Here is a 56,905-nt window from a genome sequence, read left to right as displayed (position 1 = left end):
GCCGAAGTCCTGCACAAAGGGGCGGTGGAAGATCGCGAGTACCGCATCATCGCGGCCGATGGTCAGGTGCGTTGGCTCAGCGACAAATGCTTCATCAACCGTCAGGACGAGCCGGGGCAACCGGTGATCATCGTCGGCATCGCCGAAGACATCACCGACAAAAAGCACATGGAGACCGAGCTGCAACGTCTGGCGACCACCGACGTGCTCACGCAAAGCAGCAACCGCCGCCACTTCTTCGAATGTGCCCACCGCGAGTTCGAACAGGCCCGCCTGCAAGGCACCCCGCTGGCATTCCTGCTGCTGGACATCGACGATTTCAAAGTGATCAACGACAGCTACGGACACCCGGAGGGCGACCATGTGCTGCAACGGATCGCCGATTGCGGGCGCGGGTCTTTACGGCGCGGCGATCTGTTCGGGCGCATTGGCGGCGAAGAATTTGCCGCGGTATTTCCCGGCTGCGCGCCAGACATGGCGGTTCAGGTGGCCGAACGCTTGCAACAGGAAATCCAGCGTTTGCGCTTCAGCCATGAAGGGCAGACGTATGGCATCACGGTCAGCCAGGGTCTGACCAGCCTCACCGAGGCCGACGCAAGCCTCGACAGCCTGTTCGCCCGGGCGGACGCGGCGATGTACGAAGCCAAGCGCCTGGGCAAGAACCGGATTGTCTCTGCCTGAAATTCAACACATCCCTTGTAGGAGTGAGCCTGCTCGCGATAGCGGAGTGTCAGTTATTAAAGTTTCGTCTGACACTCCGCTTCGCGAACAGGCTCACTCCTACAGGGGGTTTGTGTAGACCGGTTACTTTCGCATCCGTATCAATTCCGGCAACCCGATCTTCAGCAACCGCGCCGTGCGGCTCTTCGCCAGTTCTTCGACACCTTCATGTTCAGTCAGCCGCGCCATCTGCGCGGCCATGTTCATCACCAGCGCCTCGCGAGAGTAAACCCCGCCGCCCAGCGCATAAACCGAGGCAATCAACTCGCGCAGTTCCAGTGGCAGGCGCCAGCGTGTACGCAGCGCTGATCCATACGCCGCACCGAACTGCGCCAATGCCTCGCCGACCTCTTCCTGATCATCAAGCGCACCGCCCGCCTGCTGCCACTCCTGCAAACAACGCAGCAGCGCCAGATCGCCGAGCCGATGCAGCATCCCGGCGCAATAACAGCGCTCCTGATCCAGATCGAGCAAACGCGCCAGGGTGCGTGCGTATTCTGCGGTGTGCAGCGACAGGCCCCAGTAACGCTCGGCGTAATCGGCCAGACACGGATCGCTGAGCCGGGCACTGCGCTTGAGCGCCAGCCCCAGGATCAGATTCATGCTCTGGCCGGTGCCGAGTCGATGCAGGGCTTGAGCCAGTGTCTGCACCGGCGCGCCATGGTGCTGTGCTGCACTGTTGGCGGCCGCGATCAACACGGCGGTAATCTGCGGATCGGTACGAACTTCTTGTTCCAGCAGCTTCAGATCCAGCCCCTCGGGATTGAGGCTGCGCTTGACCGCCACCTGCACGTCGGTCATCAGCGGCGCGCCATCCGCCTGCTCGCGACGCCGTTCAAGAAATACCGCCAGAGTCATACCCGGCGCCAGGACCGGCACTTCGCAAACCACGGCTTCGCCGGCATTGAGCAACAAACCCTGCAAGCGCTCGGTCAGGCCTTCCATGTTCAGCGGTTTGGCGAGGTACGCCGTCGGCGCCAGCGGGATGGCTTCGCGGACACTGGCGCTGTCGTTGCGACTGCTCATCAGGATGAACGGCAGCGGCGGATTGCGCTTGCGCTGGCGCACGCTGCGCAGCACGTTCAGACCATCGACACCGGGCAGCTCCCAGTCGACGATAGCCAAGTCATACGGCACCTCACTGAGCAGTGACATGGCTTGCTGGCCGTCGGCGCACAGATCCAGGCGGGCGTCGCAACGCACGTTCAGCAGCACCTGCTTGAGCAGGTCGCGAGACCACGGGTCCGCCTCGGCAATCAGCACCCTGGGTGCGGCGGGTAAATCAACGGCATTCATGCGCGCTCTCCTTGCAATGCCTGAACCTTAGCCAATGCTGGCCATTCGATACAGCGCAAACGCGTCCGATGTGGTTCAAGGGCCATAAAAAAACCCGCCGAAGCGGGTTTTTGTAGAGCAGGTCACACCATCGGATCAGAGTTCAGCGAAGCACTCTTCGATGATCGCCAGGCCTTTGTCCAGTTGCTCGTCCGGCGAGGTCAGCGGTACGAGTACGCGCAGCACGTTGCCGTAAGTGCCGCACGACAGCAGGATCAGGCCCTTGTCGCGCGCCTTGGCCACGACCGACGCAACGGCCGCCGCGTTCGGCTTGTGGCTGTCGCCGTTTTCGAACAGCTCGACCGCGATCATCGCGCCCAGCGCACGCACTTCACCGATCACCGGGTACTTGGCCTGGATCGCCTTCAGGCCGGTGACCAGACGCTCGCCGACAGCCTTGCAGCGGTCCAGCAGTTGTTCTTCTTCGAACACTTCCATGACCGCCAGCGCAGCCGCGCAAGCGATCGGGCTACCGGCATAGGTGCCGCCCAGACCGCCCGGGGCAATGGCGTCCATGTATTCGGCCTTGCCGCAAACGCCAGCGAGCGGGAAGCCGCCTGCGATGGATTTGGCGAAGGTGGTCAGGTCAGCGGCAACGCCCATCTGTTCCATGGCGAAGAACGTGCCGGTACGGCCAGCGCCGGTCTGCACTTCGTCAGCGATCAGCAGGATGCCGTGCTGGTCGCACAGCGCGCGCAGACGCTTCATGAACTCTTTCGGCGCGACGTAGAAACCACCTTCGCCCTGCACCGGCTCGATGATGATCGCGGCGATGTCTTTCGGCTCGGCGTCGTTCTTGAAGATGCGCTCGATGGAAGCGATCGAATCATCGATGCTCACGCCGTGCAACTCGTTCGGGTACAGCGCGCGGAAGATGCCGCCGGGCATCAGGCCCATGCCCGCCGAGTACGGCACGACTTTACCGGTCAGGCCCAAGGTCATCATGGTGCGGCCGTGGTAGGCGCCGGTGAAGGCGATCACGCCGGCACGGCCAGTGGCGGCGCGAGCGATCTTCACGGCGTTTTCCACGGCTTCGGAACCAGTGGTCACCAGCAGGGTTTTCTTGGCGAAATCACCTGGCACCTTGGCGTTGATTTTTTCGCACAGCTCCACGTACGGCTCGTAGGCCAGCACCTGGAAGCAGGTGTGGGTCAGCTTGTTCAGCTGTTCGGTCACGGCGGCGATAATTTTCGGGTGTACGTGGCCGGTGTTCAGTACGGCGATGCCGCCGGCGAAGTCGATGAACTCACGACCTTCAACGTCGGTCACGGTGGCGTTCTTTGCCGATTCGGCGAAGATCGGGTGAATCTGGCCGACACCACGTGGAACAGCTGCGGTGCGACGGGCCATCAGTTCAGCGTTAGTCTTGCTCATTACAGTCCTCATTCGCCGCTCATCGGGCGGCGTGGTTCAAGGATGAAGCGGGAGGAATCGGCGGTGGCAGCATGCGATGATCGACTGCCACGGCGTTCCCGGCCGCAGAGAAATTTCGGTTTGAAACGACGCAAAGGGACAGCGCTCTCGTGCCCTTTGCGTTTACAGCGATCTCTTGCAGGGCTTAGATGCCCAGGCAGAGGTATTTGATTTCCAGATAATCTTCGATGCCGTATTTGGAGCCCTCGCGGCCCAGGCCCGAGGCCTTGATGCCGCCGAACGGCGCGACTTCGTTGGAGATCAGCCCGGTGTTGACGCCGACCATGCCGTATTCCAACGCTTCGGCAACACGGAACACGCGGCCCAGGTCACGCGCATAGAAGTACGATGCCAGACCGAATTCGGTGTCGTTGGACATCGCGATCACTTCGGCTTCGTCTTTGAAACGGAACAGCGGCGCCAGCGGACCAAAGGTTTCTTCCTTGGCCACGGCTGCGTTTTTCGGCACGTTGGTCAGGATGGTCGGCTCGAAGAAGTTGCCTTCCATCGGCTTGCCGCCAGCCAGCACGGTCGCGCCTTTGCTCACTGCGTCGGCGATGTGTTCCTGAACCTTGGCCACGGCTTTTTCATCGATCAGCGGGCCGGTGGTGGTGCCGTCTTCCAGACCGTTACCGATCTTCAGCTTGGCCACCGCCACTTTCAGCTTCTCGGCGAACGCGTCGTAGACCGAATCCTGAATGTACAGACGGTTGGCGCAGACGCAGGTCTGGCCGTTGTTGCGGTATTTGGAAATGATCGCGCCTTCGACGGCCTTATCCAGATCGGCATCGTCAAACACGATGAACGGCGCGTTGCCGCCCAGCTCCAGCGAGACTTTCTTGATGTCTTTGGCGCACTCGGCCATCAACTGGCGACCGATTTCGGTCGAGCCGGTGAAGGACAGTTTGCGCACGATCGGGTTGCTGGTCAGCTCGCTGCCGATGTCGCCGGCGCTGCCGGAGACCACGCTGAACACGCCTGCCGGGATGCCGGCACGCTGCGCCAGTTCGGCCAGGGCGAAAGCTGAGAAAGGGGTTTGCGAAGCCGGCTTGAGCACCATGGTGCAACCGGCGGCCAGCGCCGGGCCGGCTTTACGGGTGATCATCGCCGCCGGGAAGTTCCACGGGGTAATGGCTGCGGTGACGCCGATCGGTTGCTTGATCACGATCAGGCGTTTGTCCGGCTGATGGCCCGGGATCACGTCACCGTAGATGCGCTTGGCTTCTTCGGCGAACCACTCGATGAACGACGCGGCGTAAACGATTTCACCCTTGGCCTCGGCCAGCGGCTTGCCCTGCTCGAGGGTCATCAGGCGCGCGAGGTCGTCCTGGTTTTCGATCATCAGTTCGAACCAGCGACGCAGCTTGCCAGCACGCTCCTTGGCGGTCAGTGCACGCCAGGCCGGCAGCGCCTTGTCGGCGGCTTCAATGGCACGGCGGGTTTCAGCCGCGCCCATCTTCGGCACGGTGCCGAGGATTTCGCCAGTGGCCGGGTTGTTGACCTTGATCGTCTGACCGTTGTCCGCATCGACCCAAGCGCCATCGATGAAGGCTTGCTGGCGGAACAACAGGGTGTCTTTAAGCTGCATGTCGGCTTTCCTTAACAGCACCGCGACCGGCGCGGAGCAAATTATGATTGTAGAAAGGCGCCTCGCAAGGCTGCCGTCAGGGAAATCAGTGACCGGGTGTGGCGCCTCAACCGTGCACGATGGGTGACACCGGCGCTGCAACACCCGACCAGAGAGCGTTTGAAATCTCAAACGGATCGTAGGTTCAAAGGGGGTAAAGGACAATAGGTCGTTCGAAAAAAAGAACAAAATTGCCGTTTTTCAGATCAACGCACGCAACGCCCTTGCTGCAGGAAAAACCATAGAACAGTCCCGGCAAAGCGCCAAGCGAGGGTTTTGCAGAACGTTACCGCTTTATGGAATGCCACGATTTGCGCCGACACGCGCACTGACAAAACCCGCCAAACCCGGCATGGACGCCCCGAGCCGACCTAGGTATGATGTCGCCCGCTGCACCAGTAGCTCAGCTGGATAGAGTACTGCCCTCCGAAGGCAGGGGTCGTGGGTTCGAATCCCGCCTGGTGCACCACGAATCAAACGAGAAAGCCCCGGACTGTGATGGTCCGGGGCTTTTTTGTGGCTGATGCAAACACGTCGGCTTCACTCCGTCGTCCAGTCAAACTCGTCGTAATCATCATCGTCTTCATCCTCGACCTCCTCTTCGAGGATGTCCTCTTCTTCCAGCGCTTCCTTTTGCTGATTCAGCAGAAATTCCTTACGCGTCTCGGTAATCGCTCGCCGCATGTCCTCGCCCTTTTGCGGGCAGTTGAGTAACTGGGCGATGCGGTCGATTTTCGGTGCCACGGTGTCCTCCAGCGCATCGGCAATAGGCCGATAGTGCGCGTTTTTGCGAGGCAATGCCAAATGGCTGGGTGCGAAAACCGACAAATGCTCAGAACAGATTGAACGGTACGTTCGCCACCAGCCGAAACTCGTCGTAGCTGCCGTCAATCTGCCCGCCACTGGCCCGGTGGTTGTAGACGATGCTGCGCAGCACGGTGTTTTTCAGAGTCCCGGACTGCACGACATAGGCGACCATCAAACCGTTCTCGTTGTGTTTGGCACCGTCGAGGCCGCGCACGTTGTAGCCCGTGTTACGACCTGCGCGATCGCCGTCGTAGTGAGTCCCGTCGATGTTCCAGCCCTTGGCATGCCAGAGGCTGGCGGTCAGGCCAGCAATGCCGTAGGTGGCCAAATCAAGGTCATAGCGCATCTGCCAGGATTTTTCGTTGGGGCCGTTGTAGTCCGAGTACAGCGAGTTGGCCATGTAGTTGCCGGTCGATTCCCATACGTAGTCGAAGTATTCGTCGCCGGACACCTGCTGCCAGGCGGCGGTCAGCGCATGGGCACCGTGGGCGGCGGTCACCGCCAGGCTATAGGCGTCGTTATCGATAAAGCCCAGATGCTGCTCGCCCTGATCGCGGGTGCGGTAATAGTTGAAACTGGTTTTCACGGCCAGATCCGCGCGGCTGCCGGCCTGATGAATCACGCCCAGATAATACTGCTGCCACATGTCTTCGAAGCGCGAGCCATAGGCGCTGAAGGTCAGGCCGCCCGGACTCTTGGCAGTGCCACCGGCGTAGCTGATGCGCGAGCCGCTGTAGGCGCGATTGCCGAAGGTGGTGGTCAGGCGTTCGCTACCGCTGCCGGTGCGCGGAATGGCGCGCTCGAAACTTCCTGCCTGCAGCGCCAGCCAGTCGCGTTCGTTGCTGTTGAGGGCAACGCCCTGGAAGGTGGAAGGCAGGGCGCGGTTGTCTTTGTAGCGCAGGATCGGATTTTCCGTGAGCATGCGCCCGGCCTTGAGCTCGGTGCTCGACATCCGCAACTTCATCGCCCCTACCCCCAGCCGGCTCCAGGTCGGCACGGCGTCGCCCGCGCTGTCGACCAATACGCGGTCGCCGCCATTGGCAACCGCGCCGTGGCCGCGTTCGAGGGTGACCGCGCTGAACAATGAGGCATCCACACCCAATCCCAAATCACCCTGGGTGTAGCCGGAGCTGTAATTGAGCATGCCGGTCTGCACCCAGGTGATGCGCTCGCGGGTTGGCTGTGCCACGCCGTTTTTCTTGATCACCAGGTGCGTGCTGCGCTGGGTGTGCTGATTGGAATAATAGTGGCGCAGGTTCAGGTTCAGCTGGCTACCATTGAGCAGGCCTGTGGCCTGATCCTGCGGCGATACCGCTTCGGCGGCCCAGCCGGATGGCACGACGGCCAGGGTTGCAACCACCGCGCGAAATACATGTGCTTTCATCAAAACGTGCCTGCAAAAGAAAAGACGCACCGCTGCGACGCGGTGCGCTTGGGCGATACACACAAGCGCAGGGCATCAGCGCAACGGTACGGACGGCCAGCGCTCGATCGGTCCGCGCCAGCTCTCGTATGCCTTGGCGCAGCGCAACAGCCACTGATCGGCGAAGCGCGGAGCAATCATCTGCAAACCGATCGGCATGCCTTGGGTGGTGAAACCGCAGTTGATCGACAGCGCCGGTTGCTCGCCCATGTTCCACGGCACGGTAAACACGATGTGTTCGAACGGTTGGCGCGGATCGTTGCCCGGCGAGGGCCACTCGGCCGGAAAACTGCTGACCTGATTGGTCGGAGACAAGACCAGATCGAGATCGTCAAAGACCCTTGCACAGCGGCGCCGCATTTCGAAAGTCTGGTTGAAGCCGTCGACCGCCTGCACCGCGCTCATCGTTGTGGCGGGAGCCGCCCACGCCTCGATGTACGGCAAGACCTTGCTGCGCTGCTCCGGGCTCAGGGCCTGCAATTGCGTCAACTGTCGGGCGCGCCAGAAATCATCGAGGCCATCCAGCAAACGGCGATCCATCACCGGCCCGATCAGCACCACTTGCGCACCGTGTGCCTCGAACAGCCGCGCCGCCTGACGCACCGCGTCGCACACTTCGCTGTCGGGCTGAAAACCGCAACCAGGGTCCAGCATCAAGCCGACTTTCACGCCCTGCAGCGCCGGCACTTGTAACTGCCAGTCCAGCGTTTGCGCGGCGAGGCTGGTGGCGTCGCGGCGGTCCGGGCGCGTCAGGTAGCCCATCATCACCGCGCAATCATCGACGGTGCGGGTCATCGGCCCGGCGCAGCGACCGGTGTAATACGGATCAATCGGAATCCGGCCCAGGGTTGGCTTGAAACCGACCAGGCCACACCAGCCCGCCGGCAGCCGCACCGATCCGCCGATGTCGGTTCCAACATGCAGCGGCCCGTAACCGGCGGCGGCCGCTGCGGCTGCACCGGCGCTCGAACCTCCGGGGTTACAGGCAGGGTTCCAGGGATTGCGCGTGATGCCATGCAGACTCGACAAGCCCGAGGACAGCATGCCGAAGTCCGGCACGGTGGTTTTGCCCAGAATGATCGCCCCGCTCTCACGCAGACGCGCAGCCGGCGGCGCATCTTCGCTCGCCGGCACCGCAGATATGGCAGCGGTTCCTTGAGTAACGCAGTCGCCCTGAGTGGCAATCAGCTCCTTGAGAGTCACCGGTACGCCGTCGAGGCCGCCGCGCGGCGCGCCCCGGCTCCAGCGTTCGCTCGACGCTCGTGCCTGCTCGCGTATGCGCTGCGGATCGAACGCACACAGCGCTGCGATGCTCGGCTCCCAGCGTTCGATGTGGGCCAGCAGGTGATCGAAATACTCCAGCGGCGACAACTGGCGGCGGGCGTACAGGTCGAGCAATTGCGTCGCCGATAAATCGTGTAATTCCATCATCTATAGCCATCCGTGCCAGAGCCGTGGTGCGTAACTGCTTCGCTTGCCTTAACGTTCCGGGACCAGCGCCGGCCGCGTCCAGGCCGGCTCGTGCCGACCGAAAAACAGGGCACAGCCAACCCCCACGGCGCCCATGATCGCGGCGTAGGCCACGCACACCCACGGGCTCCACGGCATCAGGGCGATGAGCAACAGCGGGGTGGTGCTCGCCCACAGTGCGTAGGCGATGTTGTAGGTAAACGAAATGCCCGAGACGCGGATGTGTGCGGGAAACAGGCTGACCATCACTGACGGAACCGCGCCGACCACGCCGCAGCTCAACCCGGCCAGCGCGTAAGCCAGCCCGAGCCAGGCGCCGCCACTGATCAGGCAGCCATAAAGCAGTGCGATGCCGACCGGCAGCAATACGCTGTACAGCTTGACCGTACGCCAGGCGCCGATGCGATCGACGATCAGCCCGGCGATCACGCAGCCGATGTTGAGAAAAACGATGCCCAGACTGCTCAGGGCAAAGGTGTGGCCGGGCGTCATGCCGAAACTTTTCTGCATGACGGTTGGCGTGATCACCACCAGTACCACCACGGCCGATGTCAGCACGCAGGTCAGGATGAACGCTGGCAGCAAAGTCTTGCGATGTTCGCGCAGCACGGTTCGCAACGGCAGTTCGGCGTCCGCCGCACGGCGTGCCTGCAATGCCACGAAAACCGGTGTCTCGTTCAACCAGCGGCGCAGCCAGACGCCGATAACGCCGAACACCCCGCCCAGTAAAAACGGCAGGCGCCAGGCGTAATCGAGAATCTCCGCCGGGGTAAACACTTGCGCCAGCAGGGTCGCCGTCAGCGCGCCGAGCAGATAACCGAAGGTCAATCCGGCCTGAAGGAACCCCAGCGCATAACCACGATGCCCGGCTGGGGCATGCTCGGCCACGAACACCCAGGCGCTGGGTACTTCGCCGCCCACGGCGGCGCCTTGCAGGACCCGCAACAGCAGCAACAACAGCGGTGCGAAATAGCCGATCTGGGCGTAGGTCGGCATGATGCCGATCACCAGGCAAGGCACCGCCATCATCAGGATGCTAAGGCTGAACACGCGTTTACGGCCCGACTGGTCGGCAAAATGCGCCATCAGGATTCCGCCCAGCGGGCGCGCCAGGTAGCCGGTGACAAAAATGCCGAAGCTTTGCAGCAGGCGCAGCCATTCCGGCATGTCTGGCGGAAAGAACAGTTGGCTGAGGGTCAGGGCAAAAAACACAAAGATGATGAAGTCATAGATTTCCAGGGCACCGCCAAGGGCCGCAAGGCCCAGGGTCTTGTAGTCGGACCGGGAAAATCGGTGAGGGGGCGAGACATTAAGAGCAGTCATGGATGAGCTCTGAATAGGCCAGTAAAGGAGCGACACCGGCGCACGAAGCGCCCTTGCGAATCGGCTTGCTCCTGCGCCACCTGATCAATTTCAACAGCGCGGTATCGTCTATGCAAACGCAACGCCGGACAACAAAACCCAAGCTCTGTGCTGCTTTTTAGAGGAAATCTGTACATTGAGTTTTCGCTTGTTTAAACAATAATCAGGCCCTCCCTACCCCCCGGACATTTGGCCAATCATGGAAGAAATCACCAGTAACTTCGCCGATTTTGCGCATCCAGACACAGAGTCCATTGCCATCATCCGAGGCCGCGTCCTACAAGCCTTGCAACACTATCTGCTGGAACGCGACTTCAAACAGCTGATGCCGATCCTGATGTCGCCGATCACCGATCCGTTGAACCATGCGGTGTATCCGGCAGAGATCCAGTACGAACAACGGCGCCTGAAACTGACGGCGAGCATGATCTTTCACAAGCAGTTGGCACTGACTGCCAAGGGCCACGACAAGATCTTCATCGTCGCGCCGAACATTCGCCTGGAGAAGGCCGATATCAAGGACTCGGAAAACCACTTGCTGGAATTTTCCCAGTTCGATTTCGAGATCCGCGATGGCGACATGCACCAGGTCATGGCGCTGATCGAAGGCCTGATCAAGCATGTCTTCAGCGAGGTCAACCAGCATTGCGCTGGCGAGCTGAAGCAATTGGGTCGGCAACTGCCGCACTTTGCCACGGCTTTCCCGATCTACAGTTCCGACGAACTGCGCGCCGAGCATGGCGACGACTTCGAAAAAATCATGTCGGCGCAAGCGCACACGCCGTTCTTCGTCACCAACTACCGCCGCGAGTTCTACGACCGCGAGACCCCGGGCAAGCGCGGTACGTACAACAACTATGACCTGATCTATCCCGATGGCTATGGCGAAGCCTTGTCGGGTGCCGAGCGCGAGTTCGAATACGAGCAGATCGTCTACCGCATGAACGAGCTGTCGATGGACTTGCAGCCGTTTGCCAACTACCTGGAAGTGGCTCGCCGTGGCTTGCTGCACCCGAGCGCCGGCGGCGGTCTGGGCATCGAGCGCCTGCTCAAGTTCATTTGCGGCAAGCGGCGCATCCGCGACGTCGCGCTGTTCGACCGCACCGTCGGTACCCGCTTCCTGTTCTGATCCGCATCTGAATCGCAACGCCTGCCCCGCTTCGGCGGTGGCCGGCTGCGCCATGGAGAAACACTATGCCTGCACTGCGCATTCACTGGTGCTCACCGCTCGATAGCGGTCAGCAAAAGGCTTCGGAAAAATACAACACCGGTGCCCTCGATTTCGCTGGCATCGTCGACTTTGCCCAGGAAGCCGATGAGTTGGGCATCGACTCGCTGCTGATGGGAATCAGCTACCACATGCCCGATCCGTTGCCGATGATCGGCGCGCTGGTGCGTGAAACCGAGCGGGTCAAATTCATCCTTGCCTACCGTCCCGGCCTGCTGCCGCCGACGCTGTTCACCCAGATCGTCAACACCGTTTCCTGGATGTCCGACAAGCGCATTGCGCTGAACCTGGTGGCCGGTATCTCGCCGGATGAACAAGCTTATTACGGCGACTTCGTTGCCCACGACGGTCGCTATGAACGTACCGGCGAATTCCTCGACATCCTGCATCGGTTCTGGAAAGGCGAATCGCCGCTGACTTACCACGGCGCCCACTACCGCATCGAAAAAGCCCAGTTGGGCCTGCCCTTCAAAGATGCCGAGCGGCCGCGCATTTACCTCAGCGGCGCCTCGGACATTGCCCAGCAAATCGCTATCGCGCACAGCGATTGCTGGCTGCGTTACGGCGATACCCCCGAGGGGATTGCCGAGGCCAGCCGCACCGTGTTGCAGGCAGGTTGCTCGGTGGGCATCCGCATGCACGTACTGGCCCGCGAAACCCGTGAAGAAGCGCTGGCCGCCGTCGAAAGCATGATGGAAAACCCCGACGAGCAGCACCGTGAATGGGTCCGAGAATTTGTCGGGCGCTGCGATTCCCAGGCGGTGAAGACTTCGTTCCAGCTGGCGGAAAAAGCACAGCACGACTGGCTGTCGCCGATGCTCTGGTCGGGCGCGGTGGCATATCGCGGCGGCCCGGCACTGTGCGTAGTCGGCAGTTATCAGGAAGTCGCCGAGTACCTGTTCGAGTACAAAAAGGTTGGCGTCAGCGAGTTCATTTTCTCCGGCTGGCCGACCCGCGATGAAATGCGCCGGTTCTGCAAGTACGTGCTGCCTTACCTGCGCGAGCTGGAAACGGTGTGGGATCGCGATCATGCCTGAGGTCAGCGCCGATGCCCGGCGCAGGGCGATTCGCCTGTTCGGTGCCGGACTGTTATGCGCCTTGCTGGCAGAACAGACCGTGCTGTTTGCCGTTCCGTTGATGATTTTTCAACTGACCGGCAACGTGCGCTACTCCGGCATCGCCTTCGCGCTTGAATGGTTGCCGGCGCTGATCGCCTACCCGTTTGCCGGGTTACTCGCCGACCGCTTTGGCGGCCGCTTGTTGTTCCGCGCAGCCAACACGGCCCGCGGACTGAGCCTGGGCGTCACCTTGTGGATTTGCTGGTTTGCGCCGCATTGGACGATCTGGGCGCTGATCGGAAACGGCATCGTGCTGTCGGTGCTGATGGCTCCGGTGCGCATGGCGGTGGAGAAAAGCGTACCGCTGATCGCTGGCCCCGAGCGCCTCGCCCATTGTCAGTCGCTGGTGCAGAACATGGAGCTGCTGGCGATGGCGCTCGGCCCGGCACTCGCGGCCGGGTTGGCGATGTACACCGACAAGCGCTGGTTGTTGGGCCTCGCCGCGATGGCGCTGTTCGCCGCCGCGTTGTGCTGGAGGAACCTGCCGACGGCGCGAACCCCGGCCAGCGGTGCGGGCAGCGTGCTCAAGGATCTGGCTCTGGGCTGGCGACTGTTGCTCGGCAACCGGCCGGTGCTGACGCTGGCCGGCCTGAACTTCACCATCAACCTGGCCTTTGCCGCGGTACTGAGCGCCAACGCATTTGTCATCAGCGGAGTCTTCAGCGCTGCCGACGGCGTGTTCGGTCTGATGAACGCCGGGGCCGGCGCCCTCGGCCTGCTGAATTTCATTCTGGTGCCGCGCCTGCTGGCCCGGCTGTCGATCTATCGGCTGGGCGCGCTGGGCTTCGCCTTGTTGTGCCTGGGCCTGATCTGCATGGGCGTGGCCAGCGGCGTGGTGCTGTATGCCCTGAGCTTTCTGCTGGCGATGGCCGGGTGTGCGTGGTTCAACGTGTTCAATCGCACGCAGCGGATCAAAGCCATCGACAAAGCCCATCTGGGCAAAGTCATGGGGCCGTTTTACCTGGTCAATCTGCTGTCCTATCCGCTGGGCGGTCTGCTCACCGCCAGCGTCGGCCACGTCTACGGCCCGCAGGTGCTGATCCTGGTGTTGGCGCTGGTGCTGACCGTGCCCGGCACTCTGCTGTTCATCCTGACCACCCGGCGCTTCCAGTTGGCTCTGGGTGCTCCGTCGCTCGCCATGGAGGCGTCCCAATGAAAGTCCTGCCGCACTGCCTGCTCGCTACCGTCGAGTCCGACTCGCACATGTGGAACCTGGTGTACTTGCAATTGTGGCTCGGCGAACACGGCTTGCAGGTGAAAAACCTGGGCAGTTGCACGCCGATCGACGCCGTACTCGGCGCGCTTGAACAGCGTCGCAGCGACCTGCTGGTGGTCAGCAGCGTCAATGGCCATGGGTATTCGCAAGGCCTGGAACTGATTCGTCAGGTGCGCCAGCGGTATCCCCACCTGCGCTGTGTGATCGGCGGCAAGCTGACCACTTCCGAGGCGCAAACCCTGGCGGTGCGCCGGGCGTTGATCGACGCCGGCTACAACCAGGTGTTCGTCGGCGCCGATGCGATCGAGCAATTCAGCGCGTACCTGAGCGCCCTGCCCACCCAACCCGACGCCGAACCTGCACCTGCCCTCTGTGCGCCGTCCTGGGGCTGATCCCCGACCGCCGCCGACTTCGCCCATTCAAGGATCACTACGATGCACATCGTTATCGTCAACCGCTGGCCGCGTTTTCATGATGAGCGCCGCTGGGACAATGAACTGACTCGCTACGAGGCGTTCTTCGATCATCAACAGCACCGCATCAGTTACGTGGTCGATGCGCCCGGCGCCCAGGGCGTGCTCGCCCCGGCGCAGCAGATTGCCCATCAGGTGCAGGTCGAGGACGTCAATCAATACGAGCAATTGCTGGGTGCGGTTCAAGAGGTCATCGCGCGTGTCGGGCCGGTCGACCAGTTGATCGCGCTGTCCGAGTTCACCCTGGAAATTGCCGCGCGGGTACGCCAGGCCCTGAATATCCCGGGAGATGGGCCGGATGAAGTGGCGGTCTACCGCGACAAGGCGCGCATGAAGGAAATCCTCCAGGCTCAGGGTTGGCCGGTGCCGGCGTTTGCCCGCTGCCACTCGGTCGAGCAGGCCCTGCACTTTGCCGGCGAGATCGGGTTTCCGCTGATCGTCAAACCGGTCGACGGTGCCGCGAGCATGGGCGTGGAGAAAGTCGAGAACGAAGCCGACCTGCGCCGTCTGCTCGCCACCCTCGACCTCAGCCGTTATGAGATCGAAGCCTTCATGCACGGCCAGACCTACCACATCGACGGCTTCGCCGATGTCGACGGCAGCGTGCCGTTTCAAGTGGTATCGCGCTACATCAACAGTTGTCTGGATTTCGCCAAGGCCCAGCCTTTGGGCTCGGTCATCGTTCAGGCGTCGCCCCTGCGCAAACGCATCGAAGCGTTCAGCCAACAGATCCTGCGCGCCTTGAACCTGCGCTGTACCGCGTTTCACCTGGAAATTTTCGTCGAGCCGGACGAGTCGCTGGTGTTCCTCGAAATCGGCGCGCGGGTTGGCGGCAGTGAAGTGCCGCACCTGATCAACAAGGTATTCGGGGTCAATCTTTACGAACACTGGCTGCGCCGCCTCGCAGGCGATCAGGTGCCCCTGCCGGCCATCGACGACGATCCGAGTGGCGGCTGGCTGGTCATCCCCAAACCCGCACAGCTGCCTTGCCGCGTGGTGAAGGCGCAATCACTGCGCGAAGCATTGCCCAACCTGTGGCGCGAGCTGTTGCCCCAACCGGGAGAAATCCTCGAGGCCGGCGGCAGTTACGACGCCCTGCACAGTGGCCGCTTCATTTTTGTCGGCGGCAGCGAAGTCGCGACTGAGCGCGATATCCGCCACACCACCCAGACGTACCAATTCCAGGCTGAAGCGCTATGAACGCCATTCAATTGCAAGCCAGTCACGACGAACCGTTGCTGGGCGAACTCAATCGTTATCTGAAGGCCGACGAACGTCGCGCCGTCGCCACGATCGGCGAGCGCCTGATCGCCGCGGCGGGTGGCCTCGACCGGCTGACCGACTACAAACTGATGGTTGCCTACGGCGGCGGCAAGGACAGCTCCTACACCGTGGCCATGCTGCGCGCCACGCAGTTGCATCTGTCGGTGTTGCACGGTCGCACCTTTCAGCTGCGCATCGCCAACATGCGCCACGCCGGCGTACCGGATGCGGTGATGGCCAACATTGATCGGGTCTACCGCGCCTTGCACCTGTTCGACGATTCGCGAGTGGAAATGCTGGTGGTCGATCATCAACAGATCCGCCCATTCGAACGCCACCTGCCGTTCCCTGACGATGTGCAGGCGATGAACCGTTTTGACGTGTTGATGAACGGCCATCGCACCGCCGGCGATGGTCGGCCGACGTTCTGTAATAGCTGCAACCTGGCCGTGGCCGATTTTTATGGACGCGCGGCGTGGTGGCAGGGCGGGGTCGACGCGGTCGTCACCGGCGACTCGCGCAAGGAACAGAAACACTACTTCACCTGGATCATGCGTCTGGCGCAGCGCCTGGGCCTGAACGTCGACGAGTGTCGCCGCCAGGGTTTTCGCGGACTGCTGCAAGCGCTCGATGGCGTGGCCCAGAGCTATTTCATCGAGCTGTTCGGCGAAGGCTTCGACCAGCAGCGCGAGGAGCGTCGCGTCGCCTGCGGCGATGAGCATGCCGACCCGGCGTTCGTCAGTATTTACGATCTGGTCAGCTACAAAGTCGAGGATCACTGGGAACTGATTACCGAGTTTCTCGATTTCCGCTTCGAAGAGCTGGCGTTCAGTTTCACCGAATCGGACTGCGCCAACCCAATGCTGATGGCGCACTTTCGCGGGCTTAAAGCCGAGTACGTACAAGGCCGCCGCTACAACCAGGGGATTGCCGAATACCTCGAACTGGCGCAGGCGCTGATGCGCAAAAAAGAAATGCCCCAGCGCCTGATCGATCTGGCCATGGCTGCGTATGCCGACGAACAGGGCATGCAAGCCCGTCGCACACTTGCCGCGCGCTTTGCCGAGCAGGCCTTCGGGCTGGATGAGGCGCAACTGGTCTGCATGCAGTTTGCCCCGTTCGTCGACCGTGGCCGCGAGCTGTCGAGTTTTCTCGGACTTTGCCACCCGCAGCAGTTGGGCAACATCGACGTGCTGCACCAGATCCTCGCCGGCGAACATAACGAACCGGGCCTCAGCCAGTGGCTGAGCCAGGTCAGCGGTCTGCCGTTGCCGGCGTTGCGCAGCTTGTATGCGCACCAACGGATCGACTTCGACAGCGATGCCACGCTGATCGCCCGGGTCCGTGCCGGCGATCCGCATAAGGGCCGCGTCAGTCGCTACGACCCGGCCACCGGTGAAACCGTGGTCGAACTGGTCTCGGGGCGCTAGGGATGACCACGTCTTGCGGCGGCTATTTTGAGCAGTTCATCGAGCGTGCCCGCGCCCGCGGCGAACTGGTGGTGCAACCGCGCATGGGCTTTGGCACCCTTCAGCAGATGCGCGCCGGGCTGGCCAGTGTCGCCGACCTGCGCTGCGCGGCCATAGGCACCATCACCCTGGACAGCTACACCCGCGTCGGCGATTACCAGAGCGCCTTGCAGTGTCTCAACAGTGCTGCGCCGATGAACGGTTTTCCGATCATCAGCCACCCGATTGAAGCGGTGCGCAGCATGCTCGCCGGGCTGTACGGTGCGCAGTTTCCGATCCAGATCCGCCACGGCACGGCCAAACCGCAAAACGTATTCCAGCGCCTCGCAGCCCTGGGGCTGGACGCCACGGAAGGTGGCCCGGTGTCGTATTGCATGCCTTACAGCCGCTTGCCGCTGGCCGAGGCGGTCAGCGCCTGGGCCGACAGCTGCCGGTTACTGGCCGGCGCGACCGAGCATGCGCACATCGAGAGTTTCGGTGGCTGCCTGCTCGGGCAGCTGTGCCCGCCGTCGCTGCTGGTCGCCATGACCCTGCTCGAAGCGCTGTTCTTCCGCCAGCACGGGATTCGCAGTGTTTCGCTCAGCTACGCCCAGGGCACTTCGCTGGAGCAGGACTTCGGCGCGTTGCAGGCATTACGCGAATTGGCCGCCGACTATCTGGACGGCGCTCACTGGCATGTCGTGGTGTATTCCTACATGGGCGTCTTTCCGACCACGCAGCACGGCGCCCGCCGTTTGATTGGCGACAGCGCGCGCTTGACTCAGGCCGCCGGTTGCGAACGGCTGATCGTCAAGACCGTCGCCGAATCGCGGCAAATCCCCAGTGTCGACGACAACCTCGACGCCTTACGCATGGCGGCCGAAGCGGCGGCCGCGGAACTGCCAACGATGGGCGCGGGCGGCGCTGGCTACTACGAGCAAACCCTCTTCGAAGCGCGACGACTGGTGGAAACCGTGCTGGACCTGCACGCCGACATTGGTCTGGCGCTGATTCAGGCATTCGCTCGCGGCTTGCTCGACATCCCTTATTGCCTGCATCCGGACAACCCCGGACGCGCCACCACCCGCATCGACGACCGCGGCGCGCTGCGCTGGGGCAATACCGGCGGCCTGCCGTTGCCGCGTGGCAGCGGCGGGTCGCTGAACGGCCCCGGCGTCAGCTCCAGCGAACTGTTTCAGATGTTGCATTACACGGTAAATCGTTATGACCAACCCTTGCATTGATTCCAGCCTCGCGCCGTTCATTCTGGTCGACGCGTATTCCACGGGTGCCCTGTTGGCCCGTGCACTGGCCGGCGAGCGGCGCTTGCTGCATGTACGCTCCCGCGCGCAGATGCCGGCGGCGTTTGCCGCAAGTTGCCCGACGGAGCTGTTCGTCGCCGATTACAGCGTCGCCGACGAAGGCCTGGAAGCGCTGATTGCCAGGCTCGCCGCGCACCAGCCGGCGGCGGTGTTGACTGGCAGTGAATTTGGCGTCGAGCTGGCCGATTTGCTCGCCGCCCGCCTCGGCCTGCCCGGCAATGACCCGGCAACATCGGCGGCCCGCCGCGACAAATCGCTAATGGCCGAGCAGGTCGCTCAGGCCGGACTGCCGGTGGCGGCGCAATTGCGCACCCGCTCGATGGCCGAGGCGCTCGCCTGGTTCAAGGCGCGTGGCGGCGCCAGCGTCGTCGCCAAGCCGCTGGACAGTGCTGGCTCCGACAACGTGTTCATCTGCCACGACGCGCTGGAGTTGCAGGCCGCCGTCGAAACGATTCTCGGGTCGACCAACCTGATGATGCTCGACAACCAGGCGCTGCTGTTGCAGGAATACCTGAGCGGCGATGAGTACGTGATCAACAGCGTCAGCCATGAGGGCGAGCACTGGATTACGGACGTATGGAAAAGCTCGAAAACCTTCGCTGCTGATGGTCGCAAAATTTATGACTGCGAGGACCTGCTGCCAGCCGACGCCCCGCAATTGCCACAACTGATCGAATACGTGCAGGGCGTCCTCGACGCACTGGGCATCGTCCATGGCCCGGCGCACACCGAGTTGATTCTGACCGCCGAAGGCCCGCGTCTGCTGGAAACCGGCGCGCGGCTTTCCGGGCTGGCCTGCCCGCCTGCCCTGCAAGCGGCGACCGGTAACGATCAGGTCGCGCTGACCTGTCTGAGCTATCTGACGCCTGCGCGTCTGGGCCAATGGCCCAAGCGCTATCGGCTGCTGCAACACGCCAGGTGCCTGAACCTGATCGCCCATCGCTCGGGTCTGTTTGCGCAGGGCCAGGCACGCCAGCGCCTGGAAACCCTGGCGAGTTTTCACAACGTCAGATTCCGCCGCGCCGAGGGGGCAGCGATTACGCCCACCATTGACCTGAACAGTTCACCCGGCGCGGTGTTTCTGTTGCACCCGCTGTCCGCGCGTATCGAGGCCGATCACGCCGCGTGGCGAGGCTGGGAACGCGACTGGTTGTAACCACAGACAACCCCGCCAACGGGGCTTGAAAAGGAAAGAGAGCATGAGCCTGCATACCCGAACCAAACGACTGAGCGTGCCGCAATTGGTCGCCATGAAGGGACAACAGAAAATCGTCTCCCTGACCGCCTACACCAGCCATATGGCGAAGTTGATGGACCCGATCGTCGATTTCATCCTGGTCGGCGATTCCACCGCCATGGTCGGTTACGGCCGCACGTCGACCCTGGACATGAGCCTGGATGAAATCATTGCGCACACCCGCGCGGTGGTCAGCAGTACGCGCCTGGCGTGTGTGATTGCCGACATGCCCTTCGGCAGTTATCAGGAGTCGCCGCAACAGGCCTACCGTAACTGTGCGCAGGTGCTGGCACGGACCGGCTGCGACGCGATCAAGCTTGAAGGCGGTGCCGTGCTGGCCGAAACCGTGGAGTTTCTGGTCAAGCGCGGCATCCCGGTGATGGCGCATATCGGCCTGATGCCGCAATACGTTCACACCATGGGCGGTTTCAAGGCACAGGGCATGAACGAAACGGCTGCGCAGGCGATTGAAGCCGATGCGCGCGCGCACCTTGCCGCCGGCGCTTTCAGCCTGCTGCTCGAAGGCGTTGCCGAAGGTGTCGCGCGGCGGGTGACCGAGCTGTCGCCAATGCCGACCATCGGCATCGGCGCCTCGCCGTCATGCGACGGCCAGGTGCTGGTGACCGAGGACATGCTGGGCCTGGGCGGGGACCACGTGCCACGTTTCGTCAAACAGTACGCCGATGTCGGCGCGCTGATCACTCAGGCCTGCGACGCCTTTGCGACGCAAGTGCGCGAGGGCACCTTCCCCGAGGCCCGGCACTGCTATGGCGTCGACTGAGCGGCGGACACGGCGCTCTCATCGTGAATCGCCTGAGTCAGCATCTTCAATGCGTGGGCAATGTCCTTGCTCCAGTCGAGGGTGTAGCTCAAGCGCAGGTGATGCTGCCATGCGCCCTGCTGACTGAATATCTCGCCGGGCGCAATCACGATGCGTTTGGCCAGCAGACGCTCGAACACCCGGCGCATGTTCACTGGCCGCGTCGCTTCGACCCAGAATGCGGCGCCGCCCAGCGGGGCGACGATGCGCAACTGACCGTCGGTGTGTTCGTGCAGCATTTCCTGCATGCGCTGCATGCGACCGACCAACAGACTGCGCAACATTTGTGTGTGCTGATCGATCCGGCGCGTGGTGTACAAGCGCGCGATCGCCTTTTGCCGGATCGGCGACAAGCGAAACGCCCGCTCAAGAAACAGCCGATGCAGTTCGGGGCCCTGAAACCGGCTCAGCACATAGCCGTAGGGGGCTTCCGAACCGATGATCTTGTCGAAGGTGGAAAACACCACCAGACGCTCGGGGTCGGCAAAATCACGGTAGCGCGTGGCGCCTGGCGCGAAACAGAACTCGCCGTAGCTGTCGTTTTCAAGCAGCCAGATGCGCCGTTCCGCCAGCCAGCGGCAGATCAGTTTCTTGTCCTCGCCCGGCATCAGACTGCCATGGGGAATATTCACCGTCGACGACAGCACCGCCACGCTGATCGGCTCGCGCTGCAACAACAGCTGCAGTTGCGGCAAGTCAAAACGCCCATCATCGCCCAACGGCAGTTCAATGACGCGGATCCGCGCAGCCTGCAACTGGCGCAGAATCGCCCAGGAACACGGCGACTCCACCAGCGCCACGGTGCCGGTCAGTTGCAGCGCTTCGAGGGATAACTCCAGCACGCTGCGCAGGTCCGAGCCGATGTACACGTGCTCGGCGCGCCAGTAGCAGCGCGTCGAGCGGGTGTAGCGATCCGCCAGAACGCTGCGCAATTCGGTCTCGCCAAAGGGCTGATACAGCGGCGCGTGGGAACGCGGGTACTGACGCGTCAATTCGCGCTCGGTCATCAGCAGCGGGTTTTCCAGCGACAGCAGCATCGCCGGTGCATCGCTGCTCAGCGCCAGCATGCCGGGCTGCCGGGCACTGGCGAAAACGCTGTCGAGCAGGTTCGGCGAGCCCTCGCTGACCAGCGCCGAAGGCATGGCCCGGGTGTAGTAACCGAGCTTGGGGCGCGCATAGATCCGCCCCTGATCCTCGAGCAGGGAATAGGCATATTTGGTCGTGGAGACTGACACGTTCAAACGCTGCGCCAATTGCCGCAGCGACGGCAGTTTCTGCTCGCCTTCGGGATGGGCGGCTTCGATCAGTTCGACGAGATAGCGATAAACAGCCTGGTAGGCAAATGTCGAATCTTTACTTGGGTTCATGCTCAATCGCTTCAAATCCTGGTGCGTTAGGTACTGCGCTCGCCCGTCGAGGTCAAAACCTCGAGGCCAGCGCTTGCACTCGGCCATCCATGCCAACGCTCGGGCATCGTACCGATACCGTCGGGCAAAAGCGTCATCAGCAATGGGCGTTTTCAGTCGTCACGCCACGTGCCGGGAGTGATCGGCACGGCGTTCTCCATGAACATGCGTCGCTAGCCTGGCACCCGATATCTTCAGCAGTCCGGGTGACAAATTCCAGCGTTCAGGGTTGAACCGTTGCAAAGGGTAGCGCACATCGCCATCGGCGCGATGCGATGGCGACCGTGGCCGCACCCGGGAAGGCGCCAGGCGCGTGTCGACGCACCTGACGAGTGCTCGCGGTCATCGAGCAAATGCAATCTCACCGCGTGGGCCACAGGCCGCACGCGGTGTGGTCAGCCGATCAGCGGTGATAACGCCGCACCGCGCTGCTGTTGCGCAGCACGTGGCCTTTGATTTTTTCCATCAGCTCGGCGCGGGTCAACCCGGCCGGCAAGGCGTCGGGGGCCAGATCCAGCGCGTAGATCTGAATGATGTAATGGTGCGCGCTGTCGCCCACCGGCGGGCACGGCCCCATGTAATGGGTGTTGCCCTTGCTGTTGGTGCCGCCGACACCTTCGAGGCTGGATTTTGCACCGACACCGGCCGCAATCTGGCGCGTGCCGGCTTTGATGCCGTAGTGAATCCAGTGATCGACGCCCAGGCCTTTCTGGCCGTCCGGGTCGTGCATGACGATCGCGTAGCTCTGGGTGCCGGCAGGGCCTGCGTTCCAGCTCAGCGCCGGCGACTGGTTCTTGCCGCCGCAACCGGGCGCATCGCTGGCCGCCGCCGAGGTGAACAGGCGGTTATCGGACACGCCCGGGATGCTGAGGGTGAAACGCTCCTGGGCCTGCGCCGGGAACTGCACGCAAAGGGCGACGGCAACGGCCGCCAGCCAAGGGTTGAGAGAGGTCAATCGGGTCATTTCCGGGAGCACCTTTGTGCAGTGGGGCCGTCGTCGGCCTGCAAACTATAGCGGTACCGTTCGTGCCGTGGCAGTGGCAAATGGCTGAACCTCGCGCAGCCACGCAAACTCACAAGAGAAATTGCCCGCGAGGAAGCCAACGATGTCCCTGCACCGTGTCGCCCGTTTCACCGATGTCCCGCAAGACCGTGGCCTGCAAGTCGAAATCGGCGACTGCAAGATCGTTCTGTTGCGTGCCAACGGCCAGTTACGTGCGTTTCAGGGCCTCTGTCCCCATGCCGGGGCCCCACTGGCGGAAGGCGCGCTGTGTCATGGAAGGCTGATCTGCCCTTGGCACAAAGCTGCATTCCGCGCCGAGGACGGCGGCCTGTGCGAGCCGCCCTCGCTCGACAGCCTCAAGCGCTATCCTCTGGAGTTGCGCGGCGATGACGTCTGGGTCGATGACCAGCCCCTGCCCGATCCACACACCCCGCCGGCTGACGATCCGCGCACCTTCGTGGTGGTCGGCGCAGGAGCGGCAGGCACCGCTTGCGCCGCGGCCCTGCGGGAGAAAGGTTTTGGCGGGCGCATCGTGTTGATCGACGGCGAAGCGGATCCCGGCTACGACCGCACGGCACTGAGCAAATTCGTTCTCGCCGGGCAGATGTCGCCGAAAGAAGTCCCGCACCTGCGCGAAGAGGCGTTCTATCAAGCGCAGCGCATCGAACGGGTGCAAGGCGAAGTCAGCGCACTCGACGCGCAAGACAAAATCCTTAAGCTGAGCAACGGCGGCACCCTGCGTTACGACGCCGCCGTGCTCGCCACCGGCGGCGCGCCCAATGCGCTGCAACTGCCCGGCGCCGAGCTGACCAACGTCTTCGTTCTGCGCTCCAAGGCCCACGCCGAACAGCTCATGAATACCGCCAGGCCTGGCCAACGTGCAGTGATCATCGGCGACAGTTTCATCGCCCTCGAATGTGCGTCGGCCCTGCGCCAGCACGGCCTCGACGTCACGGTGCTGGCGCGGCATGCAACGCCTTTCGCCGCGCAATTTGGCGAAGCGGTGGGTCAAGCGATTCGCGCATTGCACGAAGAGCACGGCGTGAAGTTCATCATCGGCCATGAAACCACGCAAATCCTCGGCGAAGACAAAGTCGAGGCGGTGTTGCTGGACAACGGGCTGCGGCTTGCCGCGGATCTGGTGCTGGCCGGTATCGGCGTTCATCCGGCCACCGAGGCATTCGCGTCGTTGCCCAGAGAAGACGACCAGTCGTTGCGCGTCGACGATGGCATGCGCGTATGCGAAGGGCTGTGGGCCATCGGCGATATCGCCACGTTCCCCTTGGGCGGTCAGCCAACACGCATCGAGCACTGGCGCCTGGCCCAGCAACACGCGCGCATCGCCGCCGCCAACATGCTCGGCGGCGAGGAACATTATCTGGATGTTCCGTTTTTCTGGACGAACCACTTCGGCAAGAACTACGACTATCTCGGACATGCCGAAGAATGGAACGAAGTCGAGTTCAGCGGCGAGCCGCAGAAACCGCCGTTCATTGGCCTGTTCGTGAACAACGGCCTCGTCGTCGCGGCGGTGGCATGTGACAAGCAACGCGCGATGGCGCTGCTGGCCGAGCGGATGAAGCAACCTTTGCGGATGAAAGAGGCCTGGACGCTGATTCAGGCCTGACATTGATTCCTACAGGGCGCCGGCGCCGCTGTCGTATCAATCAGGCCAGCGGATTCAGCGGCTCGCGATTGTCGTCTTTCTCGGCATGCACAAAGATCACCCGCGGATGCTGCAGCGGCGCCAGCGGAGGTGGCAATTGCTCCGGCTGCACCGGCCAGAAATGCGTTTCCACGTGACTGATGTCACCCTCCTGATCGTTGTGAATGGTCATCACCCCGGGGGTGCGCAGCTTCTGGAAACGCTCATCGCACAGCTTGAAACTTTTGCTCAACCCTTGATCGTCGATCACTGGCGATGGCAAACGGCGCTGGGCAAAACTGCGGCTTTTGCGCTGTTGATAACGCGCCCAGCCGATCAGAATCACCGCGTTGACCAGCGCCACCCAGAGATAGACCTGCAAGGTCCCCAGCGCTTCGAACGCCGAGTTGTCGATACGCGGTCCGCCGGCGTGGGTTTCGATCAGCGGCCAGAGCCCGCGCACCAGCAAGAACAACAAGCCAATCCATGCCAGCAGGGTGAGGATGACATCGATCACCACCAGAAATGGCCGCTGACGAGTCCGGATAATTTTCATTTGATGACCTCTTCCTGGTCGTCGCCAATCGGTTTGATACCCCGGTCAGGGCTGACCCAGCGCGCACGTTTCTGATGTTGGCCGAACAGAACCTTCGGAAAGCTGACCAAGGTGGTCAGCAGACTGACAAGCCAGAACACCAGCGGATACCAGACCACCCAGAACATGGTCTTGCCCAGGCCCGGTTCATAACGACGGTCGATGACAATGCTCACCGCGAACTGCACCAGGCAGACAAACGCCAGCAGCAAACCGGTAAACGCCGGCGGCATCAGATGATCCACGGCAATGGCGTCCGGCATGACCACGAACTTGCCCACGGCCCAGAAAATCACCGACAGCAAAAAGGTGAACGCCCAACCGGTCGAGAGGCAATATTCGAACAGCAAGGGCCACAGGTAACGGTGCCGGTACTGCCAGATGCCGCGAATGTTCTTGAACAGCACCTCGGCGCCGCCCTGGGCCCAGCGCAGACGCTGCTTCCACAGCCCGCCCAGTGTCTCGGGCATCAGAATCCAGCACAGCGCGCGTGGTTCGTAGAAGATGCTCCAGTGATCCAGTTGCAGCTTCCAGCTGATGTCGATGTCTTCGGTAATCATGTCCGGGCTCCAGTAGCCCACGCGGTTCAGCGCGGTACGCCGAAACGCGACGATCACTCCCGACACGGTGAAGATCCGCCCAAACACCCGTTGCGTGCGCTTGATCAGGCCGATGATCGATGAGAACTCGCCGACCTGCACCCGGCCGACAAGCGTCGAACGCGTCCGAATTCGCGGGTTGCCGGTCACCGCGCCAAGACGGGCGTTATCCAGCATCGGCGCGACCAGATAAGCCGCAGTATTGGGCGCCAGCAATGCGTCGCCATCGATGCACACCAGATATTCACTGCGTGCAGCAATCGCGCCCATGCGCAGGGCGACAGCCTTGCCCTGGTTTTCCGCCAGGTGCAGCACTCGCAGACGCGGGTCCTCTTTGGCCAGGGCGTCGAGCACTTCGGCCGTGTTGTCCCTGGAGCCGTCATTGATCGCGATAACTTCGATGTTCGGGTAATGCTGGGCCAGCGCCGCATGAATGGTGTCGGCGGCGTTGTCGCCTTCGTTGTAGCAAGGGATCAGGATCGAGATCAGCGGCTCGCCTTCCAGTGGCGGCGGCAATGTGTCGTCCTTCCAGGGCCAGTGACGTTCCCAGTGCAGCCAGAAATACAGGCCACCGGCAATCCACAACCCGGACATGAACAACGGATAGAAGAACACGAAGTCCATCAGGAACTGCCCGGTGAGCAGAAAGATCAGCCCCAGTGGCACGCCGAGGACAATCGCCAGAACAAGCAGGGCTAGCAGTCTATCCAGCATGTTATGGATTCCATTTATTGGAGAGCGCAGGCCTGACGGTTTTCAGGTCCGGCAGGTTGTCGAGGAAGTTGTCCGGGTAGTAACCGAAACTGGTCGCGCCCTGACGTTTCAGACGCCCCATCCAGTCCGCCAACTGCGCGCCATCGATGTCGGCCTGATCCTTCTGCGTCCAGTCCCGTGCCTGCAATTCGAACACCGTGCGGTTGAGCGCACCCGGACGTTGCTTGACGGTTTCCACCAGTTTTTCCAGCCATGGGCCGGACTGTCCCCGGGTCTGTTTTTCCATCAGCGGCATGGCCATCGGCGCCGTCCAGTCGTAGGTGGCGAGGAAGTCATCGAGGTTCTGCGCGAACCACGCTTCGCTGTCGGGATTGAGCATCGGCTCGGCAAACAGGTTGCGCGCGGTCAGCACTTGCGGGCCGCGAATCGCGCGAACCCTGGCAGTGAGTTCGTTGGTGAAGTCGATCAGGTAACGGCTCTTGAAGCGCGTCCAGCGTTGCATCGCCGCCGGATCGTCTCGCAGCGCAGCAATCGAGCCCGGCAATCCCTGAGCAGCGTAGGCCTTCAGGGCGTCAGGGCTGGCGTCTTCGAAATCCGAGAGCAGCGCATCGTCGTGGTAGAGGATGCCGTCGACCGAGGCCAGGCGCGCCACGTCCTCGTAGATTTCACCGACGATTCGCCGTACCTCGGGATTGAACGGCGACAGGCGTTTGTACTGGCTCGGATCCACTGACGTGACGCCGGTTTGCGGATCCCAGCGGGTCACGCGTGGCAGCTTCGAATCCAGTTCGAAACTGAGCACCGGCATCCACGCATAAACCTTCACATGCGCACGGGTGCGCAGTTGCCAGGCGACGCGGTCGAACAGATCCGCACGCACCGGCAAGTGACGGTTGGGGAAGTACAACGAGCGCACCAGGCCGTCGCCCTTCGGATCGGCGAAGGCTTGCAGAAATACCGTGTTGGCGCCCATGTCAGCCATGCGCTGCACCAGTTTGCCGAGGTTGATGTCCTGCTGCGCCGGGTCCGGGTCGTACACATTGTCCAGGTCGACATGCACCACGCGCATGGCCGATTCGGCCTGCACCGAGACGATGCTGTTGGCGAAATGCTCGCCGTCGGGGTCGGAGGCAACGAGGAAGCGCGGAGCGCTCATCAGGTTGTCGAGGGCATCGAGCCCGTCGTCCAGGGTCAGGGCCATTTCATAGCCCTGCTCGCCCACCACGGCCAACGACGTGCCGTCTGCCGCACCGTATGGCCAGACCCAGACTCGCGGTCGTTTCCCGGTGGCCTTGCGGATTTTCTCCGAGATGTTGTTGACGTCGGTGCGAATCCGCGCCTGGAAGTCGGCTTCGGATTCATAGCGTTTGCTGACCGGATCGTAGCGTCGGGTCGCAGCGGCGGGCTGCAGGTTGCCCTGCGGGTTGGCGAGAATGCCTTTGTGGTTGGCATCGGTGTGCGCGGCGATTTCCACCAGCCCGGATTGGGAAATCTCGCGCACCTGCTCCCAGGTCAGAAAGTCGGAACGCGCACGCGGTGTGCCGGCGAAATCCACCGGCTGGTTGAGCGGCGTGTCGACCCAACTGCCGACCGGCGCCAGCAGCGCATGCCAGTTATAGGCACGTAGCACCGGCAATACGCGGGTGTAGAAGCTTGCATAACCGTCGTCGAAACTGAGCAGAACCGCTTTCGCCGGCAGCTGTGGGCCGCCCTTGCGCGCCGCCATGATCTGATCGACCGTGACCGGCTGGTAGCCATTCTCGCGCAGCCAGGCGAGCTGCTCGATCAGGCGCTCGGTGCGCACCGCCACCACCGCCTGATCGGGGTCGCGGTCTTCGACATCGTGATAGGCGATGCCCAGTACGTGGTTTTTCGGCCACGGTTTTTCACTGGCCGGCACGGTCCGTTCGGCGGGCGGCACGAAGGCCGGGGCTTGCTGGGCGCAGGCGCTGATCAGCAGCGCTCCCAGCAAAAGGATGAAACGCGAAATCAGAGGCATCTTCAAACTCTTCTAGAAGCGGAAAGTCAGGTCGACGAGCAGACGCAGATCGGTTTCCCGATCACCGTCATAAGGGCGGTTGATCACGCTGAACAGGCCGCCCACCTCGAACACATCGTTCCAGGCATACCGTTGCCCATAGCCGAGCAGCGCCATGCCACCGGTACCTTGCTCACGCTGGCTGTACGTGCCCGCGCCGGCCTGGAATTGCTGGCTCCAGGCGGTTTCGTAGCGGTGATAGAGCACGTGATTGACGTTGACCAGCGGCATCACGCTGAAGTCGGATTTCGGGTTGAAGTACGGCACGTCGTCGGATTTGGAGTTGTGGCTGGTGCCGACTTCCAGACCGGCGTCGACCTGCAGGTTCGGCGCGCTGTAGACACCCTCGCGGCCGGTGAGCAAAGCTTCGACGCGGTTGTTGCCGTCACTGAAGTGCGACGGGCTCACCGACAGGCGCCATTCGCGACGCTCGTTGGCGCGCCAGCGCAGAAACGCACTGCCGCCATTGGCCTTGATGTCACTGTTGAGCGCGCGCAATGGCGTCTCGGCGGACAAGTATTCGAGGCTGCCGCCGTACTGCCAGTGGTCGTTGATGTCGCGGGCAATCGCCAGGCGTGCGCCCTGTTTGTCGCCAAAGCCGTAATCGTGATTCGACACTTCGGCTTCGAGGGTCATGTCGCGGCTGCGCCGCTCCAGGCCGACCCGCTGGAAGCGGTGGTGGCCGGTGCCTTCGGCGAAATCCCCGGTGGCATAACCGGCGCCGGCAAACACGCGCCAGTCTTCGTTGATTGGCGGACTGTAGAGCGTGCTCTGAATGCCGAAATCACGGCTGCCGCTGACGGCACCGGCATCGCTGCTGCCACCGCCGTTGGCCTTGCCGCCGTAGGCTTCGACGCGCAACTCGGCCATGTCATGGACTTGCCGTTCGCGGGCCAGACGCTGCACCTGCCGATTGTCCGGGTTGCGCGCCACGACGTCGTCGGTCAGCGCATCGTTCTGCCGCCATTCCTGCAGCTCCATCGCGGTGCGCGCTTGCGCCACCTCCAGGCCGATGTCGCGCGGGGCGATGCTCTCGGTTTCCTTGAGCTGGTTTTCCGCGCGGCGCGGCCATTGCCGGGCCAAGTACAGGTCTGCCTGGGCCAGACGCAACCCGAGGTTGCCCGGGGCCTGATTGACCAGGGTCTGCAAGCGCTCCTCGCCGTGGGGCAGGTCGGCGCTGTAGGTGCCGGCCTGCGCCGCCAGTTGCTGGGCGTCCATCCATTCATCGTTGGGGTTGCCGATCGGCAAACCTTTGAGTTCGACGCGCGGGCGCTGGGCTTTCGCCGCGTCTTCAGCGACCTTGCGCGCCTCGTCGGCGCGGTCGCTTTCGAGCAACGCGTAATACAGCGCCGTGGTGTCGACGAGCCGATCGCCTGCATCGGCGTCCGGGGCCGCCAGCACCTGACGGTAGAGATCGGTGGCGGTGTCCGGTTGGCGCTGATCGAGGTAGGACGCCGCCACCCAACGCAAGGCATAGGTCGGAATCGCCACGCCTTCGGCTTGCAGTTTCTGGTACTCGTCGATGACATCGGCGGTGCGCGCCCGGGCCTTGAGCGCGCCCATGCGATCGATGCGCCAGCGCGTCACGTCGTCATGGGCCGTGGCATCGGGTGTCCAGGTGGCGAGCAATTTGTCGTAATCGGCCAGCGCGCGGTCGGCGATTACGTAGCGTTCTTTTTCGCTGCGCGTTGCCAGCTCGGCGAGGCGCACGCGCTCGGCCGCCAGATCGCCTTCGAGACGGCGCAGGGTCACCGCATCGATCAGCCCCGGCCGCTGTCGGGCCAGACGCAGCGCCGGTTCCGGCAGACGGGCCTTTTGCAGGGCAACCACGTATTCGCGGGCCACTTCCGGTTTGTTGCCGGCGCGGATAAACGCCTGATCGAATTCGAACAGCGCGTCGTACTGTTTGCCGGCGCGACCGAGGGCATAGCCCAGGGCGAGGCGGCGGGAAGGGTCATCAGGTTTCGCCGCCACCAGCGCCTTGGCCCGCGTCACGGCTTCGTCGGGTTTGCCGGCGTCGGCCTGAGTCAGCGCCAGACCCAGTTGCAGGTCGGCGTTGTCCGGCTCCCGTGCCAGGGCCTTGTTGTAAACCTCAGTGGCCTGATCCCAACGCTTGAGATTGCGATAGGCGCGGGCGGTGGCGGTCAGTGCCTGCACCGGCAAGACGCGGTCGCGGCCCTGGGTTTCATAGACCTTGATGACTTCGGAGTCGAACCCCGCCCAACTGGCGATTTGCAGGTGATCGCTGATCTGACCGTCGCTCGCCTGCCCCGGCGGCACCTGGCGCAATACCGTCAGCGCCGGCGTGTAATGCCCGGCACGGGCATCGCGGACCATTTCGTCGTAGGGCGTGTCGGCCAGCGCCAGCAACGGCCAGAGCAACTGGCTGCACAGGGCGACCCGGAACAAAGGGCGCAAACCACGATGTAATACAGGCACATCAATACGCGGCATTCGTCAGCATCCTTACATGGCCAGCCGGGTCACAATGCCCTCCTTGCCCATTCGTAACGGCGGCCGCGATGTGCAATCCACGGCCAGGCTTTAAAGCCGGGCAATCTTGCACGCAAGCGTAGTCGAAAATTCACAACACAATAATTGTTCAGAATCCTGCGGGCGGTTCAGCGAGGTCAGCGAAAACCGCGGTGGCGGACAGCAAAACGCCCGGCGCCTGTCAAACAGGGGCCGGGCGTCTTGATGACACGCGGTGGGGTTACTGCACTTGGGTGACGCCAGCGAACTTGCTCATCAGGAAGCTGACAAACTGCTCCACGGTCATCTTCTGGCCGTTGAATTCAACCTGATTCGCCGCGTAATGCAGCTTGGTCACGACGTTGGTGCCGTCGGCGACGGCCAATTGCGAACCGACCGCCATGCCAGCGAACATATCAGCCGCTTCCTTGGACTGGTCGACGATGGCTTTGGCGTCAGTCTGGCCATCGAGTTGTGCCTGCACACTGAGCAGATCGACCAGCATCGGCTTCGACACCTGGACGTTGAGGTCAAGCAGCGCGATCAGTTGCTTGCCTAGCTGATCCGGCGGCAGATCCATCGATTGCGGCTTGGTCAGGTCAATCACCAGATTGGCGCGGCTCTCGCCGTTGGCGGTGTTGAACGACAGGTTCTCCAGCGCAAACTGCGGCCCGGCGGCCAGCAGCTTCTGCAAATCGGCTTTGACTTGGGCGTTCTCAGCTTCGGTCAGATTCAGCTCCGGCGCCGGCAGGCCAACTGCTTCGGCCTCGGCTGCGGCTTTTTCGTAGGGCTGCAGTTTGGTCTGGTAGATCTGCATCAGCGACATCGTCGAGGCGATGTCGAGGTTTTTCAGGCTCATGGCCATGGCGGCCGAACCGATTTTCTTGTCGTTGAGCGTCACTTCGCCGATTTTGTAGTCGGCGCGGCCGGCGGCGTTGCTGCCGCTTTCTTCGGTGCGGTTCTTCATTTCGAAGTTCTTCACCCCAAGCACCGATTGCTTGGCGCCGAACGTGGTTTTGCTGCTGGTCACCTCCAGGGTGTTTTCGCCGGTGTAGTAGCCGAAGCTGCTCTTGGCCAGGTTGCTGGCCAGGGTCAGGCCATTGAGTTCGAGCTGGACCGGCGTCTGGTCTTCGGCCACGGTCACCAGCTTCAGGTTGTCCATGTAACCGTCAGCCTTGACCTTTTGCGCCTGAGCGCTGGCGGCGATGTCCATGGTCAGGCCAGAAAATTTCAGGCTCGACTGCTCATCCAGTGCGGTTTCGAACGGCAGCAGGTTGAGGGTGCTGGTGGTCGATTCGTCGTAGCCGATGTTGGTCACACCCTTGAGCGGCGCGGCGCCCTTGGTCGCGGCGAACCATTTTTCGGTGGTCGGGCTCTTTTCCAGTTCGTAGTTGCTGGTGGCCATGACCGGTAGCCATTTCAACGAGATCAGGCGCGAGAAGGGCAGCGGGCCGTGCTCGATGCGGTCGGTAAACAGCAGCTCGACCGGCGCGTCGCCGAACATCTCGCCTTCGCCCTTGAGGCGATAGTGCGCGGTGCTGGTGAACGTGTGGCGGTCCAGCGACACCAGCTCCAGCGAGGCACTGCCGTTGGAGCCGGCCATGGCGCTCTGCAGTTCCTTGTTGGCGTTGCCGACGGCGTTGTTCAGCACCCCTTCGATCTTGGTCCCGGTGTACCAGGCCCCGCCTGCGCTGATCGCGCCGATGGCAACAACAATTCCGAGAAGCACGCCTGCTGATTTATTCATGAATGACCTGATCGATTTCCGTGGCTGTGAATGGGGTCGTCTTCCTTGAACCCGGGATCGGGTCGCGGCTCGACTGTGCGCAATTGAGCGGTGGAGATTAGCACCGGGCGCGGGAGACGGCCCAATGATTAAAGGTTAAAGAGTGTCTATGGGGATGATGGACCATTGACAGGCCGGAAGAGTTTCGGTGTTTTCGCTGACGTCTTCGCGAGCAGGCTCGCTCCCACAAGGGCAGCACCGTACCTGTGGGAGCGAGCCTGCTCGCGAAGGCGTTTCTGTTATCGCGTGCGGGGTCGGGTGAGTGCCAGCAGGCATCCGCCCACGAGCAACGCCGCGCCAGCGACCCACAGCGGTGATGCCTGGGCTTTGGCCGAGCGCCAGCCGCCTTCGACGCGACGCTCGCCGCCGGGTGGATTGAACAGGTTGCCGGACGAAGTTGCCGCCGCCGGACTGCGGTTGAATCCCCATCGCGTCAGCCAGCCCGATACCTGCGGGAAGCCCGGCAGTACGAAGTGCGCAGCCCGCGCCAGTGTGGCTGCGGCGCCGACGGTGGTGCTGGGTTTCGGGTGAAGTGCGCAGTGGACCATCGCTCGGGCGACCCGGTGCGGGTCGTAAACGGGAGGCGGGGGCTTGAGCGCGTGGCCGGTAAAATTGGCGCCATCGCGAAAGCCCGGGGTGTCGATCACCGCTGGATAAATATCGCATACGTGAATGTCCGGGCAGCCGCTCAGTTCACCGCGTAGCGCTTCGGTCAGACCGCGCAAGCCGTACTTGCTCGCCGAGTACGCGGCCGCGTACGGCTGCGCCACCCAACTGCCCAGCGACAAGGTGTTGATCAAAACGCCTCGCTTCTGCGCCTTGAAATACGGCCAGACCACATAAGCGCCGCGCAGATAACCGAGCAAGTCGGTCTGCAGTACTTGCTCATGCACGTCGAGCGGCGTCTGCTCGAAGCTGCCCACTGCGCCGACCCCGGCGTTGTTGATCCAGATGTCGATCCGGCCATCACCAAACTCGGCTGCCTGGCTCGCCAGCGCCTGCATTTGCGCGCTGTCGGTGACATCGGTGCGGACCGCCAGCGCCGCCGCGCCGCGTGCGACACATTCGTCGACCACCTCGGCGAGGGCGACCTCGTCGCGCGCTGCGAGTACCAGCCTGGCCTGTTCGTCGGCGAACGCTTGAGCAGCGGCGCGACCGATGCCGCTGGAGGCTCCGGTGATTACCACGAGTTTGCCGGACAGTCGCGTTTTACGCTGTTGATTCGGTGGCAAATCATCGCGGCTGTGCGGCACCGCAGCCTCCGGTTCGGCTGTGGTCGGGTAGGGAATTTCATTGAGCGCAAGGCGCTGACCGTCACCGAGCGTCAGCGCCAGGTCCTCGATCTGGCCGACGCGTCGGTCGGGGTAGATCGGTTCGCCGGTCGGGTCGAGCTGGTCGTAAATGAAATCCTGGCCTTCGAGCCAGCCCACGGCCGTCTGCAATTCCGGGCCGAGGTAATATTTGCCATCGAGAAAAAAACCGGGGAACTGCGGCGCACGTTCAACGCTTTCAATGGCGTAGCACGTCCCCGGCTTCATACCGGTTGCTGGGGCGATCATGGGGCATTCCTCCACGGTTGGTTGGGCGCCGCACACCGGGCGCACAGCGTTGTTCCATCGGCATGAGGTGCGGCTGTGCGCCCTCACGATGCGCACCGAACGTCAGGGTGAGATCGGATCGCTGGCGGGAAAGGTTTCCTCGACCGCTTCGTCGAGTTTCGAATCGCTGACGCTACGTTCGCCCAGCTTCACGCTTCGTTCGCAATGACAATCGGCGGCCGGGCAGGGCTGCCCATCCGGGTGCAGATCGGCGCAGGCCTGGCTGCAAAAGCGCTTGCCGTCACGCTCGAATGCGCTGTCGCTGGGACAGTCGCACGTGCATTCCGGACACGCGCAGCCAGGGTTTGGCGGGTCGGTTGACATGAGGACCTCCTGATAAGCGGGTTCGGCGGTTAACTCAAAACGGCAGGGGAGCGAGGCTCCCCTGCAACCGGCGCATCAGCTATTGCTGTTGCGCCCACCCCCATGGCTGTTTTCGCCGCCCTTGCGTCCGGCCTCGGAAGCTTTTTCACGGTCATTGGCGAAGTTGCCGCCGCTGTTCTGGCCGCCTTTGCTGCCGGCTTCGGCTGCGCGTTGCGGATCATTTTTGAAGTTGCCGCCACTGTTCTGGCCGCCCTTGCTGCCGGCTTCGGCTGCACGTTCGGGATCGTTCTTGAAGTTGCCACCACTGTTTTGGCCACCTTTGCTGCCAATCTCTTGGTAGAACTCTTTGTCATGGGAAGCCGAAGTGGCTTCGCCACCTTTTTTACCCGCTTCGTTAACCGACATGCCGCCTTGTTTATCTTGTGCCATTTCAACTTACCTCATGTTTGTATGGGCAAAAAGTCGAACTTTGAGTGCTATAAAGATAGCGCCCTTGTTGTTCGCCAAGTGCCATGAAGTTGCGTGTTGCCGTTTTGCTTATAACGGTTGTCGCCAAGTTGTTTTATTGCTGCATAACTGTCTTGCCGTTTGTCTGAGCAGGAAGGTCATGGTTGGCGACGGGCTTGTTACGTTGCCAGCAGTGGCGGCGCAACTCACCGCGTTGCATCCGCTACCACCCCATGACCGGGTTCTGCTTATGACCTGTCAGCCATTGGTCGCAAAGGGCAGCCAGGCTGCCCCGGTTTCCCTTGCTCAGGATTTGCGACCACCGCCGTGGCTGTTCTGGCCTCCTTTACGACCGGCTTCGGATGCTTTCTCCCGGTCGTTGGCAAAGTTGCCGCCGGAGGCCTGACCGCCTTTTTTGCCCGCCTCGGATGCTTTCTCGCGATCGTTGGCGAAGTTACCCGGATTTTTATTACCAGTAGTCATGATAGTTCTCCAATATCGATTGACGTTTCGCTAGTTGTCCGTTTGTTGCTGCGGACAATTATTCCGATAACGCGACGGTGAGAAACGTTTGAAGATTTTTTATCAGACCCGATGAACGGTATCGGTTGCAGAGAAACTTATACAGCGCGCCGAATTCGCTGCCGCTTCGTATAATTTTTCTTGATATTAAAATGCTGCTGTCAGTGTTATCGCCGCTTCGCTTAATTAACCTTTTGTCGGCAGAGGTGACGCTCGGGTGGGGGCGGCAGAGTTGCAGTGCTAGTGTTTTGTCAATGCCCAATGGTCGGGCTATAAGCAACTATGAAAGATGAACGGGAGCAACAGCCATGACTGAGAAACATCGAAGCGAGCACTCTTTCGCCGATGATCCGCAAAAGATCAAAGGCGCAGGCAAAAAAGGTGACCCCACGGCCAACGTCAAGCTGGATCGAGCGGAGAAGGCGCGCGTTGGCGGGCAACATAGCCACGGCGGTAGCCGAGCGGGCAAGGGTGATTGACGCGGCGTGCCCTTTGGCGCCTCAACCCGCCGCGGTTTCCTCAAGCAACAGCGCGGTCACCCGTGACAAGGCCGAGCGGGCACCGTGCTGCTTGAGGGCCTGATTGAACACAGCCAGTTGCCGGTCGGCGCTGGTGCCCTCGGCGATGAGGTTGCTGGCGTGTTCGAACAGCAAGGGCATACGCAACTGCCTGGCCGTTTCGGCAAATTGCAGTTGAGCCATCCCTAACCATTGTTCAGCGGTGCACTCGGTGCCGCTGCCCGGCACGATGAACCTGCCATGGATACCAAAGCGTTTGGCGCGCCAGTGGTTCTCTTCAAGTATCGCCCGAGCGCGCAGGTCATAAGTCGCGCCGGGTTGCGCTTGTTCCATGGCGTGGGTGACCAGTACGCGGAACAATCCGGCGAGCGTCAGCGCATCCTCCACCCGCGGGCAGGCGTCGGTCATGCGTAACTCAAGCGTCGGGTAACGCACGGCGGGACGGATGCCCCACCAGCATTCGCTCGGTTGATGAATCGTGCCGATCTCGCTGAGAAACGCGATGTGCCCGTCGTAGTCGCACTGATCGGCAAACATCGGCGGCACGCCCATGCGCGGCCACTCGCCGCAGGCCACTTGTCGATAACTCATGAAACCGCTGTCGGCGCCGTCCCACAGCGCAGAGGAACAACTCAACGCCAGCAGCAGCGGCGTCCACGGCAACACTTGGTTCATTACCCGGATGCGATCGAACGGCGGCGGCACTTCGACGTGCACGTGCAGGCCCGACAGCACGCTGCGCCGCGCGACGTGGCCGTAGTCCTGAAACAGCTGGATAAAGTGCGCTTCGGCGGTGGGCACCTGATCGCGCCAATCGGCCAGCGGATGACTGCCCGCGCAAAGCAGCCCGAGCCCGAAAGGCTCAAGTGCTGCGCTCAGGGTCTGGCGTGCGCGGCGCAGATAGTCGCTGGCCTGACTGAAATCGGTGAACACTGGTGAGGCCACTTCAATCTGGCCCTGAAACATCTCGCTGGCGAATGCGTCTCCCATGGCCGCCTTGCACGCCTCAATCGCCTCGGCTGGAGGACGGCCGACCATCTCGCGGCTGTGCAGGTCGGTGATGAAATATTCTTCTTCGATACCGAATCGTGGATCGCTCATGGGAGGGCTCGCAAGGCTGGAGGGCAGGGCAATGGCGGTCAGTGATAGTCATTACCGGCAATGGCGCGCAGGTAGGCCTGATCCGCCTCGATGCGCAAATCGCGCCACTCGCTCCAGGTGACGATGCCGCGCCGATCCATTTCATCGCACTGACGCAGCAACTCTTCGTGATAGCGGTCCGGGCACTCCATGCGCAGGGCCTGATCGTCCAGGGTCTGGTGCCAGGTGTCGAGCGCCTGCAAGCGCGTAACCTGGGCCGCCGTGAGCAGATGTTTGAAGGCATTCATGGTGTCGGCTCCTGGGGTGTTTTCACTGGGAGCCGCGCGCCTCGTCAGTGGTTCAAAGCAAGTGACCAGGCGCAGCGGAGCGGGCCGTTTCGCTTGTTCGGCAGTTCCAACCATTTGTCTTGAAGCGTGATTTTTTTTGAAATTTCCTCAGCGCCCGTGCTTCACAACAGGGTAGGCCGTTGTTTAACCGTGGACAGCGCCGCGCTCAACTCAAGACTGAGGAGATTTGTCATGTTTCTACATAACAAGCGACTTCAATACACCGTTCGTGTTGCCGAGCCCAACCCGGGCCTGGCCAACCTGCTGCTTGAACAGTTCGGCGGTGCGCAAGGCGAACTGGCGGCGGCATCGCGCTATTTCACCCAGGCCCTGTCCGAAGACGATCCGGGACGCAAGGATTTGCTGATGGACATCGCCACCGAAGAACTCAGCCATCTGGAGGTCATCGGTTCGATCATCGTCATGCTCAACAAGGGCGCCAAAGGCCGGATGGCCGAGGGTGTGGAGGAGGAAGGTGAGCTGTATCGCTCGCTCAACGGCGCGGGCAACGATTCGCACATCACCAGCCTGCTCTATGGCGCCGGCTCGCCACTGACCAACTCGGCTGGCGTGCCTTGGACGGCGGCCTACATCGACACGATTGGCGAGCCTACCGCGGACATGCGTTCCAACATTGCCGCTGAAGCACGGGCGAAGATTGTTTATGAGCGCTTGATGAACGTGACGGATGACCCGGGCGTGAAAGAAGCCTTGGGTTTTCTCATGACCCGGGAAATCGCTCACCAGTTGTCGTTCGAAAAAGCCCTGCATGCGATCCAGCCCAACTTCCCTCAAGGCAAGCTGCCCGGCATGCCTGAATTCACCAACGTTTACTTCAACATGTCGCAAGGCACCGAAAGCATGCGCGGCCCATGGAACCAGGGCGATGATTGGGAATTTGTCGAAAACCCAACACCGGCCGTCGATGGCGGAGACGGGTTGGCCACGGTGCAACTGGACAGCGCTGACGAGGCGCTGCTGGAAAACATGAAAATGCGGACCATGTCCGACCCCAACAGCGAGCCGGTCACCGGTGCGGATCTGGGTTCCGGCACACAGGCCAAACCCGCCCTGTGACCACGCTGAAACCGCAGGCATCGCTGCGGTGTGCCGGGCGCGTCGGCACAAGCGGGCGCCCCGGCCGATCACTGTGAACTCATCAAGAAGAGGATTCGATAATGGCTACTCCACAGGAAAACCTGCTCGACTGGTTGCGTGACGCCCACGCCATGGAGCAACAGGCTGAGCAGATGCTCAAGGCGCAATCCAAGCGTCTGGAACATTATCCGCAGCTCAAGGCGCGCATCGACCAGCACATCGAGGAAACCCTGGGCCAGCAGAAACTGATCGACGAATGCCTGCAACGTCTGGGCGGTGAGGCGTCGACCATGAAGGACCTGGGCGGCAAACTCATGGCCTTCGGTCAGGCAGTCGGCGGCACCTTGATGAGCGATGAAGTGATCAAGGGCGCCATGGCCGGATACGTTTTCGAGAACATGGAAATCGCCAGCTACACCGTGCTGATCGCCGCGGCGCAAGCGGCGGGCGATACCCAGACGCAAAAGGCCTGCGAGACGATTCTGCCGCAGGAAGTCGCCATGGCGCAGTGGTTGCTCGATCATCTGCCGCAACTCACCGAAGCGTTCCTGCAACGCTCGGCCGATCCCGACAAGGAAGCCAAGAAGTAACGTTGTACCCTGGCGTCCGTTCCCCCCGGGACGGACGCCGCCCCCTTTCTCAACGGCTGTCGCGCGGTTGCCGCTCGATAACCTCCGGTTGTAAATCGCCACAACGGTCCAGGTGATAGCGCTGCAAATCACGGGCGAGAATCAAGTGACCGTGATAGTGGGCCGCCGCTTCCTGACGAACGTCTTCAATCGACGGACTCAACGCCGGATTGGCCTGGTAGCGCGCACTGAAATGCGTCAACACCAGATTACGCACGCCCACGGTTTCGGCGAAGCCGGCAATCGCGGCGGCGCTGCTGTGCCCGTAGCTGGCGCGGGTGCGGTCGATGGCCGCTTGCACGAACGTCGCTTCGTGCACCAGCACATCGGCGCCCACGGCCACTTTGGCAAGGCGTTCCGGCTGGTCGTTATCACCGCAGACAATGATCCGTCGCGCCGGCCGCGCGCTGAGCAAATAGTCTTGCGCACGCAACCAGCGCCCGGCGTATTCGACATCCTGACCATGGGCCAGTTGGCCCCAGAGCGGCCCGCGCTCGATCCCGTCGGCGGCCAGCCGCTGTACATCCAGACGCGGCTCGGGATCAGTCTCGGTGAAGACATACCCGTGGCACGGCACACGATGGGACAGCTCGACGGTGGTCACCTGCACGTTGCGATGGCGCCAGTCGCCAAGGGTCTCGACGGCGTGCAGGTGGATGTCGAACGGCAGGTGCGAGTGGGTGACGGCGAGGCTGAGCCGCAGCCATGGGTGCAGCGCGGCCGGCAGGATCACGTCCAGCGGCCGGGTACGCCCGGACATGCCGGCGCTGGCCAGCAAGCCCGGTAAACCGAGGCAGTGATCAGCATGCACATGGGTAATGAAAACGGCGCGCAACTCGCTGAGCGATAACGGTGTGCGCAGCACTTGATGCTGGGTGCCTTCCCCGCAATCGATCAGGTACCAGCCCTTGCCCGCGGCTTCGAGCAGGGCGGTGGCGCTGACGTTGCGCTGGCGTGTCGGAACGCCGGCAGAGGTGCCAAGAAACAACAAGTCCACGTCGGTTCTCCATGAAGGGGGGCGGGTGATGCTTGCGCCAACAGCGGCGTGGCGGTGTTTCTGCAAGCGTCTGTCTGCCGTTCGACAACCCGGGCGCCTGTTCGGATCAACACAACATCCATTATCCGACGACGATGCAGGTCGCGGGGCGACCAGCGGTTTCGCCTGTAACGCCAGCAAGCGGCACTCCGGCTGCCGCTTGCGGTCACAACGACACGTGAGCGATATACAAGGAGATTGCCTTGCGCAAACAGCCAAAGCCGGTTCTGAACAGTGCCGATGTGGCCAGTCTTTCGCACAACAGAAAAGGCCTGTTCTTCGCGGCAGTGCAAGTCAGCCGCACGGCCATGATTGTCACCGATCCCGGGCAACCGGATAACCCCATCGTGTTCGCCAATGAGGCGTTCGCCGAGCTGACGGGCTTCGCTCAGGACGAGGTGGTGGGGCGCAACTGTCGCTTTCTGCAGGGTGAGCAAACCGACAGGGCGGTGTTGCAGCGGGTCCGGGAGGCCCTGGAAAACCAGCATGAAATCTGCGTCGAAGTGCTCAACTACCGCAAGGATGGCTCGACGTTCTGGAACGAACTGTTCATAACGCCGATATTCAACGAACACGGCAAACTGGTGTATTTCTTCGCGTCGCAACTGGACGTCAGCCGCCGCCGCGATGCCGAGAACGGCTTGCGCTACGTGCAGAGCATGGAAGCGCTGGGGCAACTGACGGGCGGCATCGCCCACGACTTCAACAACTTGCTGCAGGTCATGATCGGCTACATCGACTTGATCCAGCACACCGCCAAACGCCCGAGCGCCGACCCGCAACGCATCGTCATGGGCGCCGGCCACGCACGCGCCGCTGCTGAAAAGGCCCGGCTGCTGACGCAACACCTGCTGGCGTTTTCGCGCCGGCAACGGCTCGAAGGCCGGGTGATCAACCTCAACGCCTTGCTCGAACGAGCAGCCGTCGCCGGCCTGGACGCGCCTGAGCTGGAGCCGTGTTTCGACTTTGCCGGCGATCTGTGGAACTGCCGTCTCGACCCGGCCCAGACCGAGATGGCGTTGAACCATTTGCTGTCGAATGCGCAGGACTCGTTGCACGGCCACAGCCAGCCATTAATCACGGTGCAGACCCGCAACGTCACGGTGTCGACGCCAGTGTACGACGAGCAAAATCCGGGCCTCGCCCCGGGGCGCTACGTCAGCATCGCGGTGATTGATAACGGCGTCGGGATCCCGCACGAGGATCTCGACAAGGTGATGACGCCGTTCTTTACCACCAAGGAAGAAGGCAGCGGTCGTGGTCTCGGCCTGTCGATGGTCTATGGTTTCGCCAAGCAATCCGGCGGGGTCGCGCGCATTGAGTCGACGCCGGGCGTGGGCACCGCGGTGCGGTTGTATTTCCCTGCCGATGACAGTCAGGTCTGGGTCGAAGATCAGATGCTCGACGGCGCAAGGCTGAGCGGCAGCGAGCGCATCCTGATTGTCGAGGACCGCAAAGAGGTCGCGGAGCTGGCCGAAGTGATGCTTGCCGATTACGGCTATCGCAGCGTCATTGTCCACGACGCCGCCGAGGCGCTGGCACTGCTACAAACCACGCGCTTCGATCTGGTGTTCAGCGATCTGGTCATGCCCGGGTCGATGAATGGCGCGGCCCTGGCCCGTGAAATCGATCGCTTGTACCCCGCGACGCGCATCCTGCTTACCTCAGGCTATTCGCAAGACTCGCTGGAGCGCAGCGAAGTTGGCGGCGAGGAGTTCGAGCTGATCGCCAAACCCTACCGTCCCGGTGAACTGGCGCGAAAAATTCGCGCGGTGCTCGACGCTCCGAACAAGCCCGGCTGAATTTTTGCCGTTGATCCGGCCCTAACTTCTGAGCGCTCGGGACAGGCCCGAGGCATCACGCAAGGAGTCAAGGCATGTCGCAGACCCCGACGGACCCGGCACGGGCCGCGCACCGTGCAGAGGAACACGAAGATACCCAGGCGTTGTTGCAGCGCTTGCTGATGGCGCGCGGCCCCGGGGGCCAGGAAGACGAGGTGCGGGCGATCTGCCAGGCGCACCTGATGCGCTATTGCGACCAGACCTGGACCGATCCGGCCGGCAACGTCATCGGCCTGCTCAAGGGCCATCAGCCCGACCCGGAGTCCCGGCAGGCGGTGCGCATCATGGGGCACATGGACGAGATCGCCATGGTGGTCAAACGTGTCGAGCCTGATGGCACGTTGCGCGTGGTTGCGCTCGGCGGTGCGAACCCGGTGAATTTCGGTGTCTGTCCTGTCGATATCCTCGGTGACAACCAGACGCTTGCCGGTGTGTTGTCGTTTGGCTCGATGCACGCGACCACGGGTTCGCCGCAAGGCCAGGATGTCATGAGCGGCGCGGTGCAATGGAAGGACGTGCATGTCATCACCCGCAGCGATCCGCAGGCCTTGCACCGGATGGGCGTGCGCCCCGGCACGCGGGTGGTTCTGAGCCAGCATTGGCGCGTGCCGTTTCGTGTCGGTGATGCGCTTGCCGCGCACTTTCTCGACGACCGGGCGCCGGTGCTCGCCATGCTGCAAGCCGTCGCGCAATTGAGCCAGCGCCGTGAGCCGTTGCCGTTCGATGCGTTTTTTGTGTTCACCACCCTGGAAGAAGAGAGCAACGCCGGCGCGATGTACGCCGCCGCGCATTTACCGGGAGACACGACAATCGCCGTCGAGGTGGGCCCGGTCATGAGCGAGTACGGCACGCAGCTGAGCGTCGATCCGATCATCGATACCGGCGATCAGAAGGGCTACTACTCGCGAGAGGTGGTGATGGCGCTGGCCGATGCCGCCAGACGTTGCGGCTACGCGCCACAGTTCGCGTTATTGGTGGATTTCGCCTCCGACGCCAGTGCAGTCATGAGCGCCGGGATCAGCGCGCATGCCGGGTGCCTGGCGATACCGACGGAAAACACCCACGGTTTCGAGCTGGTGGTGGACGGCGCAATCGAAGCCTGCGCGGCGACGTTGGTGGCGTATCTGACTTCGGTGCAAAGCGACGCGGCAGGTTAGGGCTGCGTGGTGCCTGATTCTGCGCTTTTTGGCTGTCCGTGTATCGCTGATAACCGATTTGCAGTCCGGCGAGTGCAAACTGGGCGAGCGTGCAGTGGAACGAGTATTGGCCCGCGTTTGCAGGTAATCTTTCGCGTCATCGACAAAAACAAAACATACAACAGGAGTCACTGATGCAACCGATTCGTCTCGGTCTGGTCGGCTACGGCAAGATTGCCCAGGATCAACACGTCCCCGCCATTCTCGCCAACCCGGCGTTCCGCTTGGTGTCCGTCGCCACTCAAGGCCAGCCTTGCCCCGGGGTGGAGAATTTCCAGTCACTGGGCGAATTGCTCGATAACGGCCCGGCAGTCGATGCGATCGCCTTCTGCACGCCACCGCAAGGACGCTTCGCGCTGGTCCGGCAAGCGCTGGCGGCGGGCAAGCACGTGCTGGTGGAAAAACCACCTTGCGCCACTTTGGGGGAGGCCATGGCTTTGGTCGATCAGGTTGCGCAGCAAGGTGTCAGCGGCCTGTTTGCCTGGCATTCACGTTACGCGCCGGGCATTGCTGCTGCCCGTGACTGGCTCGCGACGCGCACCTTGCAAAGCGTGCAGATCGACTGGAAGGAAGACGTGCGCAAATGGCACCCCGGCCAGGCCTGGATCTGGCAGCCCGGTGGGCTGGGCGTATTCGATCCGGGCATCAATGCCTTGTCGATTGCCACGCACCTGCTGGCGCTGCCGCTGTTCGTCGCTGCTGCCGAACTGCGCGTGCCGAGCAACTGCCAGTCGCCGATTGCCGCTTCGATCAAAATGTCCGACGCGCAACAACTGGACGTTCGTGCCGAGTTCGACTTTGACCACGGTCACGACGAACTCTGGAGCATCGAGATTCGTTGCCTTGAGGGCGTCCTGCGCCTGGACAACGGTGGTGCGCTGTTGAGCATCGACGGGGTGCGTCAGACCGTCTCGGAAGAAGGCGAGTACGCGGCGGTGTACCGTCATTTCCAGCAACTGATCGGCAACAAGGCCAGCGATCTGGATCTGCAACCGTTGCGCCTGGTGGCGGACAGTTTCTTTGTCGGCAGCCGCGAGCCGGTTGCGCCGTTTTACGACTGACAGGGTTGGGTAGAGGGCGGCGAGGGCGTAAACGCTTTCGCCGGCCACACCTGTTCGCTGGCCCTGCAAGCTTGAGCGCATTCGTCGCAGGGCACTGATTGAATTCGAACTCCGGCGCGGCAGGCGCCTCCATTCAAGTGAGGCGTTCGCGCTCCTCGCGCGAGACCGTAATCAGATCGGAGATTTCGACATGGACACTGATGAAAATGAAAACAGCGACGTGCCACTGCCGCCTGACGATGAGGCACCCGTCGACGAAGACATGGCGGATGTAGACGCGACCAATTCGGTGGCAACCGAGCATCCAAAGCCTGAATGATCGCTCGCTGCGGGCACTGGGCTTACTACTGCGGTGAATGAGCCGGTCTCTTCGTGAGCAGGCTCACTCCCACAGGGATTTTGGCGGGTGATCAGGATGTGCGCCGCGCCGACGGACCTGTGGGAGCGGGCGGTCAGTTCCTTCTCCCCGCCGGCCGCGGCTAGGGTGAAGGGTTTTCCCTGGTATTCTGATGCAGTTCTGTCACCGACATCGTGAAGACCAGTTTCGACCGCCCGAGGTTGGCATACCCATGCGCCACGTCCGTCCGCGCTACCGCCGAACATCCAGGTCCGACAATCAGTTCAGCATCGCCCACCTTCAAATGCAGCGTGCCTTTCTCGACATGAAAAAGCTCTGTGGTGCCATGCGGATGCCCGGCTGAAGAGAACGACTCGCCGGGAAACAGCTCCCAGCGCCACAACTCAAGCATGTTCGGGCCGCTGGTGCCAGCGAGCAGTCGCGCCGATCCGCCCAGCTCACCGGTCCACAGCGTCGGAATGTCCTGACTGTCGATCAGGTGCGCTGACGGCGTATCGGCGACGTTGACGAAGTCCGCCACGGACAGCCCCAGCGCCGCCGCGATTTTGCACAGGGTCGCGATGCTCGGATTGGCCGAGCCTTTCTCGATCTCGACCACCATGCCTTTGCTCACGCCGGAGCGCCGCGACAGTTCGTCGAGCGTGATGCTCTGTTGTTTGCGCGCCTGTTTGAGCGTGCGGGAAACCGCGGCGCTGACGGTCTGGACATCGGCGCCGGCCTCGGTCGATATATTGACTTTATTGGTCATTGATCGCTAGCATCTTTGCAAATTCAGGTATGAGGGGGATTCTGGGATGCTGTCTGTCGTGCCGTCAATCGATCCGGCTGTTGCGCAACTGGCGCCGGGGTTCAGAGCGCTGAGCATTGTCGTGCAGGCTGCGCCGATTACTCAGGCTTATGTGGCGGGTGAAGCCCTGGCCAAAGCCTGCCAGAGTGTCGCCGCCGGTGGTCCGGCGTGGGCGCCTGCGCACTTGCAGGCTTGGGCCGACGTGTTCCGCCAGTTCGGCGCCAAGCCGCAGCGTACGCCCTGTTCGGCCGAAGCGCTGCGCAAGCGTGTGCTACGTGACGGCAACTTGCCGAGCATCGATCCGGTGGTCGATTTGTACAACGCCATCAGCCTCGAGTACGCGATTCCCGTGGGTGGCGAGAACGCTGAAGCTTACGTCGGCTCGCCGCGCCTGGTCGTCGCCGATGGCAGCGAGCCGTTCGATACGATGAAAGAAGGCCAGCCTGCGCATGAATTCCCGGACGCTGGCGAAGTGGTCTGGCGCGACGATCAGGGCGTGACCTGCCGGCGCTGGAACTGGCGCCAGGGCGTGCGAACCCGCCTCGATGCGCAGGCGCAGCAGATGTGGTTCATCCTCGAAAGCCTGCCGGCCATGCCGCTGGAAGCGCTGACCGAAGCCGGCGACAAGCTCATCGAAGGGTTGCAGCAGATGATGCCCGGCGCGGAAATCGAAAGCATGCTGATCGGGCCGGGGGCGCGTTAGGTCAAGTGGCGTGCGAACCCGTTTCGTCAGCAGCAACGCGATTCCCCGTGGGAGCGGGCTTGCCCGCGAAGGCGGCGGCATATTCAACATCTTTGCTGTCTGACCCACCGCTTTCGCGAGCAGGCTCACTCCTACAATGGTCCGTGTCGACCATTGATTTGGTGGTGCCACAAAACCCCTGTGGGAGCGGGCTTGCCCGCGAAGGCGGCGGCACATCCAACATCTTTATTGACTGACCCACCGCTTTCGCGAGCAGGCTCACTCCTACAATGGTCCGTGTTGACCATGATTTGGTGTGCCACAAAACCTTGTGGGAGCGGGCTTGCCCGCGAAGGCGGCGGCATATTCAGCGCCTTTATTGACTGACCCACCGCTTTCGCGAGCAAGCCCCACAATGTTCCGTGTTGACCATGATTTCGTGGTGCCACAAAACCCTGTGGGAGTGGGCTTGCCCGCGAAGGCGGCGGCACATCCAACATCCTTGCTGACTGACCCACCGCTTTCGCGAGCAAGCCCGCTCCCACAAATTTACGCTTGGCCTCAGTAAGGGCTAGCCGTCGGGCGCACGATCAGTTCGCTGACGTCGACGTCCGCCGGTTGTTCGACGGCGTAGGCAATCGCGCGGGCGATGGCTTCGGCGGGGATGGCGATCTTGCGGAAGGACTGCATTTCAGCGCGGCCGCTTTCGTCGGAAATGCTGTCGGCCAGTTCCGATTCGGTCACGCCCGGGGCGATGACGGTCACACGGATATCGCCGCCGACTTCCTGGCGCAAGCCTTCGGAAATGGCCCGGACCGCGTACTTGGTCGCGCAGTACACCGCAGCGGTGGGGCTGACGGCATAGGCGCCGATCGAGGCGATGTTGATGATCTGCCCGGCGCGCTGGCGCTGCATCAACGGCAGGGTGGCGGCGATGCCGTGGAGCACGCCACGGATGTTGACGTCGATCATGCGGTTCCACTCATCGACCTTCAGCGCGTCCAGCCGCGACAAGGGCATCACGCCAGCGTTGTTGACCAGCACATCGACGCGGCCGTAGTGCTCGACGGCATAATCGACAAAGCGCTGCACATCCTGCTGATCGGTGACATCCAGCGCCCGGAACTGCGCGTGGCCACCGGCGCTGTTGATCTCTTCAGCAATCACTGCCAGACGCTCTGTGCGCCGCGCGCCCAGCACGACTTTGGCGCCACGGCTGGCGAGCAGGCGCGCGGTGGCTTCGCCGATGCCGCTGCTGGCGCCGGTAATCACGATCACTTTGTCTTGAATGTTCAGCATGATGTCATCCTCTTCAGTGTGCCCGGGAGTGGGCTTGAAAGAAGATTAAGCGGCCTGACTCATGCCTTATTAATCGATTCCTCCACGGCATTTGCCCAATTCTGCTGCATCGCTTTCAAGCACTGCGCGGTGCGTCGCGATAGGCGCTGGGGGTGACGCCGACTTCGCGGCGGAACACTTGAGAGAAGTGGCTGGGGCTGGAATAGCCGACCTCCAGGCCAATGTCGATCACGTTGCGCGCAGTCTCTACCAACAGCTGCCGAGCGCGGCCCATGCGCAGGCGGATGAAGTATTGCGAGGGCGATAAACCGGTCGCGCGTTTGAAGGAGCGGCTGAAATGGTAGTCGCTCAGCTCAGCGATGCCGGCTAAATGACTGAGGCTGAAATTTTCAGCCAGATTCACGTTCATGGCTTCGATCACCCGGCGCAGTTTGTAGGCGGGCAGGGCGTTGTCGCGACGGGGGTTGCTGTCCGGGTCTAGATAATGACGCAGCAGATGAATCGCCAACGCCTGGGCCAGACTGTGCACCAACAGTGCGCTGGGCTGGCGCTGCTCGGTCAGTTCGATGCGCAGTTGGTTGAGAATAAAACTGACCTGCTCGTCACGCGCGCCGGACACATCGACAAACGTCACCGCGCCGGCCTGCTCGCCGAACGCTTCCCAGGCCGCTTGTTCGATCAGGCCCAGGCCGAGGTAAAGGTGCATCACTTCGAAGACTTCGCAGTCTTCGGTCTGCCAGCGCATTTCGTAGGGTTCGCGGGTGTTGGTCAGGAAAAAATCGCCCGCCGTGACCCGGCTCGCCTGCCATTCGCCACCCAATGAACGTTCCTCGACCCGTGCGGTGCCGGCCAATACCAAAACCAGCAGCGGTTCGGCCACGCAGGGCACGCGGATCGGCTCAAGCAAAGTCTGATGGCGGAACAACTGCACCACCGCATCCTTGATCTGCGGCCGGGGCGTGGTTGTTTCCGCGACACCGGGCAAGTGCGCCGGCATGGCTTCGGCAGCGATGCGTGCGGGTTGGCTGACTGTCGGTGTTGCAGGACTGGAAGAGGGCACAGGACGCTCCATGAAAAGCTTCGGCTGCGGAAGATTTTTGAAGGTTAGGGCGGTTGAAAAACAAACGCCAGCGCAAAACTCCGACAGTCCCGGCAAGCACCCGAAAGCCCGGCACCGGGTATTGCGCGACAGTGAAGCCGTGTTGACGACAGCGCCGTATCGGCGCCACACCGATTCGCTATCGAGGAAAAAAACCATGACTGATATCAACCACACCCTGCCACAAGAAGTCGCCGGTAAAGTCGCGTTGGTCACTGGCGCGGCCAGTGGCATCGGCAAGGCGATTGCGCTGATGCTGCATGCCCGCGGCGCCAAGGTGATCGCCGAAGACCGCAACCCGGCCGTCGAAGCACTGGCCCGTCCCGGTCTGGTGCCGCTGGTGGCGGACATTACCGAAGATGGCGCCGCCGAACGCGCGGTGGGCCTGGCCGTCAAGCAATTTGGGCGGCTGGATATTCTGGTCAACAATGCCGGGATCATCATCAACAAAGCAGTGATCGACATGAGCCGCGAGGACTGGGAAAAAATCCAGGCGGTCAACGCCACGGCAGCCTTCCTGCACTGCCGCGAAGCGGTCAAGGCGATGATCCCGAACAAGTCCGGAGCCATCGTCAATATCGCCTCCTATGCCTCGTACTTCGCGTTCCCGACCATTGCCGCCTACACCGCCTCGAAAGGTGCGCTGGCGCAATTGACCCGCACGCTGGCGCTGGAAGTCATCGAACACGGCATTCGTGTGAATGCCATTGGCGTCGGCGATGTGGTGACCAATATCCTCAATGATGTGGTCGAGGACGGCCCGGGATTCCTTGCGCAGCACGGCGAGGCGGCGCCCATCGGTCGTGCCGCACAACCGGAGGAAATCGCCGAGATCGTGACTTTTCTCGCCTCCGAGCGTGCCAGCTTCATAGTCGGCTCGGTGGTCATGGCCGATGGCGGCATGACGGTGACGGCGGGCTGATCGCCGCGCAAAAAGCCTTGGGAGCGTGAAGTCGCGCTTCCGAGGCTCTTACGCAGAATCAGGCAAATCTGCAGCATCTTTGATCTAGCCGCCGCTTGGTAAAACTGGCTAATCTTCATCCGCAGTTGACCCACCATCGTCTGCTTTCGAGGCCCTTTGCATGGATAACCACGACGCTTCCATCCTCCACGACACGGCGGTGTATCGCGCCGAGCTGGTGCGCCTGCTGACCCAGCGTTTCGACGCGCCGGGCACCTACGAAACCGCGATTGCGCCGCTGCACGTGATCCGTCTCGATGGACCGTCCGAGTTGATCCATGTCGTGCATCGTCCGGCGCTGTGCCTGATCGTGCAGGGGCGCAAGGAAGTCGGGCTGGGTGACGAACGCTTTCTGTACGACCCGCTGAATTATCTGGTGGTGTCGGTGACGTTACCGGTGTCGGGCCGGGTGATCGAAGCCTCGCCCGAGGCGCCGTACTTTTGCGTGCGGCTGGATTTCGATCCGGCGCAACTGACGCAACTGATTGCCGAATCGCCGCTGACCGGCATCCCGCAGGAAACCGGACGCGGGATGTTTCTCGACAAGATCGATGTAACCCTGCTCGACACCATGCTGCGTCTGGTGCGTCTGCTGGATAACCCGCGCGACATCGGCATGCTCGCGCCGATGGCGTTGCGCGAGCTGTATTACCGCCTGCTGCGTGGTCAGCATGGGCACTTGCTCTACGAAATCGCCGTCAGCGATTCACAGACCCATCGGGTCACACGGGCTATCGACTGGCTGAATAAACATTTCACCGAGCCGCTGCGCATCGACGCCCTGGCGCAGGTGGCCAGCCTGAGCAACTCGGCGCTGCACCATCGCTTCAAAGCCGTGACGGCCATGAGTCCGCTGCAGTATCAAAAGCAGTTGCGTTTGCAGGAGGCGCGGCGGCTGATCATCAACGAAGGGCTGGACGTGTCGAGCGCCTGCTATCGCGTCGGCTACGAAAGTGCGTCGCAGTTCAGTCGCGAATACAACCGCCAGTTCGGTTGCCCGCCGTCGAAGGAACTCAGCCGGTTGCGCCAGACCGGTTGATCGCCGCTACGTTGAGGTGCGGATTCAGAACGTCGGTGTGTACTTCACGCTAAACATCACATTGCGCGGATCGCCGAAGTTGTTGTTGCCGTTAAGCTGGTTGTAAGCGGCGGTGTAGTAGCGCTTGTCAAACAGGTTGTTGGCGTTCAGTGCCAGGCCGATTTCTTCGCTCAACTGGTAGCCCAGACGAGCACTCCATACTGTGTAGCCGGCAACGTCATAGGTGTGTTCATAACCGAGCGTATGGCTCTGGGTGGTAAAACCCAGCCCTGTGCTGACACGGTTCCAGTCACCGCTCCATTGGTAATCGCCCCATACCCGCAACATATGCTTGGGCGTCCAGGTGCTGAAGACTTTGCCTTCGTTGGCCGGGTCGTCAAGGTACTGGGTGGTGTTGTAGGTGTAGCCGGCGAACAGTTGCAGGCCCGTCAACACTTCGCCGCTGACTTCTGCTTCGATGCCCTGGCTGCGCACCTTGCCGGCGGCGGTGGAGCAATACCAGCCGTCGCAGGCCATACCCGAGGCCAGGTCGTTGACCGCACGGTTTTCCTGGTCGTAACGGAACAACGCCAGCGAGGTGTTGACGCGGCCATCAAGCAATTCGCCTTTGAGACCCACTTCGTAGTTGCTGCCGACCACCGGTTTTAGTGTCTGGCCACCTGCATCGCGATTGGTCTGCGGTTCGAACACATCGGTGTAACTGGCATATACCGCCCATTCGCGACTCAAGTCGTAGACGATGCCGGCGTAGGGCGTAACCACGCCGGTTTCCTTGGCGGTACTGTCAGGGGCGGGGGTGACGACATCGCTGAATGCCATCCGGGTTGCCGACTGATAGCTGAAGTCATATCCGCTGACCCGTGACCCGAGAACCAGCGTCAATGGCTCGATCGGTTTGACTCGCCAGCTGCCATATAGGCCTTTTTGCCTGATCTCGTACTGGCTCGGCGTGGCGCGGCCGCCCGGGGTATTGAGCAAGCCTTCATAGCTGATGGACGGGCGGTCGTGGTTAATGTCGAAGATCGTGTCAGTGGCGCTGTTATTGAAGGTACGGGCGAATTTATCGTCGGAGGTGTATTTGGCGTAGTTGCCGCCAATCATGACTTCATGAGCCATGGACAGCGCTTCGAAGTGGCCGATGAGGTTCATGTCCAGACCGAGCTTGCTCGCGTCGAAATCCGTGACGAAGTCGGCGTATTGAATGCCGCTGCCGTCGGCCTTGAGGCCATTGCCGCTGGTTTGCAGCCGCTGGTTTCTGCCCTGGTTGGTTTCGCTCATGTGCACCGCGCCGGTCTTGAAGGTCCAGTCGTCGTTGAATCGGTGCTCCAGATCGGCATACAGCGTTGTCACCTCGATGTCTTGATGGTTCCAGCGTGCGCCGGTATAGGTCGAGCGTGGCACGTTCACAGGCTTGCCATCGCTGTAGCGGGGCAGGCCGCGGATCATCGGGCGGGACTCATTATCGGAATGGCTGACGGCCAGGCCAAGGGTCGTATCGTCGCGCAGGTCCATATCGAGCGCGCCGTAGAGCGAATGGGTTTTGCTCCATTCGTAATCGATGAACGACTGGCTCTGGTCTTCGTCGGCGACGAAACGCCCGCGCACCGTGCCGCTCTGGTTAAGCGGCCCGCCCGCATCCAGTTGCAGGCCGTAATGGTCCCACGAACCGGCCTTGGCGGTGACGGTAACGGTCGGCGCGTTTTGCCCGCGCTTGCGCACCAGATTGATTGCGCCGCCCGGGCTGCCAGCGCCTTGCAACAAGCCTGAGGCGCCGCGCAGCACTTCCATGCGGTCGAAAAAAATCAGGTCCTGGGTCGCCCAATTGCCCAAGGCGTAAGTGTTGCGCGGGATCGGCACGCCGTCGTATTGCCAGTCATCGATCTGAAAGCCGCGCGAGGTGAGGATCATGCCTTGGCCGACACCCTGAACGCCGACCAGGCCGGTGGTCTTGTTGGCCGCGTCTTTGAGATCGGTGAGGTCCTGATCGTCCATTTGCTTGCGGGTCATCACCGTGACCGATTGCGGAATTTCCTTGAGCGTGTGCGTGCCTTTGCCGAGGGTAACGGCCCGTGCGGCGTACGAGCCGGAGTGTTCGGTGGTGGCGTCGTAGCTGCGTTCGACGATAGTCGTCGCACCCAGTTGCAGCACATCGCTGGCGGCCACCGGTTCGACGCTGAAGTTACCTTGCCCGGTGATGCGCAGTTGCAGGCCGCTACCTGCCAGCGCCTGTTCCAGCGCCTGCTGCGCCGGCATCCGGCCGATCACCGCGGGCGCTTGCTTGCCTTGTACCAGCGCAGGCTCCAGCGAAATGATCTGCCCGCTCTGGGCGGCAATCGCATTGAGCGTGCGCGCGAGCGGGCCGGCCGGCAGGTTGAAACTCAGCTCCTGGGCCTGTACAGGGCTCACTAGAGCAGCTAGGGCGACGGATACGCAGAGGGAACGGGGCCACGTGTTGAGCACAACAATCTCCTGATTATGTGGAAGTGTCAGGAGATAGGTGCGATGAGAAATGAAAACCGGACACGAACAGGAATGATTTTCATCAAAACGTTATTTCCGGTCACTTTTTGCTGATCAACGTCAGCCAGGGCCCGTAGTGATCGACACGAATCGGCAGGGTTTCGGTCAAGGCGACAAACGACCGGTCGGCGTCGTCCAGCGGGAACACACCTTGTACGCGTAACCCGCGAATCTCCGGTGCCACACGCACGAGACCGCGACGGTAAGGGCGCAAGGCATCGACCACCTGCTCGAGGGATTCGTCCAGCACACTCAATCGCCCGTTCAACCATTCGACACGGTTGCGCTGATCGTCGCCCGCCAGTTTGAGACTGCCGGGGTAGAGCAGCGCTGCCTGGCCCTCTTTGACTACCTGCGTGGTGCCGTCGAAGAGCCGCGCCTGGACCGAATGCTGCAAGACCACCAGGCGACTGGCGTCGGGCTCCTGCGCGACCAGAAAGCGCGTGCCCAGTGCGCGCATTTCGCCTTGGGCGGTGCGCACGATCAGCGGCCTTTGCGGATCGGGTGCGACATCGATCACCAGTTCGCCATAGCGCAAAATGACCAGTCGCTGTCTGTCGTCGAAACGCAGGTCCACAGCACTTTGAGCGTTCAGGCTCAGGTGACTGCCGTCTGCCAGATCGAAGGTCTGACGCTGGCCGCGTCCGGTGTGCAAGTCAGCCAGCAGCGACTCGCCGAATCGACTGCGGGCACCGAGCCACAGACCGCCGCCGACCAAACCCAGCCCGGCGAACACGCGCAAGACGTCGCGCCGCGAAGTGTGCGGTTGCAACAAGACGTGTCGGGCTTCGCTGGCCTGTCCAGGCAAGCGCCGATCCAGCGCGCGCACGGTGCTTAATGACGGGCCAAGCCGCTCCTGCAGGTTTTTCCAGGCCTGGCCGTGAGCCTCGTTCAGTGCCAGCCAGGCGTCGAAGCGTGCCTGTAGCGCGGCATCCGGTGTGCCGGCGTTGAGCTTGACCATCCAGTCCAGGGCTTGCTCAATCACCGGGTCCAGGCGCGGCTTGCTCATGGTTGCACGTCGCTCAGGTAGCATTGGCGCAGGGCCTGTTTCATATAGCGGCTGACGGTACGCTCCGACAGTCCGAGTTTCTGCGCAATCGCGACGTAACTCATACCGTCCAGCTGGCTATAGAGGAACGTTGCTTTGACCAACCTCGGCAATCCGTCGAGCGCGCGGTCGATGGCGACCAGTGCTTCCATCAGTTGCAGTTGTTCTTCCGGGGAGGGCGCGAGTGCCTCGGGCAGGGCGGACAGGCGCTCGAGGTAAGCCAGTTGCAGTTTGCGCCGCCGGTGACGATCGAAGATCAACCGGCGCGCGATGGTCGACAGGTAAGCGCGCGGTTGCGCAATGGTGTCGGGATCGACCCGCGCGGCCAGCAATTGGCAAAAGGTATCGGCGGCGGTGTCCTCGGCGTCGGCACGATTGCCCAGATGCCGGTTGATGTGCTGAAGCAGCCAGCGATGATGATCGCTGAAGAAGAAACCCAGCTTGCTGGACGGAGAAGATGGCACTGGCGGGCTTTCCAGATGTTAGTGAGAATCTGTCTCAATACTACCGGGGAGCCACGCAACGGCGCAATCAGTCTGTCGCCGGACGGGTCGTTATCCTCGGTGTCCCGCCCAGTCGTCGCGAAATCCCAACAGAAAATCGACAAACGCCCGCACCCGCTGCGGCACATAGCGGCCGTGCGGGTAGAGCAAGGTATACGGCCGCGAACGCCCGGCGTACGGCTGCAGCACTTCAACCAGCCGGCCATCGGCCAGTTCCTGCTCGACGATAAACCGGTAAGTTTGAAAAAGCCCAGCGCCGTGTTTGGCCAGGGTGACGCCGCCGAGCACATCGTCGGAGCAGGAATAACCACCGTCCGAAACCACTTCACGATCCCGACCGTTTTCCTGAAACAGCCAGGAAATCCGCCGGCCACTGCTGGGCAATTCGAACTGGATGCACTCATGCGCGATGAGTTCGTCGAGGGTTTGCGGGGTGCCGGCCTTTTGCAAATACCCGGGGGAGGCGACCACCACCAGGCTGGCGTCTTCCAGTAGCCGCGCGATCAGGGTCGAGTCTGGTTGTGCGCGCACGCGGATCGCCAGGTCATAGCCTTCTTCGACGAAGTCGATATTGCGATTGCCCAAGTGCACGTCGACCGTGACCTCTGGGTACAACGCACGAAATGTCGGCAGCAGCGGCAGGATGCGGTGATGACCGTAAGTGGTCGGCAGGCTGATGCGCAATCGCCCTGACGGCGAGGTTTGCGCGCCCATGACTTCCTGCTGGGCTTCGACCAGTTGGGTCAGGGCCTGGCTGCATTGCTCGAAGAAGGTGCGGCCGGCGTCGGTCAAGCGAATGCTGCGGGTGGTTCGGGCAAACAATCGCGAACCCAGGCGTTGCTCCAGACGCAGAATCGACCGGCTCACCGCCGCAGGCGTGACCCCGGCCAGTTGCGCGGCGGCGGTGAAGCTGCCGGCTTCGGCGGCCAGGCAAAACAGTTCGATACTGCCTAACTGCAAGTCTTCAAAATGGCGTTTCATTGTGGCTCGCACCAAGGATCGACGGACGTTCATCCTCTGTGTACCACAACGAACGATACCGCCGGTACACACCGGCGGTATGGCAGGGTTTCGATCAATGACCGGCGCTCTGGCCACCGTCGACGTGGAGGATCTCGCCAGTGACGAAATTCGCGCTGTCCAGGTAGAGAATCGCTTGCACGATATCGTCAATCTCACCCATGTGGCCGACCGGGTGCAGGCTGCCCAGCGCCTGATGGGTTTCTTCGGCATGCATCGGCGTTTTGATGATGCCCGGCGACACCGCGTTGACCCGAATACCGCGCTTGGCGTACTCGATGGCCAGGGATTTGGTCGCCGCGTTGATGCCGCCCTTGGTCAGCGAGGCGAGCACCGACGGTACGCCATCAATTGCATGGTCGACCAGGCTGGTGGTCACGCTGACAACGTGGCCGCTGCCGTGCTTTTCCATCTCGCCGACGGCCAATTGCGAGATGTAGAAAAAGCCGCTCATGTTGGTCGCCACGACCTGTGCATAGTCCGCTTGGCTGTAGGCGGTAAATGGCTTGGCCAGAAAGATCCCGGCATTGTTGATCAGCGTATCGACGCGACCGAAGCGGGCCACGGCGGCGCGAATCACCCGCTCGGCCGTTTGTGGATCGGCGATGTCACCGGCGACGGTCAGAACGTCCGGGTCACTCGATTCTTTGATCGAACGCGAGGTTGCGACCACTTGATGGCCGAGAGCGCGAAATGCTGCAACCAGACCTGCACCAATGCCTTGCGAGGCGCCGGTGATGACAACGACTTTTTTGGATGTGCTCATGATGGTTTCCTCAAGGATATAAAGCGTTAAAGGCCGGACAAGTCTTTGCGGTATTGGGTGGTGGTCATGCCGGCATAACCCCAGTTATCGGTGTCCACTTCGTCGATGACGATGTGCGTGAGCTTCGGGTCCTTGTTGAGCACGCGCTCCAGGGTCTCGGTGAATTCCTTGATCACCTGGGCTTTCTGTTCGGCGGTGACGCCGTCGCGGGTGATGCGTACGTTGATGAAAGGCATGGGAAGTCGCTCCAATCGCTGACCCGTCGGGATGGCGGGTGGCTGTTGGAGTGAACTTTAGGAAGTTGCGGCGAGTTGATAAATGGGGGCTGGGGTACATCATTTGTACTGTGGTGTATCTAATGGGCTGCACCCCCAAGCCTGCCTTTGTAGGAGTGAGCTTGCTCGCGAAAGGGCCGGCACATCCAACATCGATGTCGCCTGACACTCCGCCTTCGCGGGCAAGCCCGCTCCCACAGGGTTTTGCATTCATTCACACATCTGCCATCTAGCGCAGATCCACTGTGGGAGCGGGCTTGCTCGCGAAAGGGCCGGCACATCCAGCATCAGTGTCGTCTGACACTCCGCCT

The 56,905-nt window shown here is 62.1% G+C and carries 51 protein-coding genes and 1 tRNA gene (1 of these 52 cut by a window edge); 22 read left to right on the top strand and 30 right to left on the bottom strand.

What is annotated here, in order from left to right; all coding sequences use genetic code 11:
- On the top strand, positions 1-681 hold the 3' portion of the coding sequence (locus HU765_RS05865; protein ID WP_186619379.1) for a sensor domain-containing diguanylate cyclase. Its footprint begins 309 nt before the window's first position; 681 of the gene's 990 nt are visible here — the last part of the coding sequence; the start codon falls outside the window, past its left edge; it ends in the stop codon at positions 679-681.
- A 123-nt stretch (positions 682-804) separates the two neighbouring features.
- Here HU765_RS05865 and HU765_RS05860 read toward each other — a convergent pair whose 3' ends face one another.
- From HU765_RS05860 to gabD, 3 genes are all read right to left on the bottom strand, one after another.
- Entirely contained in the window at positions 805-2,016 is a 1,212-nt protein-coding gene (locus tag HU765_RS05860; protein ID WP_186619378.1) for a response regulator, read from the bottom strand.
- A gap of 135 nt (positions 2,017-2,151) precedes the next feature.
- Positions 2,152-3,429, bottom strand: a complete 1,278-nt coding sequence (gene gabT, locus HU765_RS05855; protein ID WP_186548613.1) for a 4-aminobutyrate--2-oxoglutarate transaminase — start codon at positions 3,427-3,429, stop codon at positions 2,152-2,154.
- A gap of 184 nt (positions 3,430-3,613) precedes the next feature.
- Positions 3,614-5,056, bottom strand: coding sequence for an NADP-dependent succinate-semialdehyde dehydrogenase (gene gabD, locus HU765_RS05850; protein WP_186548616.1), 1,443 nt, complete (start codon positions 5,054-5,056; stop codon positions 3,614-3,616).
- Between the two features lie 431 nt (positions 5,057-5,487).
- Here gabD and HU765_RS05845 point away from each other — a divergent pair.
- Positions 5,488-5,564, top strand: a tRNA-Arg gene (locus HU765_RS05845).
- 71 nt (positions 5,565-5,635) lie between these two features.
- Here the strand turns inward: HU765_RS05845 and HU765_RS05840 are convergent.
- The 4 genes from HU765_RS05840 to HU765_RS05825 form a co-directional block, all read right to left on the bottom strand.
- On the bottom strand, positions 5,636-5,899 hold the full coding sequence (locus HU765_RS05840) for a hypothetical protein (RefSeq protein ID WP_186619377.1): 264 nt from the start codon (positions 5,897-5,899) through the stop codon (positions 5,636-5,638).
- Between the two features lie 28 nt (positions 5,900-5,927).
- Positions 5,928-7,286 (bottom strand): OprD family outer membrane porin, encoded by a 1,359-nt coding sequence (locus HU765_RS05835; protein WP_186619376.1) that lies wholly within the window; start codon positions 7,284-7,286, stop codon positions 5,928-5,930.
- 75 nt (positions 7,287-7,361) lie between these two features.
- The gene (locus tag HU765_RS05830; protein ID WP_186619375.1) at positions 7,362-8,756 is read right to left on the bottom strand and encodes an amidase; all 1,395 of its coding nucleotides are present in this window, start codon (positions 8,754-8,756) and stop codon (positions 7,362-7,364) included.
- Between the two features lie 48 nt (positions 8,757-8,804).
- On the bottom strand, positions 8,805-10,118 hold the full coding sequence (locus tag HU765_RS05825; protein WP_186619374.1) for an MFS transporter: 1,314 nt from the start codon (positions 10,116-10,118) through the stop codon (positions 8,805-8,807).
- Between the two features lie 238 nt (positions 10,119-10,356).
- On the opposite strand from HU765_RS05825, the gene HU765_RS05820 reads away from it, so the two are divergent.
- The 9 genes from HU765_RS05820 to panB all read left to right on the top strand — a co-directional run bounded on the left by HU765_RS05820 (position 10,357) and on the right by panB (position 20,243).
- The gene (locus tag HU765_RS05820; RefSeq protein WP_186619373.1) at positions 10,357-11,286 is read left to right on the top strand and encodes an asparagine synthetase A; all 930 of its coding nucleotides are present in this window, start codon (positions 10,357-10,359) and stop codon (positions 11,284-11,286) included.
- Between the two features lie 65 nt (positions 11,287-11,351).
- Entirely contained in the window at positions 11,352-12,422 is a 1,071-nt protein-coding gene (locus tag HU765_RS05815) for an LLM class flavin-dependent oxidoreductase (protein ID WP_186619372.1), read from the top strand.
- The gene (locus tag HU765_RS05810; RefSeq protein ID WP_186619371.1) at positions 12,415-13,659 is read left to right on the top strand and encodes an MFS transporter; all 1,245 of its coding nucleotides are present in this window, start codon (positions 12,415-12,417) and stop codon (positions 13,657-13,659) included. Before HU765_RS05815 ends, HU765_RS05810 begins: the two co-directional genes overlap by 8 nt.
- Positions 13,656-14,111, top strand: coding sequence for a cobalamin B12-binding domain-containing protein (locus tag HU765_RS05805; RefSeq protein WP_186619370.1), 456 nt, complete (start codon positions 13,656-13,658; stop codon positions 14,109-14,111). The genes HU765_RS05810 and HU765_RS05805 overlap by 4 nt, the downstream gene beginning before the upstream one ends.
- 42 nt (positions 14,112-14,153) lie before the next feature.
- Positions 14,154-15,392: an ATP-grasp domain-containing protein gene (locus HU765_RS05800; RefSeq protein ID WP_186619369.1), complete on the top strand. Its 1,239-nt coding sequence runs from the start codon at positions 14,154-14,156 to the stop codon at positions 15,390-15,392.
- Positions 15,389-16,885, top strand: a complete 1,497-nt coding sequence (locus HU765_RS05795; RefSeq protein WP_186619368.1) for a hypothetical protein — start codon at positions 15,389-15,391, stop codon at positions 16,883-16,885. Before HU765_RS05800 ends, HU765_RS05795 begins: the two co-directional genes overlap by 4 nt.
- Before the next feature lie 2 nt (positions 16,886-16,887).
- Positions 16,888-18,147, top strand: coding sequence for a methylaspartate mutase (locus HU765_RS05790; protein ID WP_186619367.1), 1,260 nt, complete (start codon positions 16,888-16,890; stop codon positions 18,145-18,147).
- Positions 18,128-19,381, top strand: a complete 1,254-nt coding sequence (locus tag HU765_RS05785) for an ATP-grasp domain-containing protein (protein ID WP_186619366.1) — start codon at positions 18,128-18,130, stop codon at positions 19,379-19,381. Before HU765_RS05790 ends, HU765_RS05785 begins: the two co-directional genes overlap by 20 nt.
- Positions 19,382-19,424: 43 nt before the next feature.
- Positions 19,425-20,243 (top strand): 3-methyl-2-oxobutanoate hydroxymethyltransferase, encoded by an 819-nt coding sequence (gene panB / locus HU765_RS05780; protein WP_186619365.1) that lies wholly within the window; start codon positions 19,425-19,427, stop codon positions 20,241-20,243.
- Here the strand turns inward: panB and HU765_RS05775 are convergent.
- Together HU765_RS05775 and HU765_RS05770 are read right to left on the bottom strand one after the other, a co-directional pair.
- Positions 20,228-21,649 carry a PLP-dependent aminotransferase family protein gene (locus HU765_RS05775; RefSeq protein ID WP_186619364.1) on the bottom strand — a complete coding sequence of 474 codons (1,422 nt, stop codon included), beginning with the start codon at positions 21,647-21,649 and terminating at the stop codon, positions 20,228-20,230. The two genes, panB and HU765_RS05775, sit on opposite strands and share 16 nt — an antisense overlap.
- 442 nt (positions 21,650-22,091) lie before the next feature.
- Entirely contained in the window at positions 22,092-22,652 is a 561-nt protein-coding gene (locus HU765_RS05770; RefSeq protein WP_186548649.1) for a YbhB/YbcL family Raf kinase inhibitor-like protein, read from the bottom strand.
- A gap of 142 nt (positions 22,653-22,794) precedes the next feature.
- Here HU765_RS05770 and HU765_RS05765 point away from each other — a divergent pair, with 142 nt between their 5' ends.
- Positions 22,795-24,318 carry an apoptosis inducing factor family protein gene (locus tag HU765_RS05765; RefSeq protein ID WP_186619363.1) on the top strand — a complete coding sequence of 508 codons (1,524 nt, stop codon included), beginning with the start codon at positions 22,795-22,797 and terminating at the stop codon, positions 24,316-24,318.
- Between the two features lie 40 nt (positions 24,319-24,358).
- Here the strand turns inward: HU765_RS05765 and pgaD are convergent, their stop codons facing one another.
- The 9 genes from pgaD to HU765_RS05720 form a co-directional block, all read right to left on the bottom strand.
- Positions 24,359-24,892: a poly-beta-1,6-N-acetyl-D-glucosamine biosynthesis protein PgaD gene (gene pgaD / locus HU765_RS05760; protein WP_186619362.1), complete on the bottom strand. Its 534-nt coding sequence runs from the start codon at positions 24,890-24,892 to the stop codon at positions 24,359-24,361.
- Positions 24,889-26,244 carry a poly-beta-1,6-N-acetyl-D-glucosamine synthase gene (pgaC, locus tag HU765_RS05755; protein WP_186548655.1) on the bottom strand — a complete coding sequence of 452 codons (1,356 nt, stop codon included), beginning with the start codon at positions 26,242-26,244 and terminating at the stop codon, positions 24,889-24,891. The genes pgaD and pgaC overlap by 4 nt, the downstream gene beginning before the upstream one ends.
- A 1-nt stretch (position 26,245) precedes the next feature.
- Entirely contained in the window at positions 26,246-28,243 is a 1,998-nt protein-coding gene (gene pgaB / locus HU765_RS05750; protein WP_186619361.1) for a poly-beta-1,6-N-acetyl-D-glucosamine N-deacetylase PgaB, read from the bottom strand.
- Between the two features lie 12 nt (positions 28,244-28,255).
- Positions 28,256-30,736, bottom strand: a complete 2,481-nt coding sequence (pgaA, locus tag HU765_RS05745) for a poly-beta-1,6 N-acetyl-D-glucosamine export porin PgaA (RefSeq protein WP_186619360.1) — start codon at positions 30,734-30,736, stop codon at positions 28,256-28,258.
- A 259-nt stretch (positions 30,737-30,995) separates the two neighbouring features.
- The gene (locus HU765_RS05740; protein ID WP_186619359.1) at positions 30,996-32,501 is read right to left on the bottom strand and encodes a YdgA family protein; all 1,506 of its coding nucleotides are present in this window, start codon (positions 32,499-32,501) and stop codon (positions 30,996-30,998) included.
- A 278-nt stretch (positions 32,502-32,779) separates the two neighbouring features.
- Positions 32,780-34,099 (bottom strand): SDR family oxidoreductase, encoded by a 1,320-nt coding sequence (locus HU765_RS05735; RefSeq protein ID WP_186619358.1) that lies wholly within the window; start codon positions 34,097-34,099, stop codon positions 32,780-32,782.
- 102 nt (positions 34,100-34,201) lie between these two features.
- A complete protein-coding gene (locus tag HU765_RS05730) occupies positions 34,202-34,462 on the bottom strand; it encodes a metallothionein (RefSeq protein WP_186619357.1) in 261 nt (86 codons plus the stop codon).
- A 75-nt stretch (positions 34,463-34,537) separates the two neighbouring features.
- Entirely contained in the window at positions 34,538-34,891 is a 354-nt protein-coding gene (locus HU765_RS05725) for a general stress protein (RefSeq protein WP_186547943.1), read from the bottom strand.
- Between the two features lie 324 nt (positions 34,892-35,215).
- Positions 35,216-35,392, bottom strand: coding sequence for a general stress protein (locus HU765_RS05720; protein WP_039764047.1), 177 nt, complete (start codon positions 35,390-35,392; stop codon positions 35,216-35,218).
- 347 nt (positions 35,393-35,739) lie between these two features.
- Between HU765_RS05720 and HU765_RS05715 the strand changes: the two genes are divergently transcribed.
- Positions 35,740-35,910: a general stress protein gene (locus HU765_RS05715; RefSeq protein WP_186547941.1), complete on the top strand. Its 171-nt coding sequence runs from the start codon at positions 35,740-35,742 to the stop codon at positions 35,908-35,910.
- A 21-nt stretch (positions 35,911-35,931) separates the two neighbouring features.
- On the opposite strand, the gene HU765_RS05710 is transcribed toward HU765_RS05715, so the two are convergent.
- Entirely contained in the window at positions 35,932-37,050 is a 1,119-nt protein-coding gene (locus tag HU765_RS05710) for a carboxylate-amine ligase (protein ID WP_186619356.1), read from the bottom strand.
- A 38-nt stretch (positions 37,051-37,088) separates the two neighbouring features.
- Complete coding sequence (locus HU765_RS05705; RefSeq protein ID WP_186619355.1) at positions 37,089-37,337, bottom strand: hypothetical protein; 249 nt, start codon at positions 37,335-37,337, stop codon at positions 37,089-37,091.
- 231 nt (positions 37,338-37,568) lie between these two features.
- On the opposite strand from HU765_RS05705, the gene HU765_RS05700 reads away from it, so the two are divergent.
- Together HU765_RS05700 and HU765_RS05695 are read left to right on the top strand one after the other, a co-directional pair.
- Positions 37,569-38,453 carry a manganese catalase family protein gene (locus HU765_RS05700; RefSeq protein WP_186547935.1) on the top strand — a complete coding sequence of 295 codons (885 nt, stop codon included), beginning with the start codon at positions 37,569-37,571 and terminating at the stop codon, positions 38,451-38,453.
- Between the two features lie 101 nt (positions 38,454-38,554).
- Entirely contained in the window at positions 38,555-39,064 is a 510-nt protein-coding gene (locus HU765_RS05695; RefSeq protein ID WP_186547933.1) for a ferritin-like domain-containing protein, read from the top strand.
- Positions 39,065-39,113: 49 nt separating this feature from the next.
- Here HU765_RS05695 and HU765_RS05690 read toward each other — a convergent pair whose 3' ends face one another.
- Positions 39,114-40,100, bottom strand: coding sequence for a ribonuclease Z (locus tag HU765_RS05690; RefSeq protein ID WP_186619354.1), 987 nt, complete (start codon positions 40,098-40,100; stop codon positions 39,114-39,116).
- 242 nt (positions 40,101-40,342) lie between these two features.
- On the opposite strand from HU765_RS05690, the gene HU765_RS05685 reads away from it, so the two are divergent.
- The 4 genes from HU765_RS05685 to HU765_RS26995 all read left to right on the top strand — a co-directional run bounded on the left by HU765_RS05685 (position 40,343) and on the right by HU765_RS26995 (position 44,556).
- A complete protein-coding gene (locus HU765_RS05685) occupies positions 40,343-41,941 on the top strand; it encodes a histidine kinase famiy protein (protein ID WP_186619353.1) in 1,599 nt (532 codons plus the stop codon).
- A gap of 161 nt (positions 41,942-42,102) precedes the next feature.
- On the top strand, positions 42,103-43,137 hold the full coding sequence (locus tag HU765_RS05680; RefSeq protein ID WP_238344652.1) for a M20/M25/M40 family metallo-hydrolase: 1,035 nt from the start codon (positions 42,103-42,105) through the stop codon (positions 43,135-43,137).
- 173 nt (positions 43,138-43,310) lie between these two features.
- Positions 43,311-44,237: a Gfo/Idh/MocA family oxidoreductase gene (locus HU765_RS05675; RefSeq protein WP_186619351.1), complete on the top strand. Its 927-nt coding sequence runs from the start codon at positions 43,311-43,313 to the stop codon at positions 44,235-44,237.
- Positions 44,238-44,427: 190 nt separating this feature from the next.
- Positions 44,428-44,556: a hypothetical protein gene (locus HU765_RS26995; RefSeq protein WP_264082156.1), complete on the top strand. Its 129-nt coding sequence runs from the start codon at positions 44,428-44,430 to the stop codon at positions 44,554-44,556.
- Between the two features lie 160 nt (positions 44,557-44,716).
- Here the strand turns inward: HU765_RS26995 and HU765_RS05670 are convergent, their stop codons facing one another.
- A complete protein-coding gene (locus HU765_RS05670; RefSeq protein ID WP_186619350.1) occupies positions 44,717-45,343 on the bottom strand; it encodes an XRE family transcriptional regulator in 627 nt (208 codons plus the stop codon).
- A gap of 46 nt (positions 45,344-45,389) precedes the next feature.
- Here HU765_RS05670 and HU765_RS05665 point away from each other — a divergent pair, with 46 nt between their 5' ends.
- Positions 45,390-46,085 carry a B3/4 domain-containing protein gene (locus HU765_RS05665; protein ID WP_186619349.1) on the top strand — a complete coding sequence of 232 codons (696 nt, stop codon included), beginning with the start codon at positions 45,390-45,392 and terminating at the stop codon, positions 46,083-46,085.
- 540 nt (positions 46,086-46,625) lie between these two features.
- On the opposite strand, the gene HU765_RS05660 is transcribed toward HU765_RS05665, so the two are convergent.
- Together HU765_RS05660 and HU765_RS05655 are read right to left on the bottom strand one after the other, a co-directional pair.
- On the bottom strand, positions 46,626-47,363 hold the full coding sequence (locus tag HU765_RS05660) for an SDR family oxidoreductase (protein WP_186619348.1): 738 nt from the start codon (positions 47,361-47,363) through the stop codon (positions 46,626-46,628).
- A 115-nt stretch (positions 47,364-47,478) separates the two neighbouring features.
- Positions 47,479-48,360, bottom strand: coding sequence for an AraC family transcriptional regulator (locus HU765_RS05655; RefSeq protein ID WP_186619451.1), 882 nt, complete (start codon positions 48,358-48,360; stop codon positions 47,479-47,481).
- 259 nt (positions 48,361-48,619) lie between these two features.
- On the opposite strand from HU765_RS05655, the gene HU765_RS05650 reads away from it, so the two are divergent.
- Together HU765_RS05650 and HU765_RS05645 are read left to right on the top strand one after the other, a co-directional pair.
- Positions 48,620-49,384 carry an SDR family oxidoreductase gene (locus tag HU765_RS05650; RefSeq protein ID WP_186619347.1) on the top strand — a complete coding sequence of 255 codons (765 nt, stop codon included), beginning with the start codon at positions 48,620-48,622 and terminating at the stop codon, positions 49,382-49,384.
- Between the two features lie 160 nt (positions 49,385-49,544).
- Positions 49,545-50,462, top strand: coding sequence for an AraC family transcriptional regulator (locus HU765_RS05645; RefSeq protein WP_186547914.1), 918 nt, complete (start codon positions 49,545-49,547; stop codon positions 50,460-50,462).
- Between the two features lie 24 nt (positions 50,463-50,486).
- Here HU765_RS05645 and HU765_RS05640 read toward each other — a convergent pair whose 3' ends face one another.
- The 6 genes from HU765_RS05640 to HU765_RS05615 form a co-directional block, all read right to left on the bottom strand.
- Positions 50,487-52,922, bottom strand: a complete 2,436-nt coding sequence (locus HU765_RS05640; protein WP_186619346.1) for a TonB-dependent siderophore receptor — start codon at positions 52,920-52,922, stop codon at positions 50,487-50,489.
- A gap of 100 nt (positions 52,923-53,022) precedes the next feature.
- Positions 53,023-53,991: a FecR family protein gene (locus HU765_RS05635; protein ID WP_186619345.1), complete on the bottom strand. Its 969-nt coding sequence runs from the start codon at positions 53,989-53,991 to the stop codon at positions 53,023-53,025.
- Positions 53,988-54,494, bottom strand: coding sequence for a sigma-70 family RNA polymerase sigma factor (locus HU765_RS05630; protein WP_186547908.1), 507 nt, complete (start codon positions 54,492-54,494; stop codon positions 53,988-53,990). Before HU765_RS05630 ends, HU765_RS05635 begins: the two co-directional genes overlap by 4 nt.
- Before the next feature lie 90 nt (positions 54,495-54,584).
- Complete coding sequence (locus HU765_RS05625) at positions 54,585-55,514, bottom strand: LysR family transcriptional regulator (protein WP_186619344.1); 930 nt, start codon at positions 55,512-55,514, stop codon at positions 54,585-54,587.
- A 94-nt stretch (positions 55,515-55,608) separates the two neighbouring features.
- Positions 55,609-56,319, bottom strand: a complete 711-nt coding sequence (locus HU765_RS05620; RefSeq protein WP_186619343.1) for an SDR family oxidoreductase — start codon at positions 56,317-56,319, stop codon at positions 55,609-55,611.
- Positions 56,320-56,345: 26 nt separating this feature from the next.
- Positions 56,346-56,555, bottom strand: coding sequence for a 4-oxalocrotonate tautomerase family protein (locus HU765_RS05615; RefSeq protein ID WP_186619342.1), 210 nt, complete (start codon positions 56,553-56,555; stop codon positions 56,346-56,348).
- Between the last annotated feature and the right edge of the window lie 350 nt (positions 56,556-56,905).

It is taken from the genome of Pseudomonas sp. SWRI81, assembly GCF_014268545.1.
GTDB classification, from domain to species: Bacteria; Pseudomonadota; Gammaproteobacteria; order Pseudomonadales; family Pseudomonadaceae; genus Aquipseudomonas; species Aquipseudomonas hamedanensis.
Note: the sequence above shows the minus strand (reverse complement) of the source record. Positions and strands in the feature narration are given on the sequence as shown.

Excerpts from the sequence above, each read along its gene's own strand:
- HU765_RS26995 (WP_264082156.1), top strand. The coding sequence starts at position 44,428 with ATGGACACTGATGAAAATGAAAACAGCGACGTGCCACTGCCGCCTGAC.
- HU765_RS05650 (WP_186619347.1), top strand. The coding sequence starts at position 48,620 with ATGACTGATATCAACCACACCCTGCCACAAGAAGTCGCCGGTAAAGTC.
- HU765_RS05740 (WP_186619359.1), bottom strand. The coding sequence starts at position 32,501 with ATGAATAAATCAGCAGGCGTGCTTCTCGGAATTGTTGTTGCCATCGGC.
- HU765_RS05615 (WP_186619342.1), bottom strand. The coding sequence starts at position 56,555 with ATGCCTTTCATCAACGTACGCATCACCCGCGACGGCGTCACCGCCGAA.
- panB (WP_186619365.1), top strand. The coding sequence starts at position 19,425 with ATGAGCCTGCATACCCGAACCAAACGACTGAGCGTGCCGCAATTGGTC.
- HU765_RS05835 (WP_186619376.1), bottom strand. The coding sequence starts at position 7,286 with ATGAAAGCACATGTATTTCGCGCGGTGGTTGCAACCCTGGCCGTCGTG.
- pgaD (WP_186619362.1), bottom strand. The coding sequence starts at position 24,892 with ATGAAAATTATCCGGACTCGTCAGCGGCCATTTCTGGTGGTGATCGAT.
- HU765_RS05725 (WP_186547943.1), bottom strand. The coding sequence starts at position 34,891 with ATGGCACAAGATAAACAAGGCGGCATGTCGGTTAACGAAGCGGGTAAA.
- pgaC (WP_186548655.1), bottom strand. The coding sequence starts at position 26,244 with ATGCTGGATAGACTGCTAGCCCTGCTTGTTCTGGCGATTGTCCTCGGC.
- HU765_RS05680 (WP_238344652.1), top strand. The coding sequence starts at position 42,103 with ATGGCGCGCGGCCCCGGGGGCCAGGAAGACGAGGTGCGGGCGATCTGC.
- gabT (WP_186548613.1), bottom strand. The coding sequence starts at position 3,429 with ATGAGCAAGACTAACGCTGAACTGATGGCCCGTCGCACCGCAGCTGTT.
- HU765_RS05675 (WP_186619351.1), top strand. The coding sequence starts at position 43,311 with ATGCAACCGATTCGTCTCGGTCTGGTCGGCTACGGCAAGATTGCCCAG.
- HU765_RS05715 (WP_186547941.1), top strand. The coding sequence starts at position 35,740 with ATGACTGAGAAACATCGAAGCGAGCACTCTTTCGCCGATGATCCGCAA.
- HU765_RS05710 (WP_186619356.1), bottom strand. The coding sequence starts at position 37,050 with ATGAGCGATCCACGATTCGGTATCGAAGAAGAATATTTCATCACCGAC.
- HU765_RS05860 (WP_186619378.1), bottom strand. The coding sequence starts at position 2,016 with ATGAATGCCGTTGATTTACCCGCCGCACCCAGGGTGCTGATTGCCGAG.
- HU765_RS05800 (WP_186619369.1), top strand. The coding sequence starts at position 14,154 with ATGCACATCGTTATCGTCAACCGCTGGCCGCGTTTTCATGATGAGCGC.
- HU765_RS05705 (WP_186619355.1), bottom strand. The coding sequence starts at position 37,337 with ATGAATGCCTTCAAACATCTGCTCACGGCGGCCCAGGTTACGCGCTTG.
- HU765_RS05820 (WP_186619373.1), top strand. The coding sequence starts at position 10,357 with ATGGAAGAAATCACCAGTAACTTCGCCGATTTTGCGCATCCAGACACA.
- HU765_RS05660 (WP_186619348.1), bottom strand. The coding sequence starts at position 47,363 with ATGCTGAACATTCAAGACAAAGTGATCGTGATTACCGGCGCCAGCAGC.
- HU765_RS05695 (WP_186547933.1), top strand. The coding sequence starts at position 38,555 with ATGGCTACTCCACAGGAAAACCTGCTCGACTGGTTGCGTGACGCCCAC.
- HU765_RS05810 (WP_186619371.1), top strand. The coding sequence starts at position 12,415 with ATGCCTGAGGTCAGCGCCGATGCCCGGCGCAGGGCGATTCGCCTGTTC.
- HU765_RS05730 (WP_186619357.1), bottom strand. The coding sequence starts at position 34,462 with ATGTCAACCGACCCGCCAAACCCTGGCTGCGCGTGTCCGGAATGCACG.
- HU765_RS05735 (WP_186619358.1), bottom strand. The coding sequence starts at position 34,099 with ATGATCGCCCCAGCAACCGGTATGAAGCCGGGGACGTGCTACGCCATT.
- HU765_RS05665 (WP_186619349.1), top strand. The coding sequence starts at position 45,390 with ATGCTGTCTGTCGTGCCGTCAATCGATCCGGCTGTTGCGCAACTGGCG.
- pgaB (WP_186619361.1), bottom strand. The coding sequence starts at position 28,243 with ATGCCTCTGATTTCGCGTTTCATCCTTTTGCTGGGAGCGCTGCTGATC.
- HU765_RS05720 (WP_039764047.1), bottom strand. The coding sequence starts at position 35,392 with ATGACTACTGGTAATAAAAATCCGGGTAACTTCGCCAACGATCGCGAG.
- HU765_RS05825 (WP_186619374.1), bottom strand. The coding sequence starts at position 10,118 with ATGACTGCTCTTAATGTCTCGCCCCCTCACCGATTTTCCCGGTCCGAC.
- HU765_RS05700 (WP_186547935.1), top strand. The coding sequence starts at position 37,569 with ATGTTTCTACATAACAAGCGACTTCAATACACCGTTCGTGTTGCCGAG.
- HU765_RS05770 (WP_186548649.1), bottom strand. The coding sequence starts at position 22,652 with ATGACCCGATTGACCTCTCTCAACCCTTGGCTGGCGGCCGTTGCCGTC.
- HU765_RS05775 (WP_186619364.1), bottom strand. The coding sequence starts at position 21,649 with ATGAACCCAAGTAAAGATTCGACATTTGCCTACCAGGCTGTTTATCGC.
- HU765_RS05795 (WP_186619368.1), top strand. The coding sequence starts at position 15,389 with ATGAACGCCATTCAATTGCAAGCCAGTCACGACGAACCGTTGCTGGGC.
- HU765_RS05670 (WP_186619350.1), bottom strand. The coding sequence starts at position 45,343 with ATGACCAATAAAGTCAATATATCGACCGAGGCCGGCGCCGATGTCCAG.
- HU765_RS05645 (WP_186547914.1), top strand. The coding sequence starts at position 49,545 with ATGGATAACCACGACGCTTCCATCCTCCACGACACGGCGGTGTATCGC.
- HU765_RS05815 (WP_186619372.1), top strand. The coding sequence starts at position 11,352 with ATGCCTGCACTGCGCATTCACTGGTGCTCACCGCTCGATAGCGGTCAG.
- HU765_RS05805 (WP_186619370.1), top strand. The coding sequence starts at position 13,656 with ATGAAAGTCCTGCCGCACTGCCTGCTCGCTACCGTCGAGTCCGACTCG.
- gabD (WP_186548616.1), bottom strand. The coding sequence starts at position 5,056 with ATGCAGCTTAAAGACACCCTGTTGTTCCGCCAGCAAGCCTTCATCGAT.
- HU765_RS05635 (WP_186619345.1), bottom strand. The coding sequence starts at position 53,991 with ATGAGCAAGCCGCGCCTGGACCCGGTGATTGAGCAAGCCCTGGACTGG.
- HU765_RS05620 (WP_186619343.1), bottom strand. The coding sequence starts at position 56,319 with ATGAGCACATCCAAAAAAGTCGTTGTCATCACCGGCGCCTCGCAAGGC.
- pgaA (WP_186619360.1), bottom strand. The coding sequence starts at position 30,736 with ATGCCGCGTATTGATGTGCCTGTATTACATCGTGGTTTGCGCCCTTTG.
- HU765_RS05830 (WP_186619375.1), bottom strand. The coding sequence starts at position 8,756 with ATGATGGAATTACACGATTTATCGGCGACGCAATTGCTCGACCTGTAC.
- HU765_RS05790 (WP_186619367.1), top strand. The coding sequence starts at position 16,888 with ATGACCACGTCTTGCGGCGGCTATTTTGAGCAGTTCATCGAGCGTGCC.
- HU765_RS05625 (WP_186619344.1), bottom strand. The coding sequence starts at position 55,514 with ATGAAACGCCATTTTGAAGACTTGCAGTTAGGCAGTATCGAACTGTTT.
- HU765_RS05785 (WP_186619366.1), top strand. The coding sequence starts at position 18,128 with ATGACCAACCCTTGCATTGATTCCAGCCTCGCGCCGTTCATTCTGGTC.
- HU765_RS05655 (WP_186619451.1), bottom strand. The coding sequence starts at position 48,360 with ATGCCGGCGCACTTGCCCGGTGTCGCGGAAACAACCACGCCCCGGCCG.
- HU765_RS05765 (WP_186619363.1), top strand. The coding sequence starts at position 22,795 with ATGTCCCTGCACCGTGTCGCCCGTTTCACCGATGTCCCGCAAGACCGT.